We start from the raw sequence: 57,671 nt of genomic DNA, 5'->3' as shown, positions 1-57,671 counted from the left end.
TAATGATAAAAACTACTGGCTGGCGTTTGGCGAAAAACGCGCCTGGGATAAAAACGAGCTGGCGTACATTACGGAAGCGCCTTCCATTGTGCGACCGGAGAACGTGACACGCGAAACTGCCACCTTCAACCTGCCGTTTATCTCGCTGGGGCAAGTTGGTGAGGGCAAACTGATGGTTATCGGTAACCCGCACTACAACAGCATCCTGCGTTGCCCGAACGGTTACAGCTGGGAAGGCGGTGTTGATAAAAACGGTCAGTGTATGCGTAACGGTGATTCAAATGACATGAAGCACTTTATGCAGAACGTGTTGCGCTATCTGTCTAACAATAGCTGGACTCCAGACGCGAAAACCAGCATGACCGTGGGCACCAACCTGGATACCGTCTATTTCAAACGTCATGGTCAGGTTACAGGAAACAGTGCTGAGTTCGGCTTCCATCCGGATTTTGCGGGTATCTCCGTTGAACATTTAAGTAGCTATGGCGATCTCGATCCGCAGAAAATGCCGCTGCTGATCCTCAACGGCTTTGAGTATGTGACTCAGGTGGGTAACGATCCCTATGCAATCCCGCTGCGTGCAGACACCAGCAAACCGAAGCTGACTCAGCAGGATGTGACCGATCTGATCGCCTATCTGAACAAAGGCGGATCGGTGCTGATCATGGAAAACGTGATGAGCAACCTTAAGGAAGAGAGCGCATCTGGCTTTGTTCGTCTGCTTGATGCCGCAGGCCTGTCAATGGCACTGAACAAGTCGGTGGTGAATAACGATCCTCAAGGGTATCCGGATCGCGTTCGTCAGCAGCGTGAAAAAGGCATCTGGGTATATGAACGTTATCCGTTTGTCGACGGTAAACCGCCATATACCATTGATGAAACAACGAAAGAAGTTATCTGGAAATACCAGCAAGAAAACAAGCCTGATGACAAGCCGAAACTGGAAGTGGCCAGCTGGCTGGAAGATGTCGATGGCAAACAGGTCAAGCGTTATGCCTTTATTGATGAGGCAGAGCATGAAACAAACGAGTCCCTGGAGGCGGCAAAGGCAAAAATCCTTAAGGCATTTCCTGGATTAGAGGTGTGTAAGGATCCTGACTACCACTACGAGGTCAACTGCCTGGAACATCGTCCTGGCACGGGTGTTCCGGTAACCGGGGGCATGTATGTTCCGCGCTATACGCAACTGAATCTCAGCGCCGACACCGCGAAAGCGATGCTACAGGCAGCGGATTTGGGAACCAACATTCAGCGCCTGTATCAGCACGAGCTTTACTTCCGTACCAATGGTCGCAAAGGTGAGCGTCTGAGCAGCGTCGATCTGGAACGTCTGTACCAGAACATGTCGGTCTGGCTGTGGAACGATACGAAATATCGTTACGAAAGCAACAAGGATGACGAGCTGGGCTTTAAAACGTTCACCGAGTTCCTGAACTGCTATGCCAACAATGCCTATACCGAGGGCACGCAGTGTTCTACAGATCTGAAAAAATCGCTTGTCGATAACAACATGATCTACGGAGATAATACTGCCAAAGCAGGCATGATGAACCCGAGCTATCCGCTCAACTATATGGAAAAACCGCTGACGCGTCTGATGCTGGGGCGTTCCTGGTGGGATCTGAACATCAAAGTTGATGTCGAGAAGTATCCGGGAGCGGTATCGGCAGAGGGTGAGAATGTTACTGAAACCATCAGCCTGTACTCGAATCCGACCAAATGGTTTGCGGGTAACATGCAGTCTACTGGTCTGTGGGCTCCGGCTCAGAAAGAGGTCACCATTAAGTCCAATGCGAACGTTCCTGTGACTGTCACCGTGGCGCTGGCTGACGACCTGACCGGGCGTGAGAAGCATGAGGTCGCGCTGAACCGTCCGCCAAGAGTGACTAAAACCTATGATCTGAAAGCCAATGGTGAGGTGAAGTTTACGGTTCCTTACGGTGGTCTGATTTATATCAAGGGCGACAGCAAGGAGAATAATAAATCTGCCAGCTTCACCTTTACCGGAGTGGTAAAAGCGCCGTTCTATAAAGACGGTAAATGGAAAAACGATCTGAAATCCCCTGCGCCGTTGGGCGAGCTGGAATCAGACGCTTTCGTCTACACCACGCCGAAGAAGAACCTTGAGGCCAGCAATTTCACTGGTGGCGTAGCAGAATTCGCTAAAGATCTGGATACCTTTGCCAGCTCGATGAATGACTTCTACGGTCGTGATGGCGAAAGCGGTAAGCACCGGATGTTTACCTATAAAGCATTGACGGGGCATAAACATCGTTTCGCCAACGATGTGCAGATCTCCATCGGTGATGCGCACTCTGGTTATCCGGTAATGAACAGCAGCTTCTCGACGAACAGCACCACGCTGCCGACGACGCCGCTGAACGACTGGCTGATCTGGCACGAAGTAGGGCACAACGCTGCAGAAACGCCGCTGACTGTACCGGGCGCAACTGAAGTAGCGAACAACGTGCTGGCGCTGTACATGCAGGATCGCTATCTCGGCAAGATGAACCGGGTCGCTGACGATATTACCGTTGCGCCGGAATATCTGAACGAGAGCAACGGTCAGGCATGGGCACGTGGCGGTGCGGGTGACCGTCTGCTGATGTACGCACAGTTGAAGGAGTGGGCAGAGAAAAACTTTGATATCACGAAGTGGTATCCAGATAGCAAGCTGCCAGAGTTCTACAGCAATCGTGAAGGGATGAAAGGCTGGAACCTGTTCCAGTTGATGCACCGTAAAGCACGCGGCGATGATGTTGGCGACAACACCTTCGGCGGCAAGAATTATTGTGCTGAATCCAACGGTAACGCTGCCGACACGCTGATGCTGTGCGCCTCCTGGGTCGCACAGGCGGATCTTTCGGAGTTCTTTAAGAAATGGAATCCGGGCGCGAATGCTTACCAGCTGCCGGGGGCGAGCGAGATGAGCTTCGAGGGCGGCGTGAGCCAGTCGGCTTACAACACGCTCGCGGCGCTTGGTCTGCCGAAACCGCAGCAAGGGCCGGAAACCATTAACAAGGTTACCGAGCATAAGATGTCTGCCGAGTAAGCCTGTATGCCGGATAAGGCGTTTACGCCGCATCCGGCATGAAATAAGGCGCATCGGGTTAACACATATGCCCGATGCGCCAACTTATCGGAGCTACAGGGAAAGCCGCGATTACTTGCGTTGGCAGACTCCTGTAGGCCGGATAAGGCGTTTTACGCCGCATCCGGCAAGTTACAACACATAACCTTTAACCATGCATTTTGATGTTTTTCAGCAATATCCAGCGGTGATGCCCATCCTGGCAACCGTTGGTGGATTAATCATCGGCAGTTTTTTGAATGTGGTGATTTGGCGTTACCCCATCATGCTTCGCCAACAAATGGCGGAGTTTCAGGGTGAAACGCCGAGTGCGCAGTCAAAAATAAGCCTGGCGCTGCCACGCTCGCACTGTCCGCATTGCCAGCAGACCATCCGCGTTCGTGACAATATTCCGCTGCTCTCCTGGCTGATGCTCAAAGGGCGCTGCCGTGACTGTCAGGCGAAAATCAGCAAGCGTTATCCGCTGGTGGAGTTATTGACGGCACTCGCTTTTTTGCTGGCGAGTCTGGTCTGGCCGGAAAGTGGATGGGGGCTGGCGGTGATGATATTATCCGCCTGGCTGATTGCCGCGAGTGTCATCGACCTCGATAACCAATGGCTGCCCGATGTCTTTACTCAGGGCGTATTGTGGACGGGGCTGATTGCGGCATGGGCTCAGCAGAGTCCGTTAACGCTACAAGACGCAGTCACTGGCGTACTGGTGGGGTTTATCTCTTTTTACTCGCTGCGCTGGATAGCCGGAATAGTTCTGCGTAAAGAAGCATTAGGCATGGGCGATGTATTACTTTTCGCCGCTTTAGGTGGCTGGGTGGGGGCGTTGTCGCTGCCCAATGTTGCTTTAATCGCCTCATGCTGCGGCCTGATATATGCCGTTATTACAAAAAAAGGATCAACCACACTGCCTTTTGGACCGTGTTTAAGTCTGGGCGGTATAGCAACACTTTATCTACAGGCATTGCTTTAATGATAACAACGTCATTATCGAAGTGACATTTTTACTCTTATTAATAACCTTAGAGATTATTAACCATGTCGATAAAAAAGATGCCAGGGAGGGTATTAATATCGCTATTGTTGAGCGTTACAGGATTATTAAGTGGCTGCGCCAGCCATAATGAAAACGCCAGTTTACTGGCGAAAAAACAGGCGCAAAATATCAGTCAAAACCTGCCAATTAAATCTGCGGGATATACCTTAGTGCTGGCGCAAAGTAGCGGTGCGACGGTAAAAATGACCATTATCAGCGAAGCGGGTACTCAGACCACGCAGACGCCTGACGCCTTTTTAAACAGCTATCAACGACAAATGTGCGCTGACCCGACGGTGAAATTAATGATCACTGAGGGAATTAATTACAGCATAACGATTAATGATACACGTACAGGTAACCAGTATCAGCGGAAACTGGATCGTACCACCTGTGGAATAGTCAAAGCATAATGTCGGGTATATAAATTGGCGCGGGTTGTTTTTCGTGACGCACGAATTTATCTCATTCAGTGGCTGACTAAAATTCGTCACACTCTTAGCCAGAGACAATCTCTTAATACAGACAAAGAGCATCTGCGAAAAATTGTACGCGCGATGTTCTGGCTGGTGCTGCTTATTATTTCTGCAAAAATGGCGTATTCACTCTGGCGCTATATCTCCTTTTCTGCGGAATATACGGCGGTTTCCCCATCGGCGAATAAACCGGCACGTGCGGATGCAAAAACGTTCGATAAAAAAGACGTGCAATTAATCAGCCAGCAAAACTGGTTTGGCAAATATCAGCCCGTCGCCACGCCAGTAAAACAACCTGAACCTGTGCCTGTGGCAGAAACGCGTCTTAACGTGGTGCTGCGCGGGATCGCCTTTGGTGCCAGACCCGGCGCGGTTATTGAAGAAGGCGGCAAACAGCAGGTCTATTTACAGGGTGAACGGCTTGGCTCTCACAACGCGGTGATTGAGGAAATCAATCGCGACCATGTGATGCTGCGCTATCAGGGAAAAATGGAGCGCCTGAGTCTGGCAGAAGAGGAGCGTTCCACCGTAGCCGTGACCAACAAAAAAGCCGTCAGTGACGAAGTAAAGCAAGCTGTTGCCGAACCTACTGCCAGTGCGCCAGTTGAGATCCCGGTTGCCGTGCGTCAGGCACTGGCGAAAGATCCGCAGAAAATTTTTAACTATATCCAGCTTACGCCCGTGCGTAAGGAGGGGATTGTCGGTTATGCAGTGAAACCGGGGGCAGATCGTTCTCTGTTCGATGCCAGCGGTTTCAAGGAAGGCGATATCGCCATTGCGTTAAATCAGCAGGATTTTACTGATCCACGAGCAATGATTGCTCTGATGCGGCAGTTACCTTCAATGGATTCCATTCAACTTACGGTTTTACGCAAGGGTGCGCGCTACGACATTTCCATCGCGCTGCGCTAACCGCATTTAATCCAGGAGAATCATTCATCGTGTTTTGGCGTGATATTACGTTGTCGGTCTGGCGTAAGAAGACAACTGGCCTCAAAACAAAAAAGCGTTTACTGCCGCTGGTGCTGGCAGCGGCATTATGTAGTTCACCGGTCTGGGCGGAAGAAGCCACCTTCACCGCTAATTTTAAAGATACCGACCTGAAATCGTTCATCGAAACCGTCGGCGCTAACCTTAATAAAACCATCATTATGGGGCCGGGCGTGCAGGGGAAAGTGAGTATTCGTACCATGACCCCGCTCAATGAACGCCAGTATTACCAGCTATTCCTTAACCTGCTGGAAGCGCAGGGGTATGCCGTCGTACCGATGGAAAACGATGTGCTGAAGGTGGTGAAATCCAGTGCCGCAAAAGTCGAGCCGCTGCCGCTGGTCGGTGAAGGTAGCGACAACTACGCGGGTGATGAAATGGTCACTAAAGTGGTGCCGGTACGCAATGTGTCGGTACGCGAGCTGGCACCGATTCTGCGCCAGATGATCGACAGCGCAGGTTCTGGCAACGTCGTTAATTACGATCCCTCCAACGTGATTATGCTCACCGGACGCGCCTCAGTTGTGGAACGGCTGACGGAAGTGATCCAGCGCGTGGATCATGCGGGGAACCGCACTGAAGAAGTGATCCCGCTGGATAACGCCTCGGCTTCGGAAATTGCCCGCGTGCTGGAAAGCCTGACCAAAAACAGCGGCGAGAACCAGCCAGCGACGCTGAAATCACAGATTGTCGCCGATGAACGCACCAACAGCGTGATTATCAGCGGCGATCCCGCCACGCGGGATAAAATGCGCCGCCTGATCCGTCGTCTGGACTCAGAAATGGAGCGCAGCGGCAACAGCCAGGTGTTCTATCTCAAATACAGCAAAGCCGAAGATCTGGTCGATGTTCTGAAACAGGTCAGCGGCACGCTCACCGCCGCTAAAGAAGAGGCGGAAGGCACGGTCGGTAGCGGGCGTGAGGTTGTCTCCATCGCCGCCAGTAAACACAGTAATGCCCTGATTGTTACCGCGCCGCAGGACATCATGCAGTCGCTGCAAAGCGTGATTGAACAACTGGATATTCGCCGTGCTCAGGTGCATGTCGAGGCGTTGATCGTGGAAGTTGCCGAAGGCAGCAATATCAACTTCGGTGTGCAGTGGGCGTCGAAAGATGCCGGATTAATGCAGTTTGTCAACGGCACGCAGATCCCTATCGGCACGCTGGGGGCGGCGATTTCTCAGGCGAAACCGCAGAAAGGCTCCACGGTGATCAGCGAAAACGGTGCCACCACCATTAACCCGGATACCAACGGCGATCTCTCCACGCTCGCTCAGCTACTTTCCGGCTTTAGCGGTACGGCGGTTGGCGTGGTGAAAGGCGACTGGATGGCGCTGGTGCAGGCGGTTAAAAACGACTCCAGCTCTAACGTGCTCTCCACGCCGAGCATCACCACGCTGGACAACCAGGAAGCCTTCTTCATGGTGGGGCAGGATGTTCCGGTATTAACCGGATCTACCGTTGGCTCCAATAACAGCAATCCTTTCAACACCGTAGAGAGGAAAAAAGTCGGCATCATGCTGAAAGTCACGCCGCAGATTAACGAAGGTAACGCGGTACAGATGGTGATTGAGCAGGAAGTCTCGAAAGTGGAAGGGCAGACCAGCCTCGATGTGGTGTTTGGTGAGCGCAAACTGAAAACCACCGTGCTGGCTAACGATGGTGAGCTGATCGTGCTTGGCGGCCTGATGGACGACCAGGCGGGAGAAAGCGTGGCGAAAGTGCCGTTGCTGGGCGATATCCCGTTGATTGGTAACCTGTTTAAATCGACGGCAGATAAAAAAGAAAAACGTAACCTGATGGTGTTTATCCGCCCGACGATTCTGCGTGACGGTATGGCGGCAGACGGCGTGTCGCAGCGCAAATATAACTATATGCGCGCCGAGCAGATTTATCGCGATGAGCAAGGCTTAAGCCTGATGCCGCACACCGCGCAGCCGGTACTGCCAGCGCAAAACCAGGCCCTACCGCCGGAAGTACGTGCATTCCTCAATGCCGGGAGAACGCGTTAATGGTGCCTGTAGCACAGGAAACCACCGCTAACACCGTGCGTCTGCCCTACAGTTTCAGCCGTCGGTTTAGCCTGGTGGCATGGTGCGAATCGTCGCTGGAGATCCTCCATGTGCATCCGTTGTCGCTCTCTGTTTTGCAGGAGCTGCAACGGGGGCTGAACGCGCCCTTTATGCTGCGGCAAATCGATGAGGCCGAGTTTGAGCAGCGGCTGAATGCGGTCTGGCAGCGGGACTCTTCCGAGGCTCGCCAGCTGATGGAAGATCTCGGTTCTGCCGAGGACTTTTTTACCCTCGCAGAAGAGCTGCCGGAAACGGAAGATCTGCTGGAAAGTGACGACGATGCGCCGATCATCAAACTGATCAACGCCATGCTGGCAGAGGCGATTAAAGAAGGCGCTTCGGATATCCACATCGAGACGTTTGAAAAGAGTCTGGTGATCCGTTTTCGCGTTGACGGCACATTACATGAAATGCTGCGTCCGGGGCGCAAACTGGCCTCGCTGCTGGTATCGCGTATCAAGGTGATGGCACGGCTGGATATCGCCGAAAAGCGCGTACCGCAGGATGGACGTATTGCGCTGCTGCTGGGCGGTCGGGCGATTGACGTGCGTGTCTCCACCATGCCATCCGCCTGGGGCGAGCGCGTGGTGCTGCGACTGCTGGACAAAAACCAGGCCCGCCTGACGCTGGAGCGTCTGGGGTTGAGCCATGAACTGACCGCGCAGTTGCGCCAGCTGTTACACAAACCGCACGGTATCTTTCTGGTGACGGGGCCGACAGGTTCCGGCAAAAGCACCACGCTGTACGCCGGATTGCAGGAGCTGAACAACCATTCGCGCAACATTCTCACGGTTGAAGACCCCATCGAATACATGATTGAAGGGATCGGTCAGACGCAGGTCAACACCCGCGTCGGCATGACCTTCGCCCGTGGCCTGCGCGCGATTTTGCGCCAGGACCCGGATGTGGTGATGGTTGGTGAAATCCGCGATACCGAAACCGCAGAAATCGCTGTCCAGGCTTCACTTACCGGGCATCTGGTGCTTTCCACGCTGCATACCAACACGGCGGTGGGGGCGATCACGCGCCTGCAGGATATGGGCGTGGAGCCTTTCCTGCTCTCTTCCAGTCTGACGGGCGTGATGGCGCAGCGACTGGTTCGCACGCTGTGCCCCGACTGCCGCCAGCCCGTGCCTGCCACCGACGAAGAAAAACGCCTGCTGGAGATTACCGATGCGCGAACCGTCACTCTGTACCATCCGCAGGGCTGTCCCGCCTGTAATCACAAAGGCTTTCGCGGACGTACCGCCATCCATGAGCTGATCGTGGTGGACGCCACATTGCGTGATTTGATCCACCGTCAGGCCGGGGAACTGGAGCTGGAACGTTATGTCCGGCAACACTCTGCGGGTATCCGCAGCAACGGCATTGAGAAAGTGCTCGCCGGAGAAACCTCTCTCGATGAAGTTCTGCGGGTAACCATGGAGGCGTAATGGCACTGTTTTACTATCAGGCGCTGGAACGTAATGGTCGCAAAACCAAAGGCATGATTGAGGCGGATTCCGCGCGTCATGCCCGCCAGTTGTTACGCGGTAAAGAGCTCATTCCCGTGCACATTGAAGCCCGGCTGAATGCTTCGTCAGGGGGAATGTTGCAGCGTCGGCGGCACGCACATCGTCGCGTGGCGGCGGCAGATCTGGCGCTGTTCACTCGTCAACTGGCAACGCTGGTGCAGGCAGCAATGCCGCTGGAAACCTGCTTACAGGCGGTCAGTGAGCAAAGTGAAAAACTGCATGTAAAAAGCCTCGGAATGGCGCTGCGCAGCCGGATTCAGGAGGGTTACACCCTGTCGGACAGCCTGCGCGAACATCCCCGCGTCTTTGATTCTCTGTTTTGTTCGATGGTGGCTGCCGGAGAAAAATCCGGGCATCTCGACGTGGTGCTCAATCGCCTGGCGGATTACACCGAACAGCGCCAGCGCCTGAAATCACGTCTGTTGCAGGCCATGCTCTATCCGCTGGTATTGCTGGTGGTGGCAACGGGCGTGGTCACTATTTTGTTGACGGCGGTAGTGCCGAAAATCATCGAACAGTTTGATCATCTCGGACATGCGCTGCCCGCTTCCACCCGCGCGCTTATCGCCATGAGCGACGCGTTACAGGCCAGCGGCGTTTACTGGCTGGTAGGTTTGCTGGGACTTCTGGTGCTCGGGCAACGGCTACTCAAAAATCCTGCTATGCGACTGCGCTGGGATAAAACCTTGCTGCGCCTGCCCGTGACGGGGCGGGTTGCGCGCGGGCTGAATACGGCGCGTTTTTCCCGCACTTTAAGCATCCTCACTGCCAGCAGTGTTCCGCTACTGGAAGGCATTCAGACCGCCGCCGCCGTGTCGGCAAATCGCTATGTCGAGCAACAACTGCTGCTGGCGGCAGATCGCGTCCGCGAAGGAAGCAGTCTGCGCGCCGCGCTGGCGGAGCTTCACCTGTTCCCGCCGATGATGTTGTACATGATCGCCTCCGGTGAACAGAGCGGCGAGCTGGAAACCATGCTTGAACAGGCCGCAGTCAACCAGGAGCGGGAGTTTGATACCCAGGTGGGGCTGGCGTTAGGGCTGTTTGAACCGGCACTGGTGGTGATGATGGCGGGCGTGGTGCTGTTTATCGTCATCGCCATCCTTGAGCCGATGCTGCAACTGAACAATATGGTTGGAATGTAATTTACGGAGTTATCACATGAATTCGTTATCCCGCACACAAAAACCACGGGCAGGTTTTACCCTGCTGGAAGTGATGGTGGTGATTGTTATTCTTGGCGTTCTGGCAAGCCTGGTCGTGCCTAACCTGCTGGGCAACAAAGAGAAAGCGGATCGGCAAAAAGCCATCAGCGATATCGTGGCGCTGGAAAACGCGCTGGATATGTACCGACTGGACAACGGGTGTTATCCGACCACCGAGCAGGGGCTTGAGGCGCTGATCCAGCAACCGGCCAATATGGCGGATTCCCGCAACTACCGTCCAGGTGGATACATTAAACGACTGCCAAAAGATCCGTGGGGCAATGATTATCAGTATCTCAGCCCCGGTGAAAAAGGGATGTTTGATGTTTACACCTTAGGGGCGGATGGTCAGGAAAACGGAGAAGGCGCTGGCGCAGATATCGGTAACTGGAATTTGCAGGAGTTTCAGTAATCAGTGCCTGAACGCGGATTCACTCTTCTGGAAATCATGCTGGTGATTTTCCTTATCGGCCTTGCCAGTGTGGGCGTGGTACAGACTTTTGCGACCGATTCTGAATCGCCCGCGAAAAAAGCGGCGCAGGATTTTCTGACTCGCTTTGCGCAGTTTAAGGACAGGGCAGTGATCGAAGGGAAAACACTCGGTGTGTTAATCGACCCGCCTGGCTACCAGTTTATGCAGCGTCGTCAGGGGCAGTGGTTGCCCGTTTCTGCGACCCGGTTATCGGCACAGGTTACGGTGCCGAAACAGGTGCAGATGCTGTTACAACCCGGAAGTGATATCTGGCAGAAGGAATATACTCTGGAGCTGCAACGTCGTCGCCTGACGCTGCATGATATTGAACTGGAGCTGCAAAAAGAGGCGAAAAAGAAGACGCCGCAGATCCGTTTTTCGCCTTTTGAACCCGCCACGCCGTTTACGCTGCGATTCTATTCGGCGGCGCAAAACGCATGTTGGGCGGTAAAGCTGGCGCACGATGGCGCGTTATCCCTCAATCAATGTGATGAGAGGATGCCATGAAGCGCGGATTTACGTTGCTGGAAGTGATGCTCGCGCTGGCGATTTTTGCGCTGGCTGCCACGGCGGTACTACAAATTGCCAGCGGTGCGTTGAGTAATCAGCAGGTTCTTGAGGAGAAAACGGTAGCGGGCTGGGTAGCTGAAAACCAGACCGCACTGCTCTACCTGATGACCCGCGAACAACGGGCGGTCAGGCATCAGGGCGAGAGCGATATGGCAGGAAGCCGCTGGTACTGGCGAACCTCACCGCTGAATACAGGTAACGCGCTGCTTCAGGCGGTGGATATTGAAGTCAGCCGTCACGAAGACTTTTCGTCGGTGGTTCAGTCACGACGCGCCTGGTTTAGCGCCGTGGGAGGCCAGCAATGAAAAAGACTCGCGCTGGTTTCACGTTACTGGAAATGCTGGTGGCAATCGCCATTTTTGCCTCACTGGCACTGATGGCGCAGCAGGTGACAAACGGCGTCACGCGCGTGAATAGCGCCGTCGGCGAACACGATCAAAAACTAAACCTCATGCAGCAAACGATGAGTTTTCTGACCCACGATCTGACACAAATGATGCCACGCCCGGTAAGAGGCGATCAGGGGCAGCGGGAACCGGCGTTACTGGTTGGCGCTGGCGTGCTGGCGTCTGAGAGTGAAGGGATACGCTTTGTGCGTGGCGGTGTGGTTAATCCGTTGATGCGCCTGCCGCGCAGTAATCTGCTTACCGTCGGTTACCGCATTCATGACGGTTATCTTGAACGATTGTCCTGGCCGCTGACCGATGCAGCAGGCAGCGTGAAGCCAACAACGCAAAAATTAATCCCGGCGGATTCGCTCCGTTTGCAGTTCTACGACGGCACGCGCTGGCAGGAGAGCTGGTCGTCAGGGCAGGCGATCCCTGTGGCGGTGCGCATGACTCTGCATTCGCCGCAATGGGGCGAGATTGAACGCATCTGGTTGTTACGCGGGCCGCAATTATCATGACCACCTCACCACCAAAACGCGGAATGGCACTGGTCGTGGTGCTGATATTGCTGGCGGTCATAATGCTGGTAACCATCACGCTTTCCGGGTGGATGCAACAACAACTTGGGCGAACGCGCAGCCAGCAGGAGTACCAGCAGGCGCTGTGGTACAGCGCCAGTGCAGAAAGCCTGGCGCTGAGCGCGCTCAGTCTGAGCCTGAAAAATGAACAACGCGTGCATCTGGCGCAGCCGTGGGCATCCGGCCCTCGTTTTTTTCCTCTGCCGCAGGGGCAAATTGCCGTCACCCTGCGTGACGCACAGGCCTGCTTTAACCTGAATGCTCTCGCTCAGCCGACGACGGCATCGCGTCCGCTTGCGGTACAACAGTTGATTGCCCTGATCTCGCGCCTGGATGTGCCTGCTTATCGAGCCGAACTGATAGCCGAAAGCCTGTGGGAGTTTATTGACGAGGATCGCAGCGTGCAGACGCGTCTGGGGCGTGAAGACAGCGAGTATCTCGCCCGCTCGGTGCCGTTCTATGCCGCTAATCAACCGTTAGCTGATATCAGCGAGATGCGAGTGGTGCAGGGAATGGACGCCGGACTCTATCAAAAACTGAAACCGCTGGTTTGTGCGCTGCCGATGACCCGCCAGCAAATCAACATCAACACATTAGACGTCACGCAAAGCGTGATTCTCGAGGCGCTGTTTGACCCGTGGTTAAGCCCTGTTCAGGCGCGGGCGTTACTACAACAACGTCCGGCAAAGGGTTGGGAAGATGTCGATCAGTTTCTTGCACAGCCGCTACTTGCTGACGTCGATGAGCGTACTAAAAAACAGCTAAAAACCGTCCTGAGCGTGGACAGCAATTACTTCTGGCTGCGTTCGGATATCACCGTGAATGAGATTGAACTGACGATGAACTCGTTAATTGTCCGCATGGGGCCACAACACTTTTCGGTTCTCTGGCATCAGACAGGAGAAAGTGAGTGAGTTCCATGCTTGAGATTTTTTTCCCGCTTTGCGTCACCGACCCCATCCGCTGGCAGCGCCGTACACCCGACGTGGAGCACGGCATCTGGCCTGACGCTGCCGATGAGCATCTCCAGCAATGGCTGCAAACTGATGCGATTCGACTCTACATTCCCGGCGAATGGATCAGCGTCTGGCAGGTTGAACTGCCTGATGTCGCCCGCAAGCAGATACCGACAATTCTGCCCGCCTTACTGGAAGAAGAGCTGAACCAGGATATCGATGAACTGCATTTCGCCCCGTTGAAAATCGACCAGCAACTGGCAACCGTGGCAGTGATTCACCAACAGCATATGCGCAACATTGCGCAGTGGTTGCAGGAAAACGGTATCACCCGCGCTACCGTCGCGCCGGACTGGATGTCCATTCCTTGTGGTTATATGGCTGGCGATGCGCAACGGGTTATCTGCCGTATCGATGAATGTCGGGGATGGAGCGCCGGGCGGGCGCTGGCTCCGGTTATGTTCCGCGCCCAGCTCAATGAGCAGGATTTACCGCTTTCGCTAACCGTGGTCGGCATTGCACCGGAAGAGCTATCAGCATGGGCTGGCGCGGACGCCGAACGCCTGACGATCACGGCTCTGCCAGCCATTACCACATCCGGAGAACCCGAAGGGAACTTGCTGAGCGGCCAGTGGCAACCTCGCGTCAGCTACCGAAAACAGTGGGCGCGCTGGCGGGTGATGGTTCTGCCGGTATTGCTGATTCTGGTTGCGCTGGCAGTGGAACGTGGTGTGACGTTATGGAGCGTCAGTGAACAGGTGGCGCAAAGCCGCGCCCAGGCGGAAAAACAGTTCTTAACGTTGTTCCCGGAGCAGAAGCGGATTGTGAATTTACGCTCTCAGGTGACGATGGCGCTGAAAAAATATCGCCCGCAGGCCGACGATACCAGGCTGCTCGCAGAGTTGTCAGCGATCGCCAGCACCCTGAAAACGGCGTCACTTTCCGACATCGAGATGCGTGGTTTCACCTTTGATCAAAAACGCCAGACTCTTCACCTCCAGTTGCGGGCCGCGAACTTTGCCAGTTTCGACAAACTGCGTAGCGCACTGGCGGCTGATTATGTTGTGCAACAGGACGCGTTACAGAAAGAGGGTGATGCGGTTTCCGGCGGCGTAACGTTGCGGAGGAAATAACATGTTACGCGATAAATTTATTCACTATTTTCAGCAATGGCGTGAGCGCCAGTTAAGCCGTGGCGAACACTGGCTGGCACAACACCTGGCGGGGCGTTCGCCGCGTGAAAAAGGCATGTTACTGGCAGCGGCGGTGTTTCTGTTTAGCGCCGGATATTACGTCCTCATCTGGCAGCCTTTGAGCGAACGGATTGAGCAACAGGAGACGATGTTGCAGCAGCTGGTGGTGATGAACGCGCGACTGAAGAGCGCCGCGCCGGATATTATCGCAGCGCGAAAATCCGCCACAACAACGCCTGCGCAGGTATCGCGGGTCATCAGTGACAGTGCTTCGGCGCATTCAGTGGTCATTAAGCGGATAGCCGAGCGCGGGGAGAATATCCAGGTCTGGATAGATCCTGTGGTGTTTAATGACCTGCTGAACTGGTTAAACGCGCTGGATGAAAAGTATGCGCTGCGGGTGACACAAATTGATGTCAGCGCAGGTGAGAAGCCAGGGATGGTGAATGTGCAGCGACTGGAGTTGATAAGAGGATAAGTGTTCCAGTAAATTCCCTGTGAAATTCAACCCGAAAGGTGAGTGTATAATCTTCTTATCCACTCACCGAATTGAATATTTGTGCAATAAGAAATATCCCATTCCTCTCATCACTGAATGTTCTGCAAAACAACAGATACGAGTTCTCTCCTGAAGCAGCCCTGCATCCTATAAATATGCTTAAGTGTGGCAATACATCATGAATATTAATAGATGTAATGAATCATTGAGTGGCAATTGATAGGTCAAAACATATAGGATAATTCTTGTGTGATCTGTATTTTGTGTAGCCTGGAAATTACTAAAATTCCTGGATACAATCAGAAAGGAAATTTTAAGTAAGTAAAATAATTTCCACAGAAACTATCCGTCGATTTGAAACAATGTCTGCTCAGGTATATCTACTGAGGGATAGTGCTGGCTGTAATGCTGGTTAAAATAAACGCGATAAATAATCAAGACATATATTTTAATCGACAACAATAATTGCTGCCGGAATTATTCCTGCGACTTAAATAACATTGTTTAAATGTGACGAATATCACAAATATGACCGCAAAGAGGGGGCTGAAGATATAAATAAGAAGTACATGAGTGAATTTTAAATAGGGAAATAGTTTTCCGGTAAACAATTGATTGGTAATGAATTCGTGCGTTCTGGTGTGAAACAGATTGCAGGTGTTGCTACGCATAAAATTTATAGGTGGTGTTATAATCCAGTAGTTAACAGTAAAAGCAAAAATAATTTCTTGCGAAATTAAAAGCTCATTTTTGAATAAGTGTGTTCCGGAGTAATCCAGAACGCATGGTGCTTTACGTCTTTTTTACCCATACAGGCTAAGCAAAAAGAGTTACGCATAATTTCCTGAGAAATTAACTCTACATTCTAAAACGGCCAGTTTTCTGAAATGACCAGAAGACCGAATACATTCATGCCTGAAGAATGGATTAGAAGAAATAAGACGGAAATAGAACAATTTATCCCTGCAGAAATAATTTCTGCTGAAATTGTTTGCGGCTATTAAAAAAGCCAAACCGTCTGAACGTATTTTATCCAATTACAAACAAGTATTACCTCCAGTGTATTGGTAGCTGTTAAGCCAAGGGCGGTAGCGTACCTGAAGAGATTAGGATCACATCATCAAATGGCAAGAAGTGGATTTGAAGTCCAGAAAGTCACCGTAGAGGCATTATTTCTACGAGAAATACGAACACGTTTTGGTAAGTTTCGTCTGGGGTATTTGTGGGCGATTCTCGAACCCTCTGCGCATTTGCTGATACTGTTGGGCATTTTTGGTTACATTATGCACCGCACGATGCCAGACATCTCGTTCCCGGTGTTTTTACTTAATGGCCTGATTCCCTTTTTTATCTTTAGCAGTATCAGCAATCGTTCTGTAGGTGCTATTGAAGCGAACCAGGGGTTGTTTAATTATCGTCCAGTAAAACCCATCGATACGATCATTGCGCGCGCTCTGCTTGAGACGCTGATTTACGTTGCTGTTTATATTCTGCTTATGCTCATTGTCTGGATGGCAGGTGAATATTTCGAGATAACAAATTTTTTACAACTTGTGGTCACCTGGAGTCTGCTGATCATACTTTCATGCAGCATTGGCTTAATATTTATGGTCGTTGGTAAAACCTTCCCCGAAATGCAAAAGGTTCTACCGATACTTCTTAAGCCTCTTTATTTCATCTCCTGCATCATGTTCCCTCTGCACTCAATTCCTAAGCAATATTGGTCTTATCTTCTCTGGAACCCATTAGTACATGTGGTGGAGCTAAGCCGCGAGGCCGTCATGCCTGGCTATATAAGCGAAGGTGTGAGTCTGAACTACCTGGCAATGTTTACATTGATAACCCTGTTCATTGGTCTGGCGTTATACCGAACTCGTGAGGAGGCAATGCTGACATCATGATTAAGATTGAGAATTTGACGAAGTCATATCGTACGCCAACGGGGCGACACTATGTGTTTAAGGATTTAAACATCGAAATCCCTTCAGGAAAAAGCGTTGCCTTTATTGGTCGTAATGGTGCAGGTAAATCAACGTTACTGAGAATGATTGGTGGCATTGACCGCCCCGATAGCGGAAAGATCATCACCAATAAAACGATATCATGGCCAGTCGGCCTCGCCGGTGGATTTCAGGGAAGTTTAACCGGACGCGAAAACGTAAAATTTGTTGCGCGGTTATACGCGAAGCAAGAAGAACTGAAAGAGAAAATTGAGTTTGTCGAAGAATTTGCTGAACTCGGCAAGTACTTTGATATGCCGATCAAAACTTACTCATCTGGTATGCGATCTCGCCTGGGCTTTGGTTTAAGCATGGCATTTAAGTTTGATTATTATATCGTCGATGAAGTAACCGCAGTCGGTGATGCCAGGTTTAAAGAAAAGTGCGCTCACTTATTTAAAGAAAGGCATAAAGAGTCTAGCTTTTTGATGGTTTCACATAGCTTGAATTCATTGAAAGAGTTTTGTGATGTGGCGATTGTGTTTAAAGACGATAATGCGGTTGGTTTTTATGAGGATGTTCAGGAGGGGATAGAGGAATACAAAAATTTAAAATATTACATATTGAGTAATTATGAATGCTATGGCTAAAAACATATATATATAAATAAAAACAAACCTCGTTGGCAATATATTAACATGCCATACAAAAATAAATATGAAACGCTATTGTTTATGAAGTGTTGAATATATCTAAATATATCCAGTTTTATGTTGTTTAAATACTTATACGTATATCATCTATAGTTAATAAAAAGGTAATTTGATGAACAGAATAGTTGTTGTTGGCCATCCAAATTCAAAGTTTGAGGAAGTTGAGGACATTCTTAGGCAAAGAGGAATGGCTTATCCAAAATCATCAAGGCGGGAAAATCTAACGCCAAGTGATATTACTACAACTATTTGTAATGCTTATCAAGTTCATCCATTAGAAGATATTGAAAACGAGAGTGAACTTCATCCATTACAGGTTTCTCCTGTATGGAATAGCCTTGTTTTGGATTTAATGCTTAACAATATAGATCAATTTTTTTGGGGGTGGTCAGATCCAAATTTAATATATTTACTAAATTATTGGTTGGATCTTGATGATAAATTAATGTTTGTATTGGTCTATGATAAGCCTCAGTCAGTATTAATAGACAGAAAAAATGAAACATATGTAGACGAAAGATACATTGAGCGAAAGATAAATAATTGGGTTGCATATAATAGTGCATTATTAAGATTCTTTTTGCGAAATAAAAAAAGATGCATATTGGTTAGTTCTGAACAAATAAAAAGGAATGCTGAGGATTGTATACAACAAATTCAAGATCTTCTTGAGTTGCCATCTTTATCTTCAACATTAATAGAAAAGAATACAGATATTATAAATTCCTCTCAAACTAATGAATTATCATGTCAGCTTCCAGTAATACATCAAGATATAATTAATATTTCTGGTATTGACTCAAGAGTTGTCAGGACTGCATTTTCAAATGAAATTACAGAGAATTACTTGCTAAAACATTTACTAGAATACTACCCTGCAAGTCAACAGCTTTATGCTGAATTACAATCTGTAGCTAATCTCCCGTCTCAATCATTTATACAAGAGATTCATCCAACTAAGGCTTTTGAAAATTTTATGCAACAACAGGATGTAAGTTATAAACTAATAACCGCACTCCATAAAGCATACAAAAAAATTAATAACGATACTCAACTCATACTATCTGAAAAAAATAAAGAACAATCGTTAGTATTGTCACAATTATACGAAGCCCAAGAAGATTTAGAGAGCTTTTATTTACACAAGAAAAATTTAGAAAAAGAGCTTAAAGTTAAGGAATGCCATCTTGAGGATAAGGAAAGATTAGTTAAAGAAAAAGAAAAAGAACGTAATTGTTTAGAAATTAAACTATGTGAGCTTGAAAAAGAATTCAAAGCCACATTAAAAACATTGCAGGAACGTGAATCTCAAATAAAATTATCACAACGATCAATTCATGAGCTTCAAAGCAAGTTATCATCACTGAATGCGACTGAACAAAAAGCTAAAGAGCTGCGTTCTGGCATTTCACGATTAGAAGAAGAGAATAAATCATTAATATCCCAACTACATCGCGCCCAAGATGAGCTGGAGAAATATTATTACGATAACCAAAAGCTCAAGCAACAATTACCAGTACCACTGTATGGAGCAGCTCAGCGAATAAAAAATGAACTAGGGTATAAGCTAGGTGCAGTTATGATAAAACATTCGCACTCACTATTTGGTTGGCTAGGAATGCCTTGGGCTCTTTGCTCTGAAGCTAAAAAATACCGAAATCAAAAGAAAGATATTGTGCATAATAATGAACCGCCTATTTATGCATATAATGACGCCTTTGAAGCAGAACGAGTAAAAAAACATCTTTCTTATAGATTAGGACAGACATTACTTAAAAATATTAAGTCTCCATTAGGTTGGATTAAACTCCCATTTGCACTAGCACAAAATGTGCGACAGTTTCGATTAGAACGAGGTGAGTAATATACGATGAAATCAATATCTATGATTTCCCAACCGGAGGAAACATGGCTGGATTGTTTAAGTTCGATATATCCACCGACAGGCGTCATGGTCGTTGGTGCTGGAAATGGAAGCAGTATTTGGGTCCAATGGCTTTACAAAAAATGTGTGAACCATGTCATTTTGGTTGAAGGGAATCAGAAGCAGTTTCAGTTGTTAAAACATAATATTCCTTTAAATAAAGAATGGGTTTTCTTGAATAAGATTGTAATATTCGGGAGTGAGCCACATATTTTTCATTATGTAGATAACTCACGAGAAAGCGGGTTGTTATCTCCAGAGCAATTACATTCACTATGGCCAAATATAAAGTGTATAGATGAAGAGGCAATACATAATGGTATCACACTTAATAGCCTACAAAAAAGTGAAAACTTATCCTTGAATTGGCTATTTATTGATTGCCTACCCGCACCAGAAATTCTTGAGCATGCGGGGGATATGTTACATCGAATAGAGGTTATAGTAAGTAGGGTAGTCATACAAGATGACCCATTTTCTGCTAGCCTAAAAAATTTAGACAAAGTCTTGAATGAAGTAGGCATGCGGCGGGTCCATTTATTTCAAGAACGTCATCCTTCTATAGGCTATGCTATTTATACTAGAAATTTAGCATTAAAAATAATTGAAGCAGAAAGTCTAAAGGAAGAAATTAAACAACAGCAGCGGAAAATAAATATATTACAGTCTAGTTTAGAACAGCAATCCGCTGAGTATAAGTTAAAAATTCATAATATTGAAAAAAATCACAAGTTAGAACTTGATAAAATCCTAGACAAAAAAAATCATATTGAGAATGAATTATTAGAACTAAAAAACAAATCGGAGCTGTCTGTTATTAATTTGAATGAGTTCCATGCTGTTAATGAAAACATTTTATCTAAATACGAAATGCATACAGATAATGTATGCGCGATGATGCAAAAGATAGAGAAGCAGCAAAAAGAAATATACATCCAAATTAATAAAAATTTACCTGTTTTAATAAAAAAAGAATTAGATGCAAAACTTAATAAATCTGTTCGTCATGTAGAATCCTTCATATCCATTCAACAATACTTGACTCATGGTGACTGTATAACAGGATTTCATGGTTGGCCAATAAGCCCGGACATGGGAGTATTTCTCTTAGAAAAAATACGTGAGCGAAATTATGATGCAATCATTGAGTTTGGAAGTGGAGTTTCAACTTTATTGATAGCTAAAGGTCTTATGGCATTTAATCTTTTCAAAGATAATGAAGATAAATGTTTCATTAGTTTCGATCATGATGAGTATTATTTTGCTAATACGCAAAATATGCTTGCTTATCATGGTGTCGAATCAATGGTTGATCTACATTTAGCCCCGCTAAAAGAATGGTCCGATAGTACAGGGTGCTATAAATATTACTCTTGTGAAGATGTATTAATTGAGTTAGCAAAGCGTTTACAGGATGGCCCTAAGAGATTATTAATCCTTGTAGATGGACCGCCTGGTAATACATGTGCTAATGCGCGTTATCCTGCACTTCCATTTATGTCTCACTTTATATCTAATCATGAAATTGATTGGGTCTTGGATGATGCTTATCGTGATGAAGAAAAGTTAACAGCTGAGTTATGGAAAAAATATTGGTCAGCGGAAAATATACAGTTCACTCATGATTTTATAAAAAATGAAAAAGGAATGTTTTTTGCAACCACCTATGGCAAAGATTTCATTTCGTAATAGTATTGAGTGTTATTCAAAATTATAAAGGAGAATATAAGAAGTGAGTTTAAAATTAGGAAATGCTTACTTTAGAGATGGGCAATACAAACTTGCCATTCAAGAGTATAAAAAAATAACAAAAGATAGCCCTTTGTACCCATACGCTCTTTTAAATATTGAAAGAATTGAAAGTTTAGGATTCAATTGTAAAGAACAAGAATCTGAAATTAATGGTACACCCCTGTTATCAATAATAATGCCAGTATTTAATGTTGGGCCTTATCTTGATGCTAGTATACTATCAGTTCTATCACAAACCTTAGTTGATTTTGAGTTAATTATTATCAATGATGCTTCAACAGATGATGGAAAACGTATCATTGAAATGTATGAAAATATTGATTCAAGAATAAAGTTTATTGATCTACGTTTCAACACGCTTGGTGGTGCTGGTATACCTAGTAACATTGGTATCAATGTAGCTAAAGGTAAATATATCGGTTTTGTTGATAGTGATGACTGGGTGTCGAAAGATGCTTTCGAAAAATTAGTTACTACTGCAGAAAAATTTAATGCTGAATTGGTCATTGGAGATTTTAATACTTTTGATCAGGAAACCAGGCTTGTTAGCCCTGCTTATGATAAGGAAAGGTGGAAAGGCATACCTGTCGAAACTATAATATCCGGAGTAACCACACCACAACTATTTAGGTTATCCCCAGTCCCCTGGAGAAAATTATATCTTACGAAATTTATTAAGAGTAATGGAATAGAGTACCCTGAAGGAGATTATTTTTATGAGGATAATCCTTTGCATTGGTTTGTATTATCTAGTGCAGAACGAGTTGTAATGGTTGATCATATCATTAGTTACCATCGTATGGCCCGCGAAGGGCAAACAATGAGTTCAGCTCTATATAAGTTAGCAGCCCTTGCGTCACATCTTAATACAATTTCCAATTTTCTCGTAAAAAAACCAGTAAAGCATCAAGTTTTGTTCGATGAATTTTATGATTTTTGTTATAGAACTGATTGGATTACTACTCGTCAATCAGATTTAGTAACAAAAAATATAATAAGATCTCGCTTGTCTGATATCTATCAAAAAACACATAAAATACTGCCACCGAAAAATATTAGGGATAATTTTAATAAGAGGTTTGTTGAATATGCTAATTCTTACCCTGATTTAGACTTGACAATTGTCATACCTGTATATAATTGCGAAGACTTAATTGCTGAAAGCATTGAATCAGTTCTTAAAATATCAGATATAAAATTCAATATTATAATTATTGATGATGGTTCAAATGATAGCACACAAACAATTTGCCAGGATTATGCGAAAAAATATACTAACGTAGTTTACTATCAGCAAGGTAATAAGGGCGCAGGACGAGCAAGAAACTCAGTAATTCCGCTATGTACAGGGAAATATACTTATTTTCTTGATGCGGATGATATTATTAATGCTAAATCATTAGAGCATGCGGTCAAGAAAGCAATTTTAGAAGATGCCGACTTATTGCTTATGAAATATAAAATTGAATATTATGATGAAAAAAAAACAAGAGGTATGTTTAATGCAGATGACAGATTATGGAAGTCATTTGAAAAAGAAAATCATAAAATAAGAAATTATGCATCTTCTCTGATTAACTATCCATGGAATCGTATTATAAAAACAGATTTACTGCATGATGAAAATATTTTCTTTGGTCCTACTGTTGTGCATAATGATATCCCATATCATTGGCATAGCATAGTTGCTGCACAGAAAATATCTTACATCAACGATGAGGTTTGTATACATCGTAAGTTTGCAACAAGAAGCCAAATCACAAATATATCTGACAGTCGAAGACTTATGGTATTTGAAGCACTTCGTTATACCCAAGAACGGATTATGCACTATCAGGCTTTCTCAGAAATAAAACAGCAATGGATCAATTTCAGTGTGGAGCTTATTGATTGGGCAAAAGAGCGAATTCCTTCAGATATGCATGAAAGATTTAATGAATATAAAGAAGAGTTTATAAACTCTTTACCAAATTAAATAGACTAAATGAATATATTTTAATAATCATCAGTTGGAGATAAAATGTACGATTATCTTATTGTTGGGGCTGGATTATTTGGATGTACATTTGCTCGCCTGGCTACGGACGCTGGGAAAAAATGTCTTATTATTGAAAAACGCAAGCATATAGCAGGGAATTGCTATACGGAAAAAAAACATGGTATTCACCAACATATATATGGCCCCCATATATTTCATTGCAATGATGATGATATATGGGATTTTGTGAATCGCTTTGCAAGCTTTAATAGCTTTATAAATCGACCTATTGCTATAAATAATGGTAAAGCTTATTCTCTACCATTTAGTATGTACACATTCAATGCTATGTGGGGAGTTTTGACGCCAGAGGAGGCGATTGCAAAGATTGAATCACAAAAGCTTAAGTTAGAACGTGAACCATTAAATCTGGAAGAGCAGGCTCTTTCGCTAGTTGGCACTGATATATACAATACATTAATTCGCGATTACACAAAAAAACAGTGGCAAAAAGATCCTAAAGAATTACCCGCATCGATTATTACTCGCCTACCCGTGAGAATGACTTGGGATAATAACTATTTCTTTGATAAGTTCCAGGGCATACCCATTGGGGGATATACCTTAATGTTCGAAAATATGTTGCATGGGATAGAAGTAAAAACTGAAACTGATTACTTTGAGAATAAACAATATTTTGATAGTTTAGCGGAAAAAATAGTTTTTACTGGAAAAATTGATGAATTTTATGACTATCGATTTGGGGAATTAGAGTATAGGGCATTGAGATTTGAAAATGAACTATTGCCAATGAGAAATTATCAAGGCAATGCGGTTATTAACTACACATCAGCAGATATCCCATGGACAAGAATTATTGAGCATAAGTATTTTGATGAAACTGGTGCGAATGAAGATATAACGATTATAACAAAAGAAATACCAGATTCTTGGTCTAGAGAAAAAACACCATATTATCCCGTAAATGACGAAAATAATAACAAAATTTTTGGAAAATATAACGCTCTAGCAAAAAAAGAAGAAAAGGTTATTTTTGGTGGAAGACTCGCTGAGTTTCGATACTACGATATGCATCAGGTAATTCGGTCTGCATTCAACAAGTTTTGGGGGACTCGATGAAATAGCATATATTCCATTAGATAGAATCAAATGATAATAAAGTATATATATAATTAAAAAACAGAAAATATCTTTACAATCATCTACATTATTTTCTTGAACAATAAATTTATATGTGCTGATTTGTGCTCAAATCAATGCTATCAGTAGATTTGTGAAACTATGGAGATTAAAGTTTAATTTATTATTTATTGGCGGATATTGATGGTTTCCATTATTATGATTGTTTGCCATTAATTATTATAGCTTCCATTATTATATTTACGATAAGGTGATCTGATGTCTAAAATTGATGAAAAATACCCATCTAAATCTATTGTTAAACCTAAAATTGGCTTAACTGGTTCTTTTGGTCGCGGTAATTATGGTGATGAGTTATATTTGAAAAATTATCAGTATTGGTTTGGTGGCTTTGCTGATTTGTTTTTGTTATCAGGATTACAAAGAAAAAAATACTTACAAGACTTCAATAATTCATTTGTTGATTTAATGGATGCAATAGTATTGGGAGGTGGTGATTTATTAGTTCCTCATAAGTATCCTATTGATTCGGATTTTATTGATTCGATTTATTTACGAAAACCTCTACATGTTGCGTGCATTGGAGTTCAGATAACACGACATGATATTGATCCTAGAGTCTTAGCACGGTGGCAAAAATTTTTAAATAATGACAATGTTAAAACAATCTCAACTCGTGATTATGGCTCTAAAAAATGGATAGAAGAAAATATCAATCCTAAAATACCTGTTAATTCATTCCCTGATATGATTTGTGCATTACCTCTTCCTCCTGTGAGCAAACCTGAAGGTACTCCTATATTAGGGATCGTCACTCGTCATGTTGCGGACCCTAAAAATTACAAGTTATTACAAGAAATTGGTTGTGAATTTATACGCAGAGGTTGGAAAGTCCATCATATCATAGGAGGTGTAGGTAACCATGGGAAGAAGGATTTAGAAAATGCCAACCATCTTGATATTCCTGGAAAAGAAACAGTATATAGCCAAGATTTAGATGATATTAGTAGAGCTTTAGGCAGTTGCTCATTAGTTCTAAGTTATAAATTACACACAACATTAGTATCAGTAATGTATGGTGTACCAACGGTTTGTATAAATCCTGTTGTTAAAGCAAAAGCATTTATGACATCTGTTGGTCTTGAAGATCATATTTTTTCTGCTCTTGATCCTCAATTAAAAGAATTTGTATTAAATTCTATTCCAAAATCTCCAGACCCATTAAAGGTCGAAAAATTAAGGATAGATGCTTCTAACTTTATGAAAAAATTAGGATGTAAAATATATGAAGATTTTTACAAAACTCAGTTAAGTAAGCTATCTTTGCAAGATAAACCTATTTTCCCCAAGTGATATAGAAATCAAATCTGCAATTTTTGATGGTTTTTAGAGTGATAGATATCTATTGATGAAAATTTTAATAGATATCTATATTTTACTTATAATTATTTTTACTACTATGTTTCTTCTAGGAATATGCTTATTAAGCACTACTATTATAGAAGATTGTATTAACGATGACTCACTACAATCTTATCTATAAAGTATGGGGGGGATAAATGATCATCATCATCATGAGTTGCTGAAAATTAAGTAACAGGTCGTGGTGAGAATTTTGAATTATCGGGCAATAATATTTACTAACCTTCTGATGAGCTGAAAGATGCTATGATAGTTATGACTGTTAAGTTGCCAGTATCTTTTCTACCTTGGCTATATGCATTACAGGATTGATAATGGAATATTTGCGAACGTTTTGTTTGCGCATAAACATACCACTAAATGAATATTATATGTTTTTATTTAATTGATTGTTGATATTATATTGTAATTTATAAAATAATAAAAATAATATTTTGACATCTATGATATCACATTATCATATTAACTCATGAAAAGTATAATGCGGAGGTAAATATCTCTATATATAACTTATATGTTTGATTTTATATATGTAAAAATGTTATTTAATATATTGTGATTTTTGAAATGCCAAATATGAAAATTACCATTTCCGGAGCCGGCTATGTCGGTTTATCCAATGCTATCCTACTGGCACAGAACCATGATGTTACGTTAATAGATATTAACAAACAAAAAGTAAACTTCATTAATGCTAAAATGTCACCAATTATTGATGAGGACATACAATATTATTTGGTTAATAAAAAGCTAAATTTATATGCAACGCAGGATAAGTATTCTGCATATAAAAATGCAGAGTATGTAATAGTAGCCACTCCTACTGATTATGATCCAGTTTCGAATTATTTTAATACAAGCTCAGTAGAGGAAGTTATCCGTGATGTTATAGAGGTAAATTCTCAAGCAACTATTATAATCAAATCTACAGTCCCCGTGGGCTTTACTGAACGACTAAAACGCGATCTAAATACGAATAACATTATCTTTTCCCCAGAATTTTTACGTGAAGGTAAAGCTCTTTATGACAACCTATATCCATCTCGTATAGTTGTGGGAGAGCGTAGCGAACGAGCAAGAAAATTCGCTGAGCTTCTCTGTGAAGGTGCTATAAAAAAAGATATTCCAATATTGTTAACGGATAGCACTGAAGCTGAAGCCATTAAACTTTTTGCAAATACTTACCTTGCAATGCGGATTGCTTATTTCAATGAATTGGATACTTATGCCTCCGTTCATGGTTTAGATACAAAGCAAATTATAGAGGGTGTTGGTTTAGATCCTAGAATTGGTCAACACTATAATAATCCTTCTTTTGGTTATGGAGGTTATTGCTTACCTAAGGATACCAAGCAATTACTCGCAAATTATCGTGATGTTCCGCAGAACTTAATCCAGGCTATTGTCGATGCCAATACTACCCGAAAAGACTTTGTTGCGGAGGATATATTAAGTCGTAAACCAAAAGTTGTAGGAATCTATCGCCTCATAATGAAAGCAGGTAGTGATAACTTTAGAGCAAGTAGTATTCAAGGTGTAATGAAACGACTCAAAGCCAAAGGAATTGAGATAGTTGTATATGAACCTGTACTAAAAGAACCTTATTTCTTTGGTTCTTATGTTGAGCGTGATATTAATTCTTTTAAAGAACGTGTTGATGTTATAGTAGCCAATCGCCGCACGTCAGAATTAGAAGATGTAAGTGAAAAAGTTTATACGCGAGATTTATTTGGTGTCGACTCTTAATTATGTTCAATAATTTAAAATTTTTATGGCTATTAAAGAAAAGTCGATATGTACATGCTTTAGCTGCAATACAAGATGACTGCCGATTTTGGCAGTCAAAACGTATATTGGCAATGTACAGGCTTAATATGTATTGGTCATTACATAATCTTACTGATACACCGCCAGATTGGCGGTGTAAATTAGCAATTAAAATAGCTAAAATTGCCTGTGGTGACATAAGCTTAACTCCGGAATTACTCATGGAGTTTAAAGACGAGTTCACAGACACACATCAAAAAGTTGAGTTAGCAAAAAACTTAGCATCATACTCTCCTACGTTTTCATTATCATTATTAGATAATGTCGATAATTGTCCCTTAGACTTGTATACAGCTCTTCAATTAAGAATCGGGTTAACTCAAAAAGCTATATCAACACTAGCTCAGATTGATGCCAGTGATATTGTATACTCCCCTGATATATTACTCTTGCAAAATAATGCTTTCAGAGAAACGGCAGAAATCTCTTTAAATAGACTTAACGAATACTATAAGTACTTTGGTTTATCTCCGGTCGCACTTGCAGATAACTCATCTCCTTTGTCACCTTGTAATATTATTACATCGGTTCCTTATCCTGTCCAAACGGGCCCCTTGGTTTCTATTTTAATGACAACATACAATACCGGCAGGCGGGTAGAAAATGCAGTAATATCATTGCTTAATCAAACATATCGTTCATTTGAGCTAATTATTGTGGATGATGCCAGCACCGATGATACGCTATTTCGTCTTCAGAGATTAGCACTCAAAGATACTCGAATAAAAATTATTAACCTGCCACAAAATGTTGGAACATATGCTGCAAAACGAATAGGTTTAATACAAGCAAAGGGAGAGTTTGTGACATGCCATGACTCAGATGACTGGTCCCATCCTGAAAAATTATTTAGACAGATATCACCTTTATTGTTAAACCATAAACTAATTTGTTCGATCTCTGATTGGGTAAGGTTGCAAGATAATGGGATTTTCTATGCGCGTGCGGTCTATCCACTAAAAAGACTGAATCCTTCTTCTCTGCTGTTTAGAAGAGCGGATGTATTGCAAAAAGCGGGCGTTTGGGACTGTGTTAAAACGGGTGCTGATAGTGAATTCATTGCTCGACTTAAGCTAATTTTTGGTGCTTCCTCTATACATCGTATTAAATTGCCTTTGACACTAGGAAGCCATCGTACCGACTCGTTAATGAATTCACCTACAACAGGGTATACATCTCAGGGAATTTCACCGGATCGCCAAAAATATTGGGATTCATGGTCGCGATGGCACATTCAGGCGTTAAGAAATAAAGAAAGTCTTTACATCGGAAATTCTGATTTTACTAATAAAAATCGACCATTTTCTGCGCCCGACTCAATATTAGTTGATACTAACGCCATCAAAGCTGCATTACAAAGTGCTCATGTTAACTTTACCAGTATATAACTGGTTAATAAATGTGTAATATATGCTATTTATTATAATGATTTTTTGTGTTTTCTAATTATAGTATATTGATCTTTATTTAATGGATGGGTGTTTATGAATGGTTATGTTAATGCCATTCATTGTGATGTTTTTTTGATAGCATAATACAATCTTTTTTTTCTATTTTTATCTTGTTAAAAATCATTCCCCCATAATAAACCCCATTAACCTGTGTCTTCACCAATAAATACCCACGAAACTTCTTAAACAGTTTCATATCTGGTTTAAAATCGGCCTGCCAGAACTGGTGCAAATGCCCTTGATACGTCAAGCCCTTGATGTCGTACAGGGCATTGCCCATCACTTTGAGTGGTTTGTTATGAATCAGCGCAGAGATCCCTGCCGTACTGTTAATCGTCACCACCGCTTTTGCGTGGCGTAATAATTCCGGCATCGGAAGATCGTGCACGTATATGACGCGCTCACCTAAGCCATATTCCTTACTCAACCGTTTAATTAATGGTCGATAGAGTCTGTGACCACGATCCATCGGATGATGTTTGATCACCAAATAACTTTCTTTCGGCGCTTTACGCGAAAATGAGTACATGACTTCATTAATATAGTCACGCACATCGTTATAATTGCTGTGGTTACGAATCTGGCTATCGTTATATACCTGCAAAACGGCAAGATAATAACGCTGATCCAGCTCGTTCATTAACCTCGGCAATACCTTACGCTGTGTTACCTTGTAAAGTTGCTTGCGCCAGTATGCGCGAACCCAGCAACGTGCCTCATACCAGGGGGAAAACGATTTGTGGTGGCGGTAGCGAGGGAATTCATGACGGTAATGCCAGCCCATCAGGTAATACCACATCGCATGGCCAATACGTTTCATCGTTGAAGGTTTTAAGTTCTCAACATGCGGCGCAGGCATATCTGGTAACTTACGATAAAAATCCGGATCGCGCGGTAGCGATGAATATGCGTTCACTCCGCCTTCTTCAACAGTAATAAATTGCGGGCGTAAATATCCTTCTTCAAATGCCAGAAAACGGATACCTTTCGACTTTGCCCAGCGTTTTGCTTCTTTATGCAATGGGCGGCAGTCGCCAAAGCAGAGGATAGTGTCAAAGTCATATTGCCGGTGGAGATCTCGCAACCATCCGGGAAACTCTTTCGGTGTCTGGTAGTAAGCCAGATAATGCCGATGGCGGCAGTAAAAACGATCCCCGCCGTTGAATACAACATTCACAGCGTTACGGCCTAATGACTCTAGCCACTCGGCGACATCACTGAAAAAGGGTCCCATCGGTCCCTGCAATAACAGATATTTTTTACCGGATAATAAAACGGTTAGTGCATTACCTTGCATAAATAATTTGCGTAATAGTCAACTGTGAAATTGTTTAGCCAAATCTGACCTTGCAGAACATAATTAATTTGCGGTAATAGCGTATTACTCGCCCCGCTTTTTTTCTGGTAATAAACATCGGCTTGCGCGGCGTCTGGATCAAAAATTCCGCCGCCTCTTCAACCGTAATAGGTTGTAGCCGTGTTGGGTGGATATAGGTTGGATAAACAATCAGCGCCTGATAGATCAAATCCGCTAACGTTAATTTTCGCTCGCGACGCGGGCAGCGATGTTCATCGACGGTTAAACCCCAACAGGCATAGAAGGGCAGGCCGTAACAATGTACGTGCTTGCCATGTAATAACGCTTCAAACCCCGACAGCGACGTCATGGTATGCACTTCATCTGCGCGCTGAATGCATTGAATAATATCTGCGTCCAGTGCCTGATAATCAGCAAGTTCAGCAATCTGTTCTGCCGGAATATCGCCCTTGCGATTCCCCACCAGTACATCCGGGTGCGGTTTATAAATAATGTAGGCGTGCGGATTACGCTCGCGTACTGTGCGTAATAACTCAAGGTTGCTCTTAATCGAGACAGTGCCTGTTTTAATAGAGGCATCGTCCTCTACCTGACCCGGCACCAGGATAACTGTTTTACCTTTGGCTTCGGCTGGTAGAGAGAAATCGGCTCCCAGGTTGTACTTACTCAGTTTGCTTTCAACCAGTCGCTGGCGTAATTTTTCAGCTCGCATCTTCTGCGCCAGCGTTAGCTGGCTATGATTCAGCAGCACTTCCAGATCGCTGGGGCGTGTGGCGTCATAGTAAATACCGCGTTTATCCAGCACCAGCGATAGCGGCGGCAGCAGGTCAGAGCCAAGTCCGGATGAACGCAGAAAACCATCTTCCATTCGCCATAATGGCAGTGAGTTTCGCTGCGCTTCGGCTCGCCATTGCTGTTCTCCTTTTACACCCCATACCACGCAGGCGCTCGCCGCAGTACAGCGACGTGAAAAACTTAACCGGTTTGTCGCCGTTCGTAAGAAAGGTTTCAGGATCGCCGACTTCCACAGCGTTAAGCCAGGCGCCCATAAATAGCCATTACGCTGTTGCAGATGTCGACGTTGTAATTGCAGCCATTGCAGCACGGTAAACAGATCGCTTACTGCTCCCGTTTGCGGATCGATATAGCAACAGTAACGCAGGTATGCAGCGGCAAAAAGTTCTTCCAGCGTGGCAGAACCGCGTCGGGCAGATAGCAAAGCGGACTGCGGATGACGATCGTCCGTTAAGCCCCAGCCTGCATACCAGGGCTGACCGAAGCATGTCACTGGTTTTCCTGCCAGCAAGGCTTCAAAGCCGTACTGGGAGGTCACGACGTAAACCCTGGAAACGTGTCGCAACAGCGACTGCGGACTGACATTCTCCGCAATCAAACGTATTCGTTGCGTGGCGCGCAGATCGGCGAAATAACCTGTTTTCTTTCCTTCCAGTACATCTGGGTGCACCTTCACCCAGATTGTCGCTTGAGGATTTTCCGCCATCGCGGCCTCCAGCATGGCGGCAAACTCATTCGGACCCGCATTACCATACGTCACTGACATATCATTAAATGTCTGATCGACAACCAGAACGATGTCTGAACGTTCTGACTCATCAGCCACAAACACCGGCGCCAGATTATATTTCGACAAATCTTCGGTCACGATGGTGTGCATCGCTTCTCTGGCCTGATCTGCCAATGCCGCATTTCCGGCTTTATCCTGTACCAGTTTCTCCAGCGCCGAAGGCTTGCTGGCATCGTAGTAAATGCCGCAATCATCCACCACCAAAGAAAGCGGTGGCGCGCCATTGACGCCAAGATCCAGCGAACGCACAAATCCATCTTCCAGACGGATGACCGGTTTTCCCGCTGCTTTGGCGATGGCGACTGGTTTCGCCGCGCTGGGGCGATGTCCCCACACGGCGATAGCATCAACTTCTTGCGGAACAGGGCGCAGCAGAGAAAGTTTCTGGCACGGTTGCGCCAGAAATTTCTCCAGATGTGGAATACGCCAGATGCCGGACGAGAAAATGCCAATCATGCGTTTTCAGCCAGTTCCTGTGCCATCAGGGTGCGCACTTTTTCAAGACATGCAGGGGTGTCAACGCCCGGACCGGTTGCGGCAACCTCAAACGTTCGAATGTTGATTCCCGCGTTCATTAACCGTAGCTGCTCCAGTGATTCCGCCTGCTCCGGCATGGACTCCGGTAACTGGCTGTAGTTTTTCAGCACATCGCGACGATAAGCGTAAATACCGATGTGTTTCAGATAGCGCGCTTTTTCAGCATTACGCGGATACGGAATCGGCGAACGGCTGAAATAAAGTGCATCATGGCGGGTATTCACAACCACTTTTACTGTGCTGGGCTCCGTCGCTTCTTCGGCAGAAATCGCGTGGCATAGCGTTGCCACCGGCAACGCGGGATCGTCACGCATTCCTTGCAGCAGCGTTTCTACATCCTGCGGGCGAATCATGGGTTCGTCGCCCTGCAGGTTAATGTAGATATCTGCCTCGACTTTATGCATCACTTCGACCAGCCGATCGGTGCCGGATTCATGATCGGTACGCGTCATGATGGCTTTCCCGCCAAACGCCTGCACGGCCTGTTCAACACGCTGATCGTCAGTTGCCACCCAAACTTCTGCGACGCCCGCCACCTGTAACGCACGCTCGTAAACATGCTGGATCATCGGTTTGCCAACAATATCGAGTAGCGGCTTACCCGGCAGGCGCGATGAGCCATAACGAGCCGGAATGACAATAACTGCTTTGCTGCTCATTTCAACTCCTTACAACGACAGAATCACTTTTGCACCCACCGCCAGCTGATAGAGGATGGTGGAAATACCACGGGTAACTTCAATGTTTTTCGATTCATATTTCGGCAGAACCATAATCTCATCGCCCGGCTTGAGTGAATCCACATCTTCCGCGTTGACGGCTGCACCATTCTGACGAATGACGATAATTCTGGCGTTACCCGATTTCTGCGTCAGGCCACCGCATTTCTCGATGTAATCCTCGGTGGTCATTCCCTTCTGCCAGCTCACCGCGTTCGGGAAAAGCACCTCGCCATGAACCATAACCAGCGATGTTTTCTCCGGAATATTGATGACGTCGCCATCTTCCAGCAGAACAGAATCAATATTGGACTCGTTGAGGATCACTTCACCTTTCGGAACCACGGTGCGCGCTTTCGCCACGAAGCGGCTGATCAGTTGCGCTTCCTGCATTCGCAGGCTGGCTTCTTCTTTGGTGGAGGACTGGGCAGAAAGTGACGCTTCCTCCAGCTTTTGCAGCGAGAGATTCAGCATCTCTTTCTGACGCTGAGCCACTGATGGGCGATAAAGCTGAACCGCGTTCATCTGCGACATGCTGTTCGGGCGGACTTTTTCCAGAACCGCACGCATGGTGGAACCATAAGGCAGTACCATGGCGTGTTCACCGGAGTGCGCGCCTTCAACCCGCACCTGAATGGTGCCAGCATAGCGGTCAGTGCTCACAATTAAGGTATCGCCGTTCTGCAACATACGGCCTGGCGCAGAACTGATCGGATAGTATTCGCTACGTTTTTGCAGCCCCTGTTTACGCATAATCGTAATGTGAGTCGCGCCAGGTTTAGGGCGCGCCCAGCTCAATGCTTCCGTTACGGGAATGCTGCTTTCGCGGAACTCAAAGTCGTAGCTGTTAAAGACATCGCCCTGAACGCTGAACGTATGTTGACGAGGCCCAACGATGATAGTGTCACCATCGGCGAACTGCGAAAGCCCCAGCTTACCGTTCAGCAGGAAGTCATACAGGTTGACGTTGGAGCGCACGCGGTTGCCGCGCTTGACCACAATATCAACGTAGCTCCCGCGCTCTGGATCAACGCCGCCAGCCTTGATCAGATAATTGAGTAACGAATCAGACGTCACGCCGCCGTACAGACCGGGATTACGCACAAAGCCGGTCACGTACACTTTTACTGGCTGCGCCTGTAATAAGGAGGCGTAGACGTTGACGTTGGACTGGTACACTTCCTTTACTTTTGATGTAACCAGAGTGTTCAACTGGCTATTGCTAACCCCGGCAACTTTCACTGGACCAACGTTTGGCAGAAAAATATTGCCTTTGGGATCAATCTGTAATGCACCATCAAAGGTGAACGCCCCCCATAAACGAACCTGAATGCTATCGCCCGGATTCAGAATATAGTCAGGGTTGAATCCCACTGTCGCACCGCTATCCGCGCTGGTGCCGTTGAAAAGTTGAGCACCAAACATACGGCTCATCACCACCGGCGGCGCTGGCGGTGGGGTATTGTCGAAGCCGCTCATGTTTTGCGTATCCGACTTCTGTCCGCTCAGAATACCGGGGAGTGGCGCTGCTCCTGTCAGGTTTGAGTCAGCGTTAATATCAATGGCCGCGCTGGCCTGCGCCGCGTGACAGGCGGCAATCAGTAAAATTGATTTAAATAATTTCATCACAAACTCATTCAGCGACAGCGTTAATCTCGGTGATCTTCAATAACAGCCAGCAACAGTTTCAGGGTGCCGAACAGCAGGCAGCACACCAGTAACCAACAGGCGATCAAATAAGGGATGTTTGGAAAAGACGATTCCTGCGGCAACTGTGGCGAACTGATAACCGACAGCACCTTGAGCTTACGAGCCGCTTCTACACGGGTCTTTTCAATGGAGGTCAGGGTCAGTTTGTACAGCTCGCTGTTGAACTCTACTTTTGATTTGATTTCTTCAAAATCCACCGCCATGCGGTTCAATTTGTCACCTTGTGGCGCCGTGATTTTGCTTTTTTCTTCATCGATTTGTGCCTGCAATGACTGAATCGCATTACGCGCACTTACCACTTGTGGTGCATCTTCACGCAGATATGTCAGCAAGTTACGCAGGTCTGCTTCCATCTGGATCTTCTGACCCATCAGCGTATTGACTAACGTGCTCGCCGCCTCCGCCTGGGCTTGTGGATCCAGAACGTTGTTGCTGTCCTGATAAGAGAGCAGTTCCGCTTTGCTGGCATCCAGACGCTGGCGCGCTTTTTCCATCTCGCTTTCTGCAAAGGCAAGCTGATCGCGCGCAATGCGATGCGACATCTCATTGATAAAGCGTTCTGACTCTTTCAACACGGTCTGGTTAAATTTAAGCGCAAACTCCGGGCTAAAGCCCTGCGTCTGAATATTCAGCAATCCGGTCTTATCGTCATACGAAACGTTGATACGATCCTTGTAGTACTTGAGGAAGCCTTCTGCGGTTTCATCCTTGCTAAGATGATTAAGAAAATCGAGCCCGCTGTGGCTAAACGCTTCACGGAAATTCAGTTGCTTATCCAGCGCCGCCAGCATATCCGGTGAGTTGATGTACTCTTTCAGATACAACGCATCTTCAGCGGAACTGGGGTTAGAGGCACCCAGAAGCAGACCAAAATTCAGGCTGCCGCTGTTTAAATCATCTGAGCGTTTAATGGCGACTTTCGACTCGCTCATATAGCGAGGCTGGCTGAAGATAGCCAGATAGATCAGCAGCACCGCCATCGGTGCCAGAATGATGATTTTCGCCAGGTGTTTTTGGATATCTGCCAGTGAGATGGCAGACAGACGAGCACGCATCCAGGATACGGCAGACTTCACTTTTATCAACATGTAACGATTATCAAAGTTTCAGTGGGGCGCAAACTCAATGAGAGACTAAACTCTCGCACCCCGTTGCTTAATTAGTCGAAAATGCGCACAAGGCCAGTGACTTTATTTGCCTTGTTGGTCACCAATAACGTTGAGACGCGGTGTTTTTGCATTTTTTCTTCCGCTTCAATGATCATGGTGTCTTCCGGTAGCGTCAGCGGTTCACGCGTCATCATCTGCGCAGCCGTGGCGGACGTCAGAGAATCCTCTTTTTCCATAAAGCGACGCAGGTCACCGTCGGTGATAATGCCCGCCAGCCCGCCTTCTGCGTCTTCTACCATCACCATTCCCTGGCATCCGCTGGTGATACGTTGAATCACAGTTTTAAATGACGCATCCAGTTGCACCGCAGGAACATCATGCTGCATGACATCCGCAACGCGGGTCAGCAGGCGACGGCCTAATGAACCGCCCGGGTGATAACGTGCAAAATCATTTGGCATAAATTTGCGCTGATGGATCATGGCAATAGCCAGCGCATCACCGATCGCCATAGTCAGCGTGGTGGACGTTGTTGGTGCAAGATTATTCGGGCAGGTTTCATTCGCCATGTGGAGTTCTAGCACGGCATCAGCATTTTTTGCCAGCGTGGAATTTCCATTATTGGTAATGGCGATAATTCGGTTGCCGAAATTTTTCAGTGAAGGAACCAGCTTGAGGATTTCATCCGTTTCGCCGCTGGCGGAAATAAGGATCAGGAGATCGTAGGGCGTAATCATACCCAGATCGCCATGGAATGCTTCTGCCGGATGAATAAAGAAACTCGGTGTACCGGTAGAGGCCAGCGTCGCTGACATTTTACGACCGACATGCCCTGATTTACCCATTCCCGAAAGAATAACGTGCCCTTTACAGTTCATTATCAAATTAAGGACACGCTGGTACTGCCCGGAATCCAGTTGTTTAGACAAGTTTTGTAATGCTGCGCCTTGTTCTGCCAGGGTCTGGCGAACAGAGGTAATTAAATATGGATCGATAGTACTGCTCTGGTCATCAGGTAAATGTCTTTCAGACATATCAGCTCCTTTGCACGGAAATAATGCCACAGTCACAACAAACCCGAACCCACAATAAATTATTGATATTAAATCAATTGGTTATAACGAAATATTTTTATGAATATAAAACCATGGTCAGCCCATGCGCTTATGCAGGGCTTATCACCTTCTTATTAAGTCGCAATGTCTCATGGGAGTGCGAAGATGCTGCAATATTACAGGCGAGAAGGGGGAACCAAATTTTGCCCACCTATTTAACACACCCCTACATTATGAACAAGGAATTTAGGATTTTTATCATTTATTAAAATGTTTCGCGCTTAACTATTAAGTCAAAAAACAATTTAGTAATTGATTGTTTCTTTGTAAAAAAAAGAACGTATGGCACTGTTATCAATGAATAAAACACGTCAGCAATGGCGATGATGTTTTGTGATTAACTATTTAAACCGGACATAATAAACAGATTGACAATTTCCCTGTAAAGCAGAAGAAAATAATAAAATTTTAGCGGTGACTATTAAATGACATGATAGTTATGGCGTTGATTATTTCTGGTGATGGATGCGGAATTAAGCCAGGCAGGATTGAATTTTGGCTATATCTATTTTTCAGGAGATTATTGCTAAATAAAAAATAACGATGGTGATTATCATTGATTGAGCTGGAGCCGCATATGCCAGCGAGTACTTCCGTCCGGAGCCTTCCTTAACTTCAGAGAAAGAGCCGATGGAAGAACAATCATCAGGCTCTTTTTGAGTTATACGTGCCGGTAAGGAGATGCCTCGTATGAAGGCGTTTCCGACAACCACCAGTCCACTCCAGACTCAGAGTGGTTTATTAATCGCGTCATAAAGATGGTTCAATGTTTTCAGGCGCTGCTTGTATGCTTTTGTCAGGCAGGTTATATCGCCACCACACTGGCGACGTTCAGCCAGCCATAGTACCTGTGAGTCATGCAGTTCCCCGGCGGCTCCCATCGCGTAAAGCCCATGAAGAAATTGATACTTAACGCTCATCTCCACATCCAAATCGTTCAGGCTATGTGATGAACAAATTGCTTTTTCATCCGCACTGCGGGACTGGCGGCAGTCAAAACTGGCTGCCGTGGCGGAGAAAGCAGGGAGAGTGATGATGAGAAATGCGGTAAGAATATTTTTCACTGGCCGATCTCCCCGGAACGAATAACGGGCCCCGGAGCCATGGTCAGGGTTTTATTTCTCAACAGCCTGAATCCCATCGCCTCTCCGGTTTTCACTGACAGTTCACAGGCGAAGTGAAAAGTCGTCCAGTTAATCCCTCTACGGTACTGACCATTACCTGTCAGCAGTGCAGGTGAGACCAGACGCTGCATATTATGTTTTCCCTGATCGAAAATAACCTTATCTACGTCGGTGTACCGCTTCTGTAGCTCTTTCAGAGCGAGTGGTCGGCAAATAAATTCGGCCACACGTTGAGCTTCTGTCCAGTTGGTATAGACAAAATTACGGTCATCTTTCCCTTTTACCTCGTGATTAATAACGTTATTCAGATGTTCTACCTGGGCAGGGTTCAACGTGACGTTCGCGGCAAATGCAAATCCGGTATACATACAGGATATTGCGGTAATTATAACCAAACGTTTAAAACTCATAAATACTCCGTTACGCATAAGTTTCTACATTTACTGTGCAATGACAATGTAAGATCCAGGAATAATTAACATGCTGCGCTGCATCAATTTTTTATGGTTAATCAGGTCATTCGGGTGTAGGCCTGAATATGCTGTAATGCAAATTTCAGCTTGCCTAAAATAAAATCTCTTTTCCAATATTGAGACCTGTGGATACGGGTATGACCTGATTGCCGGACAAGAATTTAATGTCAGAACACAGCGAATACTTATGAATTACTTAGGCAACATGGGCATAACTATCAGATAACAGTATCTGTGGCATAGGCGCGGGTAAGTCAGTGTTTTGCGCTATATATGGCCTGTCCATTAACAGATGCTGTGGTAAATAAAAAACAAAATAACATAATAAAAATATAATTAGGAATATTTATAAAGACGTTTTTAATCAATTGATATGGCTGCGATTATTTTTATTGTCAGGCAATTTTCCCATTATTTTTTATTCTCAATATGTTGATCTGCATTGCTTTTTTCATTTCCACATTGCCTTAGCATCGAGTTAATGAAGTATTGTGATTAATTTGACTTTAATTGAATTACGAGAGGGAACTATGAGTGACAGCTTCCAGCGGGAGATACCGAAAGCCCGTATTAATCTGAAATTAGATCTGCACACCGGGGGAGCAAGTAAGAAAACAGAATTACCCCTGAAGTTACTGGTTGCGGGTGATTTTAGTAATGGTCAGGAATCCGCGCCATTATCTGAACGTAAAAAAGTTAATCTTAACAAAAATAATTTTGATGCGGTTCTTTCTGAATATTCCCCAAAAGTAAATCTTATCGTTAATAACACACTTGCTGATGACGGTAGTGAAGACAGCATCAGGTTGACATTCCAGAGCATAAAGGATTTCTCCCCGGAACAGGTCTCCCGACAAATACCACAGCTAAAAGCCATGCTTTCCATGCGTAATTTACTTCGTGATTTAAAAGCGAACCTTCTGGATAACCAGACTTTCCGTAAAGAACTGGAAAACATTTTGCTGGACCCGGCATTAAGTGCAGAACTCAGAGCAGAACTATCAGCTCTGGCACCTAAACAGCCGTAACGGTCACGATGATTTAACGGATTAATAAGGAAAATGTTGATGTCTGTAAAAAATGAGAATGCTGGTGGCGAGAGTGTGGTGCTTGAACGTCCTGCTGCTGCTGGAGTTTATGCTTCCCTGTTTGAAAAAATTAATCTCAGTCCGGTCTCTGAGCTGAGTTCTCTGGATATCTGGCAGGACGCACAGGCGATGTCGGATGCCACTGCGGATGAACGTTTAACGGCCGGGATGCAGGTGTTCCTGGAGTGTCTGACAAAATCGGGATCGAAAGTCGAAAAGCTCGACAAAAATCTGATTGACCACCATATCGCTGAACTGGATTTCCAGATCAGCCGTCAGCTTGATGCCGTTATGCATCATGAGGACTTTCAGGCGGTAGAAAGTCTGTGGCGCGGCGTGAAATCGCTGGTTGATAAAACCGATTTCCGCCAGAACGTGAAAATTGAACTGCTGGATATATCTAAAGAAGACCTGCGTCAGGACTTTGAAGATAGCCCGGAAATTATCCAGAGTGGTTTGTACAAACATACCTACATTGATGAGTACGACACGCCGGGAGGCGAGCCGATTGCCGCGCTGATTTCCGCTTATGAGTTTGATGCATCTGCGCAGGACGTGGCGCTGATGCGTAATTTATCAAAAGTGTCCGCAGCGGCTCATATGCCATTTATCGGTTCTGCAGGTCCGAAATTTTTCCTGAAAGAGTCAATGGAAGACGTTGCGGCCATCAAAGATATCGGTAACTACTTTGACCGCGCCGAGTACATTAAATGGAAAAGTTTCAGGGATACGGACGATTCCCGTTATCTGGGGCTGGTTATGCCACGCGTGCTGGGTCGCCTGCCGTATGGCCCGGACACTGTACCGGTGCGTAGTTTTAATTATGTTGAAGAGGTGAAAGGCCCGGATCACGATAAATACCTGTGGACCAATGCCACCTTTGCTTTTGCGGCCAACATGGTGAAAAGCTTCATCAATAACGGTTGGTGTGTACAAATCCGTGGTCCACAGGCGGGTGGTGCGGTGCAGGATCTGCCAATTCACCTGTATGATCTTGGCACCGGCAACCAGGTAAAAATCCCCTCAGAGGTGATGATCCCGGAAACCCGCGAGTTCGAGTTCGCGAATCTTGGTTTCATTCCCCTGTCGTACTACAAAAATCGCGATTATGCGTGTTTCTTCTCGGCGAACTCCACGCAAAAACCCGCTCTCTACGATACTGCGGATGCCACTGCCAACAGCCGCATCAATGCGCGTCTGCCTTACATCTTCCTGCTGTCGCGCATCGCTCATTATCTGAAGCTGATTCAACGTGAAAACATTGGCACCACCAAGGATCGCCGGTTGCTGGAACTGGAGCTTAACACCTGGGTTCGTGGTCTTGTGACTGAAATGACCGACCCGGGCGATGAGTTGCAGGCATCTCACCCGCTGCGTGATGCGAAAGTTGTGGTGGAAGACATTGATGATAATCCGGGCTTCTTCCGCGTGAAACTCTACGCCGTACCGCACTTTCAGGTGGAAGGGATGGATATCAATCTCTCACTGGTTTCCCAGATGCCGAAAGCCAAGTCGTAAGGCGAGGGGAAATCAGGGATGAAAATTTTTCGCCCACTTTGGGAGGATGGGGCCGCGCTGGCCCCACAACAGTTCCAGCAGCAGGCTCGCTGGGACGAACATATTGCCGACACTGTTGCAGGAATGGGAATTTCCCATCCCTGGGGCGTGGTGAATGCTGAATTCGATACCGCAGCCCTTGTATTGTCACGCCTGAATGCTACCCGTCTGGTGGTACGTTTTCAGGACGGCACGATGGTTGATACTGACCTGGCGGATAATCTTCCACCGGTCTGTGATTTATCCGTCGCAAACGGCTCTGAGGTTGTTGAAGTCGTTGTGGCGCTGCCGTTGCTGAGTGCCAGTGGTGGCAATCTGGATAATGGTCAGGACAGTGAGCGCCCGCGTCGCTGGAAATCTGAACGCGTAGTGGTTCAGGAGCTTGCCGGGCATGAAAGTGGTGAACTGGCCATTTTGCGTAATGCCGTCACGCTTCGTTTATCTACGCAGGAAAATACCGCTTACCTGACCTGTCCGGTGGCTCGTCTGGCACGTAATGCGCAGGGACAGTGGAATCGTGATCCGTCTTTTATCCCACCGATGCTCTCGATTGCGGCAAGCCCTTTGCTTGTGGCTGAACTGAGCGATCTGTTGGTTCGTCTGCAGGCACGACGTAAGCGTCTGATGGCGATGCGTCGAGAAAGCAACGAGCGTCTGGCCGATTTTGCGGTGGCTGATGTTTCTCTGTTCTGGCTACTCAATGCCCTGAATAGCGCCGAGCCCGTGCTGACCGAACTGATGCAGACTCCGGGACGCCACCCGGAGTTGCTCTACCGTGAATTGACCCGCCTGGCAGGCAGCCTGCTGACGTTTTCACTGGAGCACGATGCCAGTGATATTCCTGTTTATCAGCATGATACGCCTGAACGAGTGTTCCCGCCGTTGCTGGCTCTGCTCGATAAATTGCTGGAAGCCAGTCTGCCCTCCCGGGTTATCAGTATTCAACTGGATCATGCCGATCAGTTCTGGAAAGGATCGCTGCATGATGCCCGCTTGCGTGAAGGGGCTGATTTCTATCTTTCCGTTCGCTCCTCCATGCCGAATCACGAACTGCAAGTGAAATTCCCGCAGCTTTGTAAGGCAGGCAGTCTCGATGACGTTTCAGATGTCGTGAACGTGGCGCTGAGTGGCATGGTTATAAAACCACTCAGCCATGTGCCTGCGGCGATCCCTCTGCGCCTTGAAAACCAGTTCTTCTCTCTGGATCTGAGTACCGATGCGGCGCGGGCGATGCTGGAGGCGGGTAGCTGTACCTTTTACACCCCGTGCTCACTGGGGGAGGTGAAACTTGAACTGTTTGCGGTGTTACGCGCATGAATAATTCCAGTCTCAGCCAGATTGAACAGATTTTCTATCCAGGCTGGTTGATGGCCAGCCAGCTACGCGGCGGGCAAGAAGTTCGGGACGGGGAAGGGCTTTATCGCCGGGCCTGTCGTCTGGTTCAGGAAGCGCGCAAATCGCTTTCGGATGCGGGCTACAGTGATAGCAGCCAGGAGCACATGGTATACGCGCTGTGCGCCTTGCTGGATGAAAGCGTTCTCAATCGCGGCACTTCTGACGATGGTTATCTGGCCTGGCGCCGTGATCCGTTGCAGGCTCATTTCTTCGGTACTTTGAACGCAGGTGAGGTGTTATGGGAGCGTATCCGCAACCTGTTGAAAGAGTCCGCACCGGACATGGCCGTGCTGACCTGTATGTATCGTACTTTACAACTGGGATTTGTTGGACAGTACCGGGCGCAGAACGACGAACGTCGTGAAGACGTGGTGCGTGCGCTGGGGGAACGAGTGCCCGCTTTTACGCTTGCTCAGGATGCGCCGATTGTCGCCAGGGTATCCAGTCTGCGCAGCGGTCGCCGACTGTACTGGCTTTCCTGGATTATCGGGGCGGCAGTACTGGCTGCGCTGTGGTACTTCTTCTCTTCCTCACTCACCGAACTGGTGAGTCAGACGGTCAGGCCGGGGTAAAGGATGCGTGATGTTTACCGGAGTCTGTTAACCGTCCTGGCGGGCGTACTGGCACTGTGGCTTATCCTGGGATTCTGGTCACCGTCGGTCGGGAGCCGTGTGGCATTCAGCCTGCTAATTATTTTGGTCTGTGGGGGAATGCTCTGGCGTCAGTATCGGACATCACTGATACGGGCACCGGCGCTCAGAGATATTGTGGGTGAGTCTCTGCCACCGGAAGATTTTCAGGGTGCAGTCATTCTGGTGTGTGGCGATAACAGCGCATTATTTGCGGAGGGGACACGGCATCGTGAAACCCGTCAGGGCTGGTATCTGTGGGTAAAAGATGCAGAGCAGTTGCCATTGTTGGCTCAACACCTGAGTCAGATTCGTCCGGCTCTGGTGTCACAGATCTCGATATTGTTGGCTATCTTACCCGAACGCCACACCTCGGATGCGGAGTTAACCCAGAGTCTGCGTGGCTGGCAGCGTGCTGTTGCGCAATGCCATATCTCACTTGGTCAACTCCCGCCGCAGTGGATCGTTATCTGGCTGTCACCGCCAGTCGCTTGTGTTGATGCTGAGCCGGTCTGGTTTACCACTGTCAGCCAACGGGCAGGACTCCAGGTATATCAACCCGGTCAGGGGAATTTGTCACTGACCGACTGGGCTCAAGAAACAACTTCGGGTGAGTGGCTGTCCCGCCTGAGCCAGGTGCTATGGCTGGACAGTGGACTTGCCTGGCTGAATACCGCAGTTAACAGTCTGCTGTCGGAGCGTCAGGGAGAACTGCCAGCTCTGAAGCCCTGTATACAAGGGCTGTGCATGGCTCCCGTGAGCGGTCTCGCCGGGAACCTCTGGCAACAACACATTGCCTCTGTTACTGCGCTGCCGCCTGATACGGTGGAGAGCGGTGAGCTTTTGCCGTTGCCTGAACAGCTGCTGTCGGCGCTGCCGCGTCGTCGTGGCGTCAGTCGTCGGATGGTGTTCTGGCGCTATGCCGGGCTGCTGGGGGGCATTTTTCTTGCACTGGCGATGCTGGCGTCCTGGGTTAACAACCAGCGTCTGATCCGCAATGTCGGCGGCCATCTTGCCTTATACCACCGTCTCTCCGACACCCCTCTCACGCCTAAACTCCAGGCACAGCAGCGTCTGCGCGCTGATGGCGCACTGCTGGAGGACTGGCAGCGACGCGGTGAACCTCTGCGTTATCGCCTCGGGTTATATCAGGGGTCGCGTCTGATACCTGCTGTTGAAGCCGCCGTGAATGACCTGCCGCTACCACCATCACTATCACCGTCACCGCAGACGGTTATCAAAAAAATCGTACAGGAGCCGAAGACTATCCGCCTTGACAGCATGTCGCTGTTCGATTCCGGCAAATCGGCGCTGAAAGCCGGGTCCACCAAAATGCTGATTAATTCGCTGGTGGGCGTCAAGGCAAGGCCTGGCTGGCTGATTGTGGTCGCCGGTCACACAGATAACACCGGCAACGCACAACGAAATCAGACGCTTTCTCAGAAACGTGCCGAAGCGGTGCGCGACTGGATGCATGACACCGGTGACGTGCCGGAAAGCTGTTTTGCGGTGCAGGGCTATGGTGCAAGTCGCCCGCTCGCAACCAATGACACCCCGGAAGGCCGTGCGCTAAACCGCCGTGTCGAAATCAGTCTGGTATCGCAGGCTAATGCCTGTCAGATACCGGGTCACACCCTGGCGTCATCGCAGGATGATGGCGCATCACAACATAATAGAGAGTAATTCCATGGCAATTCCTGTTTATCTTTGGCTGAAGGACGATGGCGGCGCGGACATCAAAGGGTCTGTGGACGTTCAGGATCGTGAAGGCAGCATCGAAGTGGTGGCTCAGGAACATAATCTGTACATCCCGACCGATAACAACACAGGCAAGCTGACCGGCACCCGAATCCACACACCGTTCCTGTTTACCAAGGAAATCGATTCCTCCAGCCCATACCTGTACAAGGCGGTGACCACCGGACAGACCCTCAAGTCTGCAGAATTCAAGTGGTACAAAATTAACGATGCGGGTCAGGAGGTCGAGTACTTCAACACCAAACTTGAGAACGTGAAAGTGGTGAAGGTGAACCCTGTAATGCACGACATCAAAGATCCTTCTTTCGAGAAGCACAACCACCTTGAGCAGATCGAACTGCGCTACGAAAAAATCACCTGGACCTACAAAGACGGCAACATCATTCATTCCGATTCATGGAACGAACGCGCGACCGCGTAAGTCACGAGCGGGCAGAGCTTCTCTGTCCGCTTTTTCGTTTTTGCTGAACGTCTGAAGTCAACGGGCTTTCAGCAAAGAACCCACAATCTGCCAGCCTGACCGTATGCGCTTTGGTCTCCTTCCTGGGAAACAGCGAGGGGCGGTAGCGTGTCCAGGAACCGACAAAGAGAGAAATTCATGGAAAATCCAGCCATCCTGCTGCGACGTTTGAACCCTTACTGTGCCCGTGCGATGGAAGGGGCGGCTTCGCTCTGCCAGACCCGTGCGCATACGGAAATTCTGCCGGAGCACTGGCTGCTGAAATTACTGGAGCAGGGCGAGGGCGATCTCACTGTGCTGGCTCGTCGCTACGAGTGGGACATGGACAACCTCTGGCAGGATTTGCTTGGCTGGCTCGACAAACAACCGCGCTCAGTGCGCAGTCGTCCGCAGCTTTCAGAAAACATCCAGACGCTGATGCAAGAAGCCTGGCTGATTGCCTCACTGGCGGGTGAGGCGCAGATCCGAAGTCATCACCTGATGATGGCTCTGGTTGATAAACAGAACCTGGTGCGTTGCGATGGTCTGTGGCCATTATTGACCCTGGGCCTGAGTCAGTTGGAACGCCTGCGCCCGTTACTGGATGCTCAGTCAGACGAGCGTCCTGCAGTGCAACAGGAAGCGGAGCTGGCGTTTGTTGGAAATCCCGTTGTCGCGGAGATAAAAGAGGGAGAACTCAGCCCGGCACTGCAAAACGTGCTGGATAAGTTTACCCTCGACGTCACTGCCAAAGCCCGTGAAGGCAAAATCGATCCAGTATTTGGGCGTGATACTGAAATCCGCCAGATGGTGGATATTCTTTCTCGCCGCCGAAAAAATAACCCGATTCTGGTCGGTGAGCCGGGTGTCGGTAAAACGGCACTGGTAGAAGGACTGGCGCTCAGAATCGCTGAAGGCAATATGCCGGAGTCGCTCAAACCTGTCGTGCTACGCACTCTTGACCTTGGTCTGCTGCAGGCAGGAGCGGGTGTGAAGGGGGAATTTGAACAGCGTCTGAAAAACGTGATTGATGCAGTGCAGCAGTCACCAGTACCAGTTTTGCTGTTTATCGATGAAGCGCACACCATCATCGGCGCGGGTAACCAGGCTGGTGGTGCGGATGCCGCCAACCTGTTGAAACCGGCACTGGCGCGTGGTGAATTACGAACCATCGCCGCTACAACCTGGTCTGAATACAAACAATTTTTCGAACGCGATGCCGCACTTGAGCGCCGCTTTCAGATGGTGAAAGTGGACGAGCCCGACGATGACACCGCCTGCCTGATGCTGCGTGGCCTGAAATCTCGCTACGCCGGACACCATAATGTGCATATCACCGACGATGCGGTTCGCGCTGCCGTTACGCTTTCCCGACGTTATCTCACCGGTCGCCAACTACCGGACAAAGCCGTTGACCTGCTCGACACCGCAAGCGCCCGTGTGCGCATGAGTCTCGACACCGTGCCTGAACAACTGATCCGTATCCGCTCCCGGATCACCGCTCTTGAAATGGAGAGGCAGGCACTACAGGAAGACATGGCTGTCGGTAATCAAAACTACGGTGAACGCCTGACGGCAATAGAACAGGAAAAGAACACCTTCAACGTTGAACTCAACGAACTGGAAACCCGGTACGGTCAGGAGCTGAAACTTACCGAACAACTGCTGGAAAGCCGCCAGGACATTTCCCGTCAGAGTAAAACGTACTCCCTGCAACAGGAGTTGAACGGTATGCAGCACAGCAACCCGTTACTTTCAGTCGATGTGGATGTGCGTACCGTTGCTACCGTGATTGCTGACTGGACGGGCGTCCCGCTGTCGTCGCTGATGAAAGACGAGCAGACCGAACTGCTGACGCTGGAAAACGAAATCGGCAAACGCGTAGTCGGGCAGAATGCGGCGCTTGAAGCCGTCTCCCGGCGCCTGCGTGCCGCGAAAACTGGCCTCACATCTGAGAATGGCCCACAGGGTGTGTTCCTGCTGGTTGGCCCAAGTGGTGTAGGGAAAACCGAAACGGCGCTGGCGCTGGCTGACGTCATGTACGGCGGTGAAAAATCACTGATTACCATCAACCTGTCCGAGTATCAGGAGCCGCACACCGTCTCCCAACTGAAAGGCTCTCCTCCAGGCTACGTCGGCTACGGGCAGGGGGGCATCCTCACCGAAGCGGTGCGCAAGCGCCCGTACAGCGTGGTGCTGCTCGATGAAGTCGAAAAAGCGCATCGTGACGTGATGAATCTGTTCTATCAGGTTTTTGATCGGGGCTTTATGCGCGATGGCGAAGGCCGTGAAATCGATTTTCGCAATACGGTCATTCTGATGACCTCAAACCTTGGCAGCGACTATGTGATGCAGTTGCTTGATGAACAGCCCGATGCCAGTGAAGGCGACCTGCACGAACTGCTGCGCCCGATCCTGCGCGAACACTTCCAGCCTGCGCTGCTTGCCCGCTTCCAGACAGTGATTTATCGCCCGCTAACGGAAGCGGCGATGCGTGCCATTGTGGCAATGAAACTCTTGCAGGTCAGCACGCGCTTGCATCGTCACTATGGCCTGACCACATATGTTGACGAGAGTCTGTATGACGCTTTGACCAGTGCCTGCCTGCTACCGGACACCGGTGCGCGCAATATCGACAACCTGCTCAACCAGCAAATTTTGCCGGTACTGAGTCAGCAACTGCTGGTTCATATGGCGGCGAAACAAAAGCCGGTTTCGCTGACGCTGGGCTGGAATGATGATGAAGGGATTGGACTGGAGTTTAAACCTGGCTAAAGGAGCTAAGTGATTATCCGATGGAACAGCAGGCACAGATTATTGCTGATAATTTTGTACTGCAAAAATTTGGGTATTTTGAAATGAGACTGTTGTTATTAAAGGTCATTATTAGTGCCGTTGGGCTGGAGCCATAATCACTCTTTTTCTTACCGACTGAGTCCCTTATTTAATCCCGCAACCTGCCCGCCGGTAACAGCGTCATGGACAACGGGTTATCCCATGGAGTCAATATTATGAGTCTGACAGATACGCTGAATAACGCCCTGTCTGCATTAACTGAAGGCGGGCTGAACCGCTACCGTCTGGATATTCCGTCCTGTACCGCATCGCCGGATGTGGAGACCTTCAGGGGTGAGGAGTGCATGAGCGGGCTGTATCAGTACACCGTTCTGTTTACCAGCAGTGACCTGAACATCAGTGCATCGCAGTTACTGAGTAAACCGGCGACGCTGACCATGGGAACCGGACCACTGACGGGGCTGAGCGGGCAGAAAGTGGTGCACGGGGTGGTGACAGATTTCAGTCGTGTCAGCGGTTCACGTGACCAGGCGACGTACCGGATAATTATTGAGCCGTTTCTGTCCCTGCTGGGCAGGCAGTACCGCACCCACCGTTTTTTCGTCAATAAATCTGTACCGGAAGTGGTCACCGAAGTCCTGCAGGAGCATGGTCTCAGAGGCTGGGAGTATGAGTTCACTCTTAAAGCCGGTTATCCGAAGCGTGAGCAGATAAACCAGTACCGGGAAAGTGACCTGGCGTTTATTGAGCGCCTGCTGGCTGAAGTGGGGATATTTTATTTTTTCACCCTGCAGCCGGACACCCTGACGGAAGTGGTGCACTTTGCCGACAGGCAGAGCGCCTGGACCTTCGGTAAAACGCTGGCGCTCAGCAGTCCGTCGGGGATGAGTGACAATGGCGCGGATTCGGTGTGGGGGATTCACGTCCGGCATCATGTGGTGGCGCGTTCGGTGACGGCGGATGATTACAATCACCGTGAAGCGCAGAACATCCTGACGTCGGTGCCGGCGGACATGACCCGTGGCGACGGGGAAGGGAACACCTACGGCGATGTGTACCATTACCTGCCGCGTCATCTTGAACGGGGCGACAAAATCACCCCGGCGGCGGAAACCGGCAATTTCTGGGCGCGGCTTGAGCATGAACGCTTTCTGTCCGGACAGACAATGGTCAGCGGCAGCAGTAATGATGCCCGGCTTTCCCCGGCTCAGGTGCTGACCATCAGTGAACGGGCTGTTCCGCCGACCCTGCCGTCAGAAACGGACAACGGTATTGTGATTATCCGCACGGTCTACAGTGCGAGCCGTAAGGATGCCCTGACCGTGACGTGGGAAGGGATGCCGTATTACGAAAACCGCTGCTGGCGTCCGGCAGCTAAAAAACGGCCGGTGGTGAGCGGGACAATGACGGCGCGGGTGACCAGCGCCAGGGACAACGATATCCACGCGTGGCAGGATGCGTCGGGGATGTACCGGGTGAAGTTCGATGCCGACCGTGACGATAAAGGTCAGGGCATGGAAAGTATGCCGGTGCGCTTTGCCAGACCGTACGGCGGGGATAAATACGGTTTTCACTTCCCGCTGATACAGGGGACAGAGGTTGCCATCGCGTTCCATGAAGGCGACCCGGACCGGCCGTATATCGCCCATGCGCTGCACGACTCCCGCCACGCAGACCCCGTCACCGAAGCCAACAACACGCGCAATGTAATCCGCACAGCCGGCCTGAACAAACTGCGGATGGAGGACAGGCGCGGTGAGGAGCATATCAAGCTCAGTACGGAGTACGGGGGAAAGACGCAGCTGAATCTGGGGCATAACGTGGATGCCTCCCGTGAACTGCGCGGGGAAGGTGCAGAGCTGCGCACGGACAGGCATATATCCATTCGTGGTGGGGCAGGGGTATTTATCACCGCCGATAAACAGGCATTTGCCGGCGACAGGATGCTGTCAATGCAGGAGGCAGTTTCTCAGCTGGAAAATGCCCTGAGTATTGCCCGGAGTCTGTCAGATGCGGCAGAAACGGCGCAGGCGTATCCGGCGGATATCCGGAGTCAGAAAATGCTGACGGATGCCCTGACGGACCTGACACAGCCGGGGATGGTACTGAATGCACCACAAGGCGTCAGCATCAGCAGTCCGGAAGGTGTGCGCGTTTCCTCGGGCAGTGCCAGCGTGGGGATTATGTCCCGACAGAATACCGATATCAGTGCACTGAAGCGTTTTACGGTGGCAGCGGGTGAAGCCATCAGTATGCTGGCCTGCAAGACGGGGATGAAACTGTTCGCCGCGAAGGGAAAGGTTGAAATCCAGGCGCAGGATGATGCGCTGGAAGTGGCAGCGAAAAAAGATGTGACCGTGACCAGTACAGAGGGACGGGTTGAAATCACCGCTGCGAAAGATGTTGTGCTGAAAAATCTGGACGGGTCGTTCATTCAGTTGCAGGGTAAAAATATTATTCTGGGCTGTGAAGGTAATATTCTGTGGAAATGTGTTAATGCTCAGAAAATGGGAGCCGCTTCGCTGAATACGCCAGCCTCTGAATTTCCGAAAGGATACGGTGGTATTTATTCTCTGACTGATGAAAACGGGAATATTATCTCACAGACTGAGTATAAAGTGACGACAGCTGACGGGCAGGTGTTTCATGGTATTTCAGATGACAATGGTAAAACGTTGCCAATTTATACCTCAATGCCCAGCAAATTAAACATTGAGATCCTTGGAACCGGTAATTCTGCAGCAGGGAGCAAATAAACATGAGTGATTTCCATGCTTGGGAAGCCAGTGAGTGCGAGCACTTTACTGATGTGAATGTGTCAGAGAAAACAGTTGTCTGTAAGCGTAAACCTGTACCAGGTATTACGATTACTATCGGGATGTTTTTTGATGGTACAGGGAATAACGTCTTTAACATCGATAAACGCTTGCTGAATACTTGCACAGATATGGATGTTGGTGTAAAGGAAGTTGATGCCGAATCCTGTATACGTAAACTGGACATGAGTAGCAATGAGGCCGGGAGCTACCTTGGATATTACTCCAACATCCACTGGTTAAATAAATTATATGCCATTGACGGTCAAGTGATATCAGATAAAACATTATATCAACAGGCAATATATATACAAGGTATAGGTACTGCGAAAGATAAAGAGGATAGCCTTATTGGCATGGGTATAGGCGAGGTTTTTGAAGGTGTTGTTGATAAAGTCGACGAAGGGATCTCACAAATATCGGATGCAATTTGGCGAGTTTTTAGCAGTGATTCTAAAGTTGACTATGCTATCGAAAAAATCCAGTTTGATGTATTTGGCTTTAGTCGGGGAGCTGCGGCTGCGCGCCATTTTTCTAATCGCGTCAAAAATGGGGACAAATCAATACAGCAAGCAATAACTAAGGGATTAAACGGACGAAATCAACACGGAAAACCTACCGGAGAGATTCGCTTTCTGGGGCTATTTGATACGGTTTGTGCTGTTGGTTCAGTGAGTGATTTGTTTGATGTACATGGAGGTGTGAACCCAGGTATTGAGTTGGCATTATCGAAAGATATCGCACAGAAAGTCTTCCAGATTGCCGCCATGCATGAATGCCGCTATAACTTCAGTCTTAACAGTATAAAAGAAGCGTGGCCGGAACTCACTTTACCAGGTGTACATTCTGATATTGGTGGAGGATATAACCCCAATGAACAGGAATATTGTTTTCTGACAGAACCTCGTGGTGAGAAAGTTAAAAAAGATGTTATAAATGAAAGTACGCAGATTTATAAAAATATTGCCTCCAGGTTATCTGAGTTAAAGGTAATACCAGCTCTTGAATATATTTTACCATCTGGCGAAGTGAAGGTGGAATGCTGGTATAACTATATTATAGATATGGATAAATAGCGTGTCGGAACGATAGAGAAACATGTTGGAGTAGGCATTACACTAAAGCGCATTGTGCCCAACGACTGGTCTAAAATTTCGCTAAGAGTAATGCTGGATGCAGCAAAAGAGGCAGGGGCAAGGTTCAAATATGTTGACCCCGAAGCCCCTGATATGAAGTTACCTGGAGAACTTGAATTATTGAGCCAAAAAGCAATCAAACAGGGGAGGATAATCAGGGCAGGAGGTATTCCCGTTCCATTCACTCCTGATGAATTACTAATTATTGGTAAATATATTCACTGCTCGGCAAACTGGAACGGTATAAAATTTAAAAGAGTCTGGTTGGATGGAAAACAGGTAAGAACAATCTACGGAGCAGAGAAAATGACACATCTTATTGGTTATGTGAATATGCCAAATAAAAACTGGATACGGTCCATCTGGAATATGAAGGGAGAAAAAGCATGAAGCTCATGATTCAGCTACTTTCATTTTTATTTTTAGTTGGATGCAATGACACTACTGCGCAGGATAAAATAAAAGTACCTTGGAATAAATGGTATTTCACGTTCAGTACTCCAAAAGCGCTTCCTGCAACGGTTACGTTGGTCAAATTGCTGGATGTTGACGGCTATGGTTATGTGTTCAAAACCATAGATCAGCCTCAAGGGAATAGTGTTGGAACATGGGGGACACATGTAGGAATACCAGGAGCTACTTTTAATAAGGCTGATGCACCGCCACAGATAATTAAGTTTTGTTGGGACTCAATTATTGACAAAAAAACTTATGAAACTACTTTGTTTTTTTCTTCTGATACTAAGAAAAAAATGATTTCCAAAGAACCTGAGTGGAATAACCCCGGTGAGTTTTATTTTTTTCGTTATATGGTGATTGGTTTGGCACCTGAAGGAAAAGTCCGTGTTTGGTTGCAAAATAACGGAAAGCCAAATATTGAGCAAATATCCACAAAAATTACAACCACTTCTGGGGAGGGGCTTGATATGTGTAAAGAGGTTACAGGGCATCCTGATGGATATGTTTACTATGGAGATACTCCTGATTTTATTAAGGGGAAAAAGTATCCTTATGGAACTTGGTGAGTAGAACTATACAAGTTGGCAAAAATCTACATTTTTATGCTACGATAAAGTTTTTTATGAAACTATTTCTCTACATGTTTTTTCTGTTTATTTCTATCCGTGTTTTTTCTCAATCAATCGTTATCGATCCTACGTCAATATCTAAAGCGGATGATGCAAACACAATTGCCAATATGTATCTTATGGGTATGGGGGTTCCGAAGGATATGAAAAAAGTATTTGAACTCTATCAGATCGCTGCTGAACTCGGAAACACGGATGCTCAAGTTGATTTAGGCGATATGTATTATTTCGGAAAAGAAACCATTCAGAGCTACGGAAAGGCTGATTATTGGTATGAGAAAGCTGCGAATAAAAACAATGCTACAGCTCAGATGTATTTAGGTTATACATACCTTAATGGTAAGGGAGTTGCATTGAATTATTCTAAAGCCAGAAAATAGCTTGAGCTTTCGGTAAAACAAGGCCAGCCTTCAGCTATGTATCATTTGGGTACGATGTGCTTCGATGGTAAAGGAATTACTAAAAATCAAAATCAGGCTATCGACCTATTCAAAAAAAGTTGCTCTGAAGGTGATTCAAATGCGTGATAAGTTAAAAAAATTAAAACAGAGAAGTAATAATCTTATATATAGTGAAATATATATGTATAAGTTAAATATGGAGTTTCATATGTCTAAAGGTGTTGTGTTACTTGGCGATAAAACCACGCATGGTGGTGCAGTGATCTCAGCTTCTTCAACCATGATTGTTAACGGCAAAAATGTTGCACTTATTGGGGACAAAATCAGCTGTCCGATAATAGGGCATGGTATTAACGCCATTATTGAAGGATCGCCTGAATGGTCTTCCGATGGCAAAGCCATTGTGGTCGATGGCTGCCATTGTGTATGTGGCTGTCAGGTTCTCTCCAGTGCCCCGGATTGTGTAACAGGATAAGTAATGAGCCGGGAACGCCACAATCCCTCCAGAACCAGAACAACCTTCACTGGTTCAGGGGCTGATTACAGGCCTTATTGCTGTTAGTGCCGGAGTCCTGCCCTTTGTTTTCTACGTCTGTCAGTTTTTTAGGGAGATTACAGAACACTCTTTTTCTTACCGGCTGAATCCCTTATTTAATCCCGCAACCTGCCCGCCGGTAACAGCGTCATGGACAACGGGTTATCCCATGGAGTCAATATTATGAGTCTGACAGATACGCTGAATAACGCCCTGTCTGAGAGCCGTGTTTTTGGTTCTGAAGGTGAATACGAAAAGAGATAAAATCCAGGAATGGTAGCCTTTACCATCTGATGCTACAGAGGAGATAGAGCAGCTATCAGCAGCATATCGTTACGGAGAACAGAGAAAGGTAACGCAAACTTTTTTGAAAGGTGATGATGCCTGGGCTGTTACAGGTCAGTTGTGGCACTGGCAACCAACGACCGCTGATGATGTCTATGAGAGAATTAAATGAAACTTAGATTAAAACAGAAACATATATTGTATTGTTGGGCGGTGTTTGATCTCTTTTACATCGTCAGATTTATCTGGCTGAATATCTCTCAGGGACGAATTCCTTTAATTGATGATATATTGTCTTTTAGCCATATTTATCTGCAGCAAGGGGCGTATTCGCAAGTCATTTTTTATTTTTCGTTATTGCTTAATGTCTCGATTGTTTTTTCTTCTCTAATGTTCTTAAATAAGTGGAAGTATGTGAATTGGGCAGTCTATATTCAAACACCATTCAGACTGTTCTTCATGATCCCTTCTATTTCGATATTGCCATGGATGTTTAAAACTATTTCAATCAAAGTAGGGCCGATATTTATTGTCGCTGTATTCTTATCAGAGATAATTAAGGTTGGGACATTTTATCTTACAAGAGAAAAGAGTTCATAAATTTTTTAACCTGAATAAAGAGGATGTTTATGGCAGGTAATACATAAGTAACATCTGTGACGCATACAGAGGAAAAAGCTACGGCTGGAAAGCAAAAACCTTACTGGGTTGAAATTCAGTTGATTTATGAGCAGGGAGATCCCGTAGCGAATATACCATGGCGTGCTGAAAGTTCGCATCCAGTATCGGGACCAGTTGATAACCTTACATATACGGCGCAAAGTGAGGCAGATGGGCTTGAATTAAGGCTGGCGTTAGATGGCAATCAATTGGCTACGGAAATGGAAAAACGTGCCTTACGTGTTAGCTGCGATGCGGAAAATGATTCTGTTGTGCATCCTGAAGCTGAAGAAAAAGGGTATATCTGGCATTATGCCGTTATCGGTGAACTTTGTCAGAGTTCACCAAACCTTGAATTAAGACCTTGGGAAATGTTACCCACATACCACTTTCCTGCAAAGACAGCATTTAAGGGCTTTAAATTACGAACGAATGAACTTGAAAAACGACATGTAATAGAAATATGCCCCTTCAGATCTTGGGAGCTTGTTCTGCACCATCAAAAGGACTATTCCATTGCGAATGGAATTAACCTTGGGGTGGCAGCGACGCTTGCCTATGCAAATGGCAGCACTCTGGATACGATGTCAATTACACGTTTTTTTATTAACCAGTGCCAGGATCTTTCTCGCTTACCCCAACTTTATAAAGATGGTTCCGCATGGAATAAATTAGTACAGGATGTTCCCTACAGTAATCGATATTATCCTCCAGTGTTTATGGATAGCTCGCGAGATACTTTGCCTAAGGTAGACAGTAAGAATTCGCATGGAACAGCACAGGCAAAGGAAAATACTGCTGTAAAAAAGGCAGACGGTGATACTTATGACCTCCTATATGTATAACAACGTATTAGAGCTGATTGATAACGCTGGAATAGTGGAAAAGCGTACTTTTACTGAGCATCAGTATAACGTTGATTCATTCAGAGAGCAGATGGCAGAAAATAAAAATGACATACCGGAGAGAGAATTAGTAAGAAATAACATTTTTCTGAATATAGAAGGACTGCTTGACGCATCGCTTTCCCCAACGTTGTCCATGCCATCTGGCAACGATACGCTTTTGCGGTTTGCTCAATATGGAGAAGAGGTAATGGAAAATGTATAACCAATCAAAAATTATTCTGCTTTCCTTAGTATTGTTTTCATCGGCAGGTTGCAGCATAAGTAGAACTGTTAACAAGACTTTATCTCCACCGCCAGATACAAAATGGGTCAATGTTGAAGTAAAAAATCCATCTCAGTATACGAAACCTTTCCCGCTTGAGGTCAGATACATCTCGTATGAATGTATGAAAAAAAGAATCAGTGGATTTGATGGTTCTGTTATCACCGAGCCCAGCTACAATGTTATCGGATCAATAGAACTGTTAACAAGACTTTATCTCCACCGCCAGATACAAAATGGGTCAATGTTGAAGTAAAAAATCCATCTCAGTATACGAAACCTTTCCCGCTTGAGGTCAGATACATCTCGTATGAATGTATGAAAAAAAGAATCAGTGGATTTGATGGCTCTGTTATCACAGAACCCAGCTACAACGTTATTGGGATCCCCATGCAGCAGGAGAGTGGGGACATCTGGAAAGGGAAAGTCGCTATGACAGGTGGCGGCTCATGCAAATGGACGTTGAGTGCGGTCAATTTAGGTATCGAATATATAGATGCTACACATCTCGGCAAAGATCTTGTACCCGGAACAGCGGTAGGGGTTTCGCTCGCTTTTGATAATGATGCTTCCAGAAATGGGCAGTTTTATATGGAAACAGGTAATAGATTAAAATTAGCGCCTAATTATTATCCTTTGATTCACACTAACAAAAGGATTCAGGAAAAAGGTGCATTAGAACTTTTTGGTAAAGAAGATTTTATACAAAAAAGAATTATTTTCAATGTCAACAATGATGTAATTGTTATATTTTTGCCAAAACTTGATGAGTCAAAAATTGTAAAAATGGTTGCGCCAGTAGAGTATCGAGTGGGCGCATATTATAAAATAATATATCCTGATGGTACTGTCGTATCTGATGGCTCAACTCATCCCGACATCAAGATAATGGAAAAATAGAAGATGTATAATCAATCAAAAATTATTCTGCTTTCCTTAGCTTTGTTTTCATCATCAGGATGCAGCATCAATAGAACTGTTAACAAGACTTTATCTCCACCGCCAGATACAAAATGGGTCAATGTTGAAGT

47 protein-coding genes (1 of these 47 only partly in view) are annotated in these 57,671 nt (G+C 46.6%); 39 read left to right on the top strand and 8 right to left on the bottom strand.

All coding sequences use genetic code 11. The annotated features are described in order from the left end of the window. The 23 genes from sslE to WES_RS03800 all read left to right on the top strand — a co-directional run. Positions 1-3,052, top strand: partial view of a lipoprotein metalloprotease SslE gene (gene sslE / locus WES_RS03690; protein WP_016159804.1) — the 3' portion only. 1,499 nt of this gene lie to the left of the window's left edge; the window shows 3,052 of its 4,551 coding nt (coding positions 1,500-4,551); the start codon falls outside the window, past its left edge; the stop codon is at positions 3,050-3,052. Positions 3,053-3,245: 193 nt separating this feature from the next. After that, positions 3,246-4,055 carry a prepilin peptidase PppA gene (pppA, locus tag WES_RS03695; RefSeq protein ID WP_016159805.1) on the top strand — a complete coding sequence of 270 codons (810 nt, stop codon included), beginning with the start codon at positions 3,246-3,248 and terminating at the stop codon, positions 4,053-4,055. 65 nt (positions 4,056-4,120) lie between these two features. Then, positions 4,121-4,531 (top strand): type II secretion system pilot lipoprotein GspS-beta, encoded by a 411-nt coding sequence (gene gspS2 / locus WES_RS03700; protein WP_016159806.1) that lies wholly within the window; start codon positions 4,121-4,123, stop codon positions 4,529-4,531. 15 nt (positions 4,532-4,546) lie between these two features. Continuing rightward, on the top strand, positions 4,547-5,506 hold the full coding sequence (gene gspC, locus WES_RS03705) for a type II secretion system protein GspC (protein WP_016159807.1): 960 nt from the start codon (positions 4,547-4,549) through the stop codon (positions 5,504-5,506). 29 nt (positions 5,507-5,535) lie between these two features. Beyond that, positions 5,536-7,596: a type II secretion system secretin GspD gene (gene gspD, locus WES_RS03710; protein WP_016159808.1), complete on the top strand. Its 2,061-nt coding sequence runs from the start codon at positions 5,536-5,538 to the stop codon at positions 7,594-7,596. After that, positions 7,596-9,089, top strand: coding sequence for a type II secretion system ATPase GspE (gene gspE, locus WES_RS03715; protein WP_016159809.1), 1,494 nt, complete (start codon positions 7,596-7,598; stop codon positions 9,087-9,089). The genes gspD and gspE overlap by 1 nt, the downstream gene beginning before the upstream one ends. Continuing rightward, entirely contained in the window at positions 9,089-10,312 is a 1,224-nt protein-coding gene (gspF, locus tag WES_RS03720; protein WP_016159810.1) for a type II secretion system inner membrane protein GspF, read from the top strand. Before gspE ends, gspF begins: the two co-directional genes overlap by 1 nt. A gap of 16 nt (positions 10,313-10,328) precedes the next feature. Further along, positions 10,329-10,784: a type II secretion system major pseudopilin GspG gene (gspG, locus tag WES_RS03725; RefSeq protein WP_016159811.1), complete on the top strand. Its 456-nt coding sequence runs from the start codon at positions 10,329-10,331 to the stop codon at positions 10,782-10,784. A 3-nt stretch (positions 10,785-10,787) separates the two neighbouring features. Then, a complete protein-coding gene (gene gspH, locus WES_RS03730) occupies positions 10,788-11,351 on the top strand; it encodes a type II secretion system minor pseudopilin GspH (protein WP_016159812.1) in 564 nt (187 codons plus the stop codon). Then, positions 11,348-11,719: a type II secretion system minor pseudopilin GspI gene (gspI, locus tag WES_RS03735; protein WP_016159813.1), complete on the top strand. Its 372-nt coding sequence runs from the start codon at positions 11,348-11,350 to the stop codon at positions 11,717-11,719. The genes gspH and gspI overlap by 4 nt, the downstream gene beginning before the upstream one ends. Continuing rightward, positions 11,716-12,321, top strand: a complete 606-nt coding sequence (gene gspJ / locus WES_RS03740) for a type II secretion system minor pseudopilin GspJ (protein ID WP_016159814.1) — start codon at positions 11,716-11,718, stop codon at positions 12,319-12,321. Before gspI ends, gspJ begins: the two co-directional genes overlap by 4 nt. Beyond that, positions 12,318-13,295 (top strand): type II secretion system minor pseudopilin GspK, encoded by a 978-nt coding sequence (gene gspK, locus WES_RS03745; RefSeq protein ID WP_016159815.1) that lies wholly within the window; start codon positions 12,318-12,320, stop codon positions 13,293-13,295. The genes gspJ and gspK overlap by 4 nt, the downstream gene beginning before the upstream one ends. Continuing rightward, positions 13,292-14,470 carry a type II secretion system protein GspL gene (gspL, locus tag WES_RS03750; protein WP_016159816.1) on the top strand — a complete coding sequence of 393 codons (1,179 nt, stop codon included), beginning with the start codon at positions 13,292-13,294 and terminating at the stop codon, positions 14,468-14,470. Before gspK ends, gspL begins: the two co-directional genes overlap by 4 nt. A gap of 1 nt (position 14,471) precedes the next feature. Further along, positions 14,472-15,008: a GspM family type II secretion system protein YghD gene (gene yghD / locus WES_RS03755; RefSeq protein ID WP_016159817.1), complete on the top strand. Its 537-nt coding sequence runs from the start codon at positions 14,472-14,474 to the stop codon at positions 15,006-15,008. Positions 15,009-16,153: 1,145 nt separating this feature from the next. Further along, entirely contained in the window at positions 16,154-16,930 is a 777-nt protein-coding gene (locus WES_RS03760; protein ID WP_016159818.1) for an ABC transporter permease, read from the top strand. Beyond that, a complete protein-coding gene (locus tag WES_RS03765) occupies positions 16,927-17,619 on the top strand; it encodes an ABC transporter ATP-binding protein (protein ID WP_016159819.1) in 693 nt (230 codons plus the stop codon). The genes WES_RS03760 and WES_RS03765 overlap by 4 nt, the downstream gene beginning before the upstream one ends. Positions 17,620-17,794: 175 nt before the next feature. Further along, a complete protein-coding gene (locus tag WES_RS03770) occupies positions 17,795-19,546 on the top strand; it encodes a hypothetical protein (protein ID WP_016159820.1) in 1,752 nt (583 codons plus the stop codon). A 6-nt stretch (positions 19,547-19,552) separates the two neighbouring features. Next, positions 19,553-21,295, top strand: a complete 1,743-nt coding sequence (locus WES_RS03775; protein ID WP_016159821.1) for an O-methyltransferase — start codon at positions 19,553-19,555, stop codon at positions 21,293-21,295. A 43-nt stretch (positions 21,296-21,338) separates the two neighbouring features. Continuing rightward, positions 21,339-23,333: a glycosyltransferase gene (locus tag WES_RS03780; protein WP_016159822.1), complete on the top strand. Its 1,995-nt coding sequence runs from the start codon at positions 21,339-21,341 to the stop codon at positions 23,331-23,333. Between the two features lie 45 nt (positions 23,334-23,378). Beyond that, positions 23,379-24,476: a UDP-galactopyranose mutase gene (gene glf / locus WES_RS03785; RefSeq protein WP_016159823.1), complete on the top strand. Its 1,098-nt coding sequence runs from the start codon at positions 23,379-23,381 to the stop codon at positions 24,474-24,476. 279 nt (positions 24,477-24,755) lie between these two features. Continuing rightward, a complete protein-coding gene (locus tag WES_RS03790; protein WP_016159824.1) occupies positions 24,756-25,850 on the top strand; it encodes a polysaccharide pyruvyl transferase family protein in 1,095 nt (364 codons plus the stop codon). A 645-nt stretch (positions 25,851-26,495) separates the two neighbouring features. Then, positions 26,496-27,665 (top strand): nucleotide sugar dehydrogenase, encoded by a 1,170-nt coding sequence (locus WES_RS03795; RefSeq protein ID WP_024195156.1) that lies wholly within the window; start codon positions 26,496-26,498, stop codon positions 27,663-27,665. Between the two features lie 128 nt (positions 27,666-27,793). Further along, complete coding sequence (locus tag WES_RS03800; RefSeq protein ID WP_016159826.1) at positions 27,794-29,134, top strand: glycosyltransferase family 2 protein; 1,341 nt, start codon at positions 27,794-27,796, stop codon at positions 29,132-29,134. A 109-nt stretch (positions 29,135-29,243) separates the two neighbouring features. Here WES_RS03800 and WES_RS03805 read toward each other — a convergent pair whose 3' ends face one another. From WES_RS03805 to WES_RS03840, 8 genes are all read right to left on the bottom strand, one after another. Further along, a complete protein-coding gene (locus WES_RS03805; RefSeq protein ID WP_016159827.1) occupies positions 29,244-30,494 on the bottom strand; it encodes a capsule biosynthesis protein in 1,251 nt (416 codons plus the stop codon). A 34-nt stretch (positions 30,495-30,528) separates the two neighbouring features. Then, entirely contained in the window at positions 30,529-32,556 is a 2,028-nt protein-coding gene (locus tag WES_RS03810; protein ID WP_016159828.1) for a capsular polysaccharide biosynthesis protein, read from the bottom strand. Further along, complete coding sequence (gene kdsB, locus WES_RS03815) at positions 32,553-33,296, bottom strand: 3-deoxy-manno-octulosonate cytidylyltransferase (RefSeq protein ID WP_016159829.1); 744 nt, start codon at positions 33,294-33,296, stop codon at positions 32,553-32,555. The genes WES_RS03810 and kdsB overlap by 4 nt, the downstream gene beginning before the upstream one ends. A 9-nt stretch (positions 33,297-33,305) precedes the next feature. Beyond that, on the bottom strand, positions 33,306-34,982 hold the full coding sequence (locus WES_RS03820; RefSeq protein WP_016159830.1) for a polysaccharide biosynthesis/export family protein: 1,677 nt from the start codon (positions 34,980-34,982) through the stop codon (positions 33,306-33,308). A gap of 23 nt (positions 34,983-35,005) precedes the next feature. Then, the gene (locus tag WES_RS03825; protein WP_000905918.1) at positions 35,006-36,154 is read right to left on the bottom strand and encodes a capsule polysaccharide export inner-membrane protein kpsE; all 1,149 of its coding nucleotides are present in this window, start codon (positions 36,152-36,154) and stop codon (positions 35,006-35,008) included. A 71-nt stretch (positions 36,155-36,225) separates the two neighbouring features. After that, entirely contained in the window at positions 36,226-37,209 is a 984-nt protein-coding gene (locus WES_RS03830) for a KpsF/GutQ family sugar-phosphate isomerase (RefSeq protein WP_001298261.1), read from the bottom strand. 809 nt (positions 37,210-38,018) lie between these two features. After that, positions 38,019-38,354 (bottom strand): lysozyme inhibitor LprI family protein, encoded by a 336-nt coding sequence (locus WES_RS03835; protein ID WP_000789900.1) that lies wholly within the window; start codon positions 38,352-38,354, stop codon positions 38,019-38,021. Continuing rightward, positions 38,351-38,824 (bottom strand): hypothetical protein, encoded by a 474-nt coding sequence (locus WES_RS03840; RefSeq protein ID WP_016159831.1) that lies wholly within the window; start codon positions 38,822-38,824, stop codon positions 38,351-38,353. The genes WES_RS03835 and WES_RS03840 overlap by 4 nt, the downstream gene beginning before the upstream one ends. Positions 38,825-39,417: 593 nt before the next feature. Here WES_RS03840 and tssB point away from each other — a divergent pair. The 16 genes from tssB to WES_RS0121770 all read left to right on the top strand — a co-directional run bounded on the left by tssB (position 39,418) and on the right by WES_RS0121770 (position 57,540). Beyond that, entirely contained in the window at positions 39,418-39,915 is a 498-nt protein-coding gene (gene tssB / locus WES_RS03845) for a type VI secretion system contractile sheath small subunit (protein WP_001283990.1), read from the top strand. A gap of 33 nt (positions 39,916-39,948) precedes the next feature. Continuing rightward, positions 39,949-41,493, top strand: coding sequence for a type VI secretion system contractile sheath large subunit (tssC, locus tag WES_RS03850; RefSeq protein ID WP_000930189.1), 1,545 nt, complete (start codon positions 39,949-39,951; stop codon positions 41,491-41,493). An 18-nt stretch (positions 41,494-41,511) separates the two neighbouring features. After that, on the top strand, positions 41,512-42,849 hold the full coding sequence (tssK, locus tag WES_RS03855) for a type VI secretion system baseplate subunit TssK (protein WP_000689244.1): 1,338 nt from the start codon (positions 41,512-41,514) through the stop codon (positions 42,847-42,849). Continuing rightward, entirely contained in the window at positions 42,846-43,499 is a 654-nt protein-coding gene (gene tssL / locus WES_RS03860; protein ID WP_001066085.1) for a type VI secretion system protein TssL, short form, read from the top strand. The genes tssK and tssL overlap by 4 nt, the downstream gene beginning before the upstream one ends. A gap of 3 nt (positions 43,500-43,502) precedes the next feature. Continuing rightward, complete coding sequence (locus WES_RS03865) at positions 43,503-45,239, top strand: OmpA family protein (RefSeq protein WP_016159832.1); 1,737 nt, start codon at positions 43,503-43,505, stop codon at positions 45,237-45,239. A 4-nt stretch (positions 45,240-45,243) separates the two neighbouring features. Beyond that, positions 45,244-45,735 carry a type VI secretion system effector Hcp gene (gene hcp / locus WES_RS03870; protein ID WP_001007319.1) on the top strand — a complete coding sequence of 164 codons (492 nt, stop codon included), beginning with the start codon at positions 45,244-45,246 and terminating at the stop codon, positions 45,733-45,735. Positions 45,736-45,912: 177 nt separating this feature from the next. Beyond that, on the top strand, positions 45,913-48,528 hold the full coding sequence (tssH, locus tag WES_RS03875) for a type VI secretion system ATPase TssH (protein WP_016159833.1): 2,616 nt from the start codon (positions 45,913-45,915) through the stop codon (positions 48,526-48,528). Positions 48,529-48,764: 236 nt separating this feature from the next. Then, entirely contained in the window at positions 48,765-51,305 is a 2,541-nt protein-coding gene (locus tag WES_RS03880; RefSeq protein WP_016158941.1) for a type VI secretion system Vgr family protein, read from the top strand. A gap of 2 nt (positions 51,306-51,307) precedes the next feature. Further along, the gene (locus WES_RS03885) at positions 51,308-52,441 is read left to right on the top strand and encodes a T6SS phospholipase effector Tle1-like catalytic domain-containing protein (protein WP_016158942.1); all 1,134 of its coding nucleotides are present in this window, start codon (positions 51,308-51,310) and stop codon (positions 52,439-52,441) included. 54 nt (positions 52,442-52,495) lie between these two features. Further along, positions 52,496-52,891 carry a hypothetical protein gene (locus WES_RS24590; RefSeq protein ID WP_147598604.1) on the top strand — a complete coding sequence of 132 codons (396 nt, stop codon included), beginning with the start codon at positions 52,496-52,498 and terminating at the stop codon, positions 52,889-52,891. Continuing rightward, positions 52,888-53,526 (top strand): DUF2931 family protein, encoded by a 639-nt coding sequence (locus WES_RS03895; RefSeq protein WP_016158944.1) that lies wholly within the window; start codon positions 52,888-52,890, stop codon positions 53,524-53,526. Before WES_RS24590 ends, WES_RS03895 begins: the two co-directional genes overlap by 4 nt. Beyond that, positions 53,523-53,969 carry a tetratricopeptide repeat protein gene (locus WES_RS03900; protein ID WP_262353847.1) on the top strand — a complete coding sequence of 149 codons (447 nt, stop codon included), beginning with the start codon at positions 53,523-53,525 and terminating at the stop codon, positions 53,967-53,969. Before WES_RS03895 ends, WES_RS03900 begins: the two co-directional genes overlap by 4 nt. Positions 53,970-54,198: 229 nt before the next feature. Continuing rightward, positions 54,199-54,465, top strand: coding sequence for a PAAR domain-containing protein (locus WES_RS0121775; protein ID WP_024195154.1), 267 nt, complete (start codon positions 54,199-54,201; stop codon positions 54,463-54,465). Between the two features lie 1,001 nt (positions 54,466-55,466). Further along, positions 55,467-56,315 (top strand): hypothetical protein, encoded by an 849-nt coding sequence (locus WES_RS03910; protein WP_016159338.1) that lies wholly within the window; start codon positions 55,467-55,469, stop codon positions 56,313-56,315. Then, entirely contained in the window at positions 56,296-56,580 is a 285-nt protein-coding gene (locus WES_RS24585) for a hypothetical protein (protein WP_016159339.1), read from the top strand. Before WES_RS03910 ends, WES_RS24585 begins: the two co-directional genes overlap by 20 nt. A 378-nt stretch (positions 56,581-56,958) precedes the next feature. Continuing rightward, a complete protein-coding gene (locus tag WES_RS0121770) occupies positions 56,959-57,540 on the top strand; it encodes a hypothetical protein (RefSeq protein WP_024195153.1) in 582 nt (193 codons plus the stop codon). Positions 57,541-57,671: the final 131 nt, after the last annotated feature.

This window comes from Escherichia sp. KTE31 (assembly GCF_000407925.1).
GTDB classification, from domain to species: domain Bacteria; phylum Pseudomonadota; class Gammaproteobacteria; order Enterobacterales; family Enterobacteriaceae; genus Escherichia; species Escherichia ruysiae.
The sequence above is the reverse complement of the archived record's forward strand: the minus strand, read 5'-3'. Positions and strand labels throughout refer to the sequence as shown.

Bases quoted from the DNA above. Each gene is read 5' to 3' on its own strand.
- WES_RS03760 (WP_016159818.1), top strand. From the start codon at position 16,154: ATGGCAAGAAGTGGATTTGAAGTCCAGAAAGTCACCGTAGAGGCATTA.
- gspF (WP_016159810.1), top strand. From the start codon at position 9,089: ATGGCACTGTTTTACTATCAGGCGCTGGAACGTAATGGTCGCAAAACC.
- WES_RS03825 (WP_000905918.1), bottom strand. From the start codon at position 36,154: ATGTTGATAAAAGTGAAGTCTGCCGTATCCTGGATGCGTGCTCGTCTG.
- tssB (WP_001283990.1), top strand. From the start codon at position 39,418: ATGAGTGACAGCTTCCAGCGGGAGATACCGAAAGCCCGTATTAATCTG.
- pppA (WP_016159805.1), top strand. From the start codon at position 3,246: ATGCATTTTGATGTTTTTCAGCAATATCCAGCGGTGATGCCCATCCTG.
- gspG (WP_016159811.1), top strand. From the start codon at position 10,329: ATGAATTCGTTATCCCGCACACAAAAACCACGGGCAGGTTTTACCCTG.
- kdsB (WP_016159829.1), bottom strand. From the start codon at position 33,296: ATGAGCAGCAAAGCAGTTATTGTCATTCCGGCTCGTTATGGCTCATCG.
- WES_RS03820 (WP_016159830.1), bottom strand. From the start codon at position 34,982: ATGAAATTATTTAAATCAATTTTACTGATTGCCGCCTGTCACGCGGCG.
- WES_RS03790 (WP_016159824.1), top strand. From the start codon at position 24,756: ATGTCTAAAATTGATGAAAAATACCCATCTAAATCTATTGTTAAACCT.
- tssL (WP_001066085.1), top strand. From the start codon at position 42,846: ATGAATAATTCCAGTCTCAGCCAGATTGAACAGATTTTCTATCCAGGC.
- gspI (WP_016159813.1), top strand. From the start codon at position 11,348: ATGAAGCGCGGATTTACGTTGCTGGAAGTGATGCTCGCGCTGGCGATT.
- WES_RS03830 (WP_001298261.1), bottom strand. From the start codon at position 37,209: ATGTCTGAAAGACATTTACCTGATGACCAGAGCAGTACTATCGATCCA.
- WES_RS03880 (WP_016158941.1), top strand. From the start codon at position 48,765: ATGAGTCTGACAGATACGCTGAATAACGCCCTGTCTGCATTAACTGAA.
- gspE (WP_016159809.1), top strand. From the start codon at position 7,596: ATGGTGCCTGTAGCACAGGAAACCACCGCTAACACCGTGCGTCTGCCC.
- WES_RS03865 (WP_016159832.1), top strand. From the start codon at position 43,503: ATGCGTGATGTTTACCGGAGTCTGTTAACCGTCCTGGCGGGCGTACTG.
- gspS2 (WP_016159806.1), top strand. From the start codon at position 4,121: ATGTCGATAAAAAAGATGCCAGGGAGGGTATTAATATCGCTATTGTTG.
- WES_RS24585 (WP_016159339.1), top strand. From the start codon at position 56,296: ATGACCTCCTATATGTATAACAACGTATTAGAGCTGATTGATAACGCT.
- WES_RS0121770 (WP_024195153.1), top strand. From the start codon at position 56,959: ATGAAAAAAAGAATCAGTGGATTTGATGGCTCTGTTATCACAGAACCC.
- WES_RS03765 (WP_016159819.1), top strand. From the start codon at position 16,927: ATGATTAAGATTGAGAATTTGACGAAGTCATATCGTACGCCAACGGGG.
- WES_RS03795 (WP_024195156.1), top strand. From the start codon at position 26,496: ATGAAAATTACCATTTCCGGAGCCGGCTATGTCGGTTTATCCAATGCT.
- WES_RS03805 (WP_016159827.1), bottom strand. From the start codon at position 30,494: ATGCAAGGTAATGCACTAACCGTTTTATTATCCGGTAAAAAATATCTG.
- WES_RS03885 (WP_016158942.1), top strand. From the start codon at position 51,308: ATGAGTGATTTCCATGCTTGGGAAGCCAGTGAGTGCGAGCACTTTACT.
- gspK (WP_016159815.1), top strand. From the start codon at position 12,318: ATGACCACCTCACCACCAAAACGCGGAATGGCACTGGTCGTGGTGCTG.
- WES_RS03895 (WP_016158944.1), top strand. From the start codon at position 52,888: ATGAAGCTCATGATTCAGCTACTTTCATTTTTATTTTTAGTTGGATGC.
- tssH (WP_016159833.1), top strand. From the start codon at position 45,913: ATGGAAAATCCAGCCATCCTGCTGCGACGTTTGAACCCTTACTGTGCC.
- WES_RS03840 (WP_016159831.1), bottom strand. From the start codon at position 38,824: ATGAGTTTTAAACGTTTGGTTATAATTACCGCAATATCCTGTATGTAT.
- WES_RS03775 (WP_016159821.1), top strand. From the start codon at position 19,553: ATGAAATCAATATCTATGATTTCCCAACCGGAGGAAACATGGCTGGAT.
- gspJ (WP_016159814.1), top strand. From the start codon at position 11,716: ATGAAAAAGACTCGCGCTGGTTTCACGTTACTGGAAATGCTGGTGGCA.
- yghD (WP_016159817.1), top strand. From the start codon at position 14,472: ATGTTACGCGATAAATTTATTCACTATTTTCAGCAATGGCGTGAGCGC.
- WES_RS03810 (WP_016159828.1), bottom strand. From the start codon at position 32,556: ATGATTGGCATTTTCTCGTCCGGCATCTGGCGTATTCCACATCTGGAG.
- WES_RS0121775 (WP_024195154.1), top strand. From the start codon at position 54,199: ATGTCTAAAGGTGTTGTGTTACTTGGCGATAAAACCACGCATGGTGGT.
- WES_RS03800 (WP_016159826.1), top strand. From the start codon at position 27,794: ATGTATTGGTCATTACATAATCTTACTGATACACCGCCAGATTGGCGG.
- glf (WP_016159823.1), top strand. From the start codon at position 23,379: ATGTACGATTATCTTATTGTTGGGGCTGGATTATTTGGATGTACATTT.
- tssC (WP_000930189.1), top strand. From the start codon at position 39,949: ATGTTGATGTCTGTAAAAAATGAGAATGCTGGTGGCGAGAGTGTGGTG.
- tssK (WP_000689244.1), top strand. From the start codon at position 41,512: ATGAAAATTTTTCGCCCACTTTGGGAGGATGGGGCCGCGCTGGCCCCA.
- hcp (WP_001007319.1), top strand. From the start codon at position 45,244: ATGGCAATTCCTGTTTATCTTTGGCTGAAGGACGATGGCGGCGCGGAC.
- WES_RS03770 (WP_016159820.1), top strand. From the start codon at position 17,795: ATGAACAGAATAGTTGTTGTTGGCCATCCAAATTCAAAGTTTGAGGAA.